The sequence below is a fragment of the Paenibacillus sp. NPDC058177 genome (genome assembly GCF_042883835.1).
GTDB lineage: Bacteria > Bacillota > Bacilli > Paenibacillales > Paenibacillaceae > Paenibacillus_AQ > Paenibacillus_AQ agri.
The window spans coordinates 57,672-115,342 of record NZ_JBHVVB010000009.1; the positions used below are offsets into that span (position 1 = coordinate 57,672).

Below are 57,671 nucleotides of genomic sequence, written 5' to 3' on the forward strand. Positions count from 1 at the left end.
CTCTACTGGGAGAGAAAGTCGCGAACTTTACGGATGCTATTCCTCAAGCATTAATTTTAACTGCGATTGTCATTAATTTTGCCGTGACAGCGTTAGTACTAGTTTTATGTTACCGGGCCTATCAAAGCTTCGGGACGGATGACATGGAGCAATTAAGGGGGAATGAGCTTGAATAATTTGTTGATCGCGCCGGTTATCATTCCTCTGTTGATGGGGATGGTCCTCATTATATTCCAGAAAAATATAAAGCTACAGCGGATTCTTAGTCTGGCTGCATTGTTAGCTACTAGTGTCATTGCCGTTCTATTGATGAATCAGATCAGAAATGGCGGAATTCAAACCTTACAATTGGGTGGTTGGAAAGCACCTTACGGCATTAGCTTCGTGGGGGACATGTTCAGTGCTTTGCTGCTTTTGGCTACTTCAATTGTCTCGGTGTGCTGCTTAATTTATGCTTTTTCATCGATTGGTCGAAAACAAGAAAAATTGTACTTTTATCCTCTATTTTTGTTTTTGATTACAGGTGTCAATGGTTCGTTCTTGACAGGGGATTTGTTCAATTTATATGTCTTCTTTGAATTGTTTCTGGTTGCTTCCTATGTACTAATCACATTGGGGGGAGGCCAGCGGCAGCTTGGCGAGTCACTCAAATATATTTTTACGAACATTATTGCATCGGCGTTCTTTTTGATCGGAGTAGCCTATTTATATTCTATGACCGGCACATTGAACCTCGCCCATTTATCGATGCGGATTGCAGAGGTTGGTCAGGATGGGTTAATTACTACCGTCGCATTATTATTCCTGATCGTCTTCGCTATGAAGGCGGGATTATTGCTCTTTTTCTGGCTGCCCGGATCCTATAGTGTACCGCCAACGGCAATCGCTGCTATTTTTGCAGCATTACTCACTAAAGTAGGGATATACGCCATTTTCAGAATGTTTACGCTCATCTTTTATCATGAACCGCAAATTACCCATATGTTTATTGGGATTTTAGCCGCTATTACAATGATACTAGGTGGACTCGGAGCGATCGGTTATTGGGATTTGAGAAAAATATTAACCTTCAATGTGGTTATCAGCGTTGGATTTATTATGGCTGGACTTGTCTCTTTAACATCCACCGGCATAGCGGGTTCTATTTATTATTTGATTCACGACATGCTGATTAAAGGGCTTGTATTTATGATTGGGGGAACCATAGTTCATCTCACGGGAACAAGTGACTTGAAGAAAATTAGCGGCTTGATTCGTCATCACCCCGGGTTAGGCTGGATGTTCTTCATCGCAGCTTTGTCTATGGTTGGAATTCCTCCGCTCAGCGGATTTCTTGGCAAAGTATTTACGACGCAAGGCGTCTTTGAAGCCGGCTATTATTGGCTTGGAGGAATCGGGCTGCTGGCCAGCTTGTTCATTCTGTTTTCCATGATCAAATTGTTTATGAACGCTTTTTGGGGTGAAACGATTCTGGGTGTTGAGGAGGAGAAAGGGACAACGAAAGGTTTGTTGCTTCCGATCGCTCTGTTGACGCTGGCTAGTGTTGCTATGGGAATCGGCGCTGAGGCGATTACGGGTTATGTTGCTCAAGCTGCCGAGGAATTGCTCAATCCAAATTTATATATTCAGGCCGTGTTTGATTAAAGGGGGGAAACAGTCATGCCCGTTCAGGTGCTACTCAACATATTCATTGCCTACTTGTGGATGTTTCTGCAAGAGGATATGAGTATATTAAACTTTATCAGCGGTTACTTTGTGGGTCTGTTTATTTTAATGTGCATTCGCCGTTTCTTTAAAAAACCGTTTTATCTATTCACGTTAGCCGCAATTGGGAAGCTGTTCATTCTCTTTATCCATGAGCTGAATACTTCTGCGATGATGGTCATGAAGCATGTGCTCCGTCCTAAAATCGATGTTAAACCGGGGATTTTCAAGGTGGAAACGGATTTGGAGGGGGATTTGGAAATTACGCTCCTATCCTTGTTGATTTGCTTAACACCGGGCTCAGTCATCATGGAGGTAACCCCTGATTCGAAGGTGCTATACATCCATGGTCTGAATATGCCTGAATCCAGGGATTCAGTATTAAAATCAAAATCTGTTTTTGAAAAAGCGATAAAGGATGTGACGAGAAAATGATATTTGAGACGGTGTTGATTACTGCATTATGTATATTAATGCTGGCCATACTAGCCAACTTATACCGGATTGTAAAAGGGCCTTCCAGTGCAGACCGTGTTCAAGCTTTGGATTCCATTGGTATTAATCTGATCGCCAGTACCGCCGTGTTCTCCGTGCTGCTGCACACACATGCCTTTTTTGATCTTATACTACTGATCGGGATCCTTTCGTTTATTGGAACAGTTGCCTTCGCCAGATTTATTGAAAGAGGTGTTGTCATTGAGCGTAAGCGGTGAAATAATCGGGGCCGTCCTCATTCTCATTGGAGCTATTTTCAGCTTGATCAGCGCGATTGGGAATGTGCGTCTGCCCGATGTGTACACAAGGTCTCATGCTGCATCTAAAAGTTCTACGCTTGGCGTGCTGTGTGCGCTCGTTGGAACATTACTGTATTTCTTAATTTCTGACGGTTTCTTCAGCATCCGCCTCATCTTGGGAATCTTCTTTGTATTTTTAACAGCTCCAGTCGCCGCTCATGTGATTTGCCGTGCTGCTTACCGCAGCCAGGTGCCGTTAGCCGAGCAGAGCGTTCAAGATGAATTGAAGGACTATTATATGGAGAATGAAATCGAAACCGCCCAGTTAGAGGATAAAGAAAAAATTGCTGTATATCAGGGAAAATGAAGAAGCGGTCCGTCCTCAGTTGAGGGTGGGCTGCTTTTTACAAGTAGGTGCAAATTGATGAGTGAGATTTCAAAGGTTCCGATACACAAGCAGGTTACCGATATTTTTCGGATACTTGCTTTTTCGTACAGGGAAATATTTATTTTCGAAATTCTGTATAAGCTGCTAACGTTGTTTGTCTTTATTCCAGCCATTTCATCCATATTTCGTGGATTTCTCCGCTTAAGTGGGTTTGCCGGAGCTACCAATTACGAACTGTTGCAATTTGCGATGAGTAAGTATGGATTGTTATGCATGCTGATTCTGCTTCCAATCGCCACACTGCTGATTTTTATAGAGCTATCGGTTCTGATTATTCTCTCGTATTATGGTCAGAAGAGACAGCGGATCGGACTAATTCCGGCGTTTTTGCAGTCGCTTTCCTATCTTCGGTCCCTGTTCAAAATAGGATTTCTAGGGTTGGTGGTCTATCTGCTGCTGTTTCTCCCGCTAGGTGCGGGGGTAGGCACTACGCTACTTCCTTCTTTGGAAATTCCGAACTTTATCACGGGCGAGTTAGTAAAAACAGGCGGAGGAACACTTCTGCTTATTGGCGTGCTGGGGGTCATGTTATTCTTCAATGTTCGCTGGACCTTTTTGCTTCATATTGTGGTGATCGAGGGGGCGGCAAGCTTTCGGAAGGCGGCGAAAAAGAGCGTTGCACTCCTTAAAAAAAGACATCTCCGCATATTAGTGGTTATGCTGTCGGTATTCTTCCTCTATCTGCTCGTTGTCATTCTGTTGATTGTAGCTTTTGTCGGAGCTGTGGGTTTTCTATACTTCCTGTGGGAGCAGCAGACGGTATTTGCTAGTGTTGTGCGGATAGTCGCTTTGAAGAGCGCAGTACTATCCCTCTATCTGGCAACATTATTTTTGCTGCCGCTTTATATTACCACAATTACCCGGTTGTACATGGTGAAGGCGAACCCGAATGATGTCGTGCTGCAGCTACCTGAGCCGAAGAGCTTGGAAGATCGGTCCATTCAGAATCAAGGATTGCTACACAAGCATAAAAGAAAGATCATCGCGCTTGGCTCAGTTACTACATTTGCAGCGGCAATTGCTCTTCTGCCAGCCATAGATGGAATGCAGATGGAGGATCAAAAAGCCGAGATTATGGCCCATAGAGGATATGTTTCGAAGGGGCCGGAAAATACGATTGAGTCCATACAGGGTGCTATTGAGGCGCAGGCAGATTATGCAGAAATCGACGTGTTGGAGACCAAGGACGGAGACCTTGCCGTCATACACGATACCAATTTGAAGCGTCTGACAGGTATCCATGCACAGGTGTATGATCTGACAATGGATGAATTACGACAGCTGCAAGTGAAGCAGGGGAATTTCACAGGACGAATTAGCAGTCTGGCAGAAGTGATGGATGTAGCCAGAGGTAAAATAAAACTAAACATTGAAATCAAAACACATGGAATGGAACAAAATCTGACCGATACATTCATCCGGATTGTGCGTGAAAATCATTTTGAAAATGATTGTGTTGTACAGTCGCTGGATTATGAAATCGTGCAGCAAGTCAAAGCCGCAGCGCCAGATCTTCAGGTGGGTTATATTTTGTTCGCCGGTGTCCCAGACATGGGGCAGATTCAAGCCGACTTTGTCGTTATGGAAGAGTATATGGTCAAAGAATCGGTTATCGCTTCGGCCAAGCGGCATCACAAGCCTATCTATGTCTGGACAGTAAATAACACCGAAAGCATGCGACGATTCTTCAGTATGGGTGTCGATGGGATCATAACAGATTACCCTGAAGATGCGATTTCCATTGAAGAAGAACTTAGAACGGGACCGTTGTCGGCGTTGACCCAGTGGCTTAATAATTTGAATTTTTGATGGATAATGAAAAGCCCCGCAAGCTCTGCATATGCAGTGGCTTGCGGGGCTTGGCTTTATTTAGACGTGGTTTTTGAATGAATGCTATTAATTAAGATGATTTAGAAAAAGGTGTTAGCCCACATCAAGCGGAATTATTCTTTGATGTGACTAACTAGATTGAAGATAGATGCTTTATTGAGGAGAGTGACTATGCTTATCTTAATGGAAGGATTGCCTGGGGTCGGGAAGTCAACGAACTCGGGCTTATTATTTCGTCAGTTTGAGAGACATGGCTTTAAAACAAGATGGGTGCATGAGCTTGATCGGCCGCATCCTGTGTTATTTTTTCAAGAATCTCACTTTAAGATGAATGAATATCACAATTGGAAGACCCGCCATAATCTTTCAACTTCACTCATAGAAAAGTTTGCGACAATCCGTGAGGAGTCTGTTGGTTTCGATTTGCTCGAATTGTCGTGGAATTATAAAGCAGCATTATCCGAAATGGCCTTCAATGAACTTCAAGAACGAGATGTGTGGAAATTCTCACTAGATGAATATATAAAGGCTGCGCTGGAAAAGTAGAGGTTCTTTGCGAAGGAAGTGGCAGCGGATCCGGAGCAGGTAGTCATTTTAGACAGTTGTATTTTCCAATACCAAATCTTTAGTTTTCAATTGGCAAACGCTTCGCAACAACAGTTAGATTATTTTATCGAAGCTTTATGGGAGTGTCTGACACCGCTCAGTCCCAAATTAGTCTATCTCTATCGCAATTCTATAACTGATACCATTAATCATCTTAAACAGGTACGGGGAGAGTCGTTTTTTCTAAACATCTGGGAAAGGGATCGCTTAAGGCCTTACTACAAAGCTCGTGCGGACAGGGTGGAAACGTATTTCGAGTTTTTAGCCGATTATCATGCAATTGCCCAAGAACTGTACAACAAGGCGAATTGCCCGAAACTTTCCATTGAGGTTACAAGTGGAGAATGGAATGAGTTCGAAGAGCGTATGCTTGCTTTTTTTGGACTAACACGGCTTCCAGATATAAATGCTGGCATATATGAAGGAGATTACCTGAACAACGATTTGGGATTATTACTTAAGATCAAGCAAGAGAACGAAGAATATTTCTTAATCGATCCTAATGGGAGTAAGCATAAATTGATTGCGCGCACTTCTACCGAGTTTTATATAAATGACCTACCTGTGATCTTAAATATCTCCAAACAAGGTGAGATTGTAATTGACGGTGCCAGCTTAATGAGCCGGTGGACGGAAAAAGGTTTGGTGTTTCATAGAGAATAAAATAGATAGCGGAATGATATAATAGTATCTATTAATACTATGGATTCAATTCGATTTATTCTATTTGTGGGAGGTTGAACATGAAGAATTTTAAAACATTTATTTCTCCTTCTCTCCAGTTTGAGGTGCTGGAGCATGACCGTGTAATTGCCAAAGTTAAACTGGACTACGTGAATCAGAATGTTGATGTTTGGCAAGATGACAAGGTGTCGCCCGTCTTTCTACCTTTTCCCGGTAAGCAAAAAGTGTTAGTTGGCGATGTACTAGACTATTTCGAGTCTCGGTGTCTACCGCGTACCCGGCATCATATTGAAAAAGTACTGCATGCTCTAGAGCTTCAAGATTATGTACCAACCGATATAGTAAAACAAACACATGGTGTACTATATGATGACTACGTGTGGATCCGATTCTCTGGTGAGGAGTTGACGTGCGCTGATGTCCATCCCCGTTTTGCAAGTGAGCAAGGACTTTCGGCAGACATTTGTAAGCAGCAGTAAGGGTGATCAGCTGAAATGGAAAATGGGAAACGTATGGGGGAAAGCTAACAAATTTGGCTACGAAGGTTTAGCAGAATGGGTAGCATACGAAATGATCAAACGTTCAAATATTCATCCCGAGTTAGTAGTTCTTTATAGTCAGTGTATATTGAGAGAAAACGACAGTATTGATTATCAGGGGTGTTATTCTGAAGATTTCCTCCTGCCAGGGGAGAGTCTTATTTCTTTGCATCGTATTTTGGAAAGTTACGGTATTAATTTTGATGATGTACTTCGCGATCAAAGCACACGTGATGCGGTACTTTTCATTGTTGAATTTCTTCGCAATAAGATAAATTTGGATACTTTAGAGTACTTCTCAATAATGTTGGGACTGGATGCTTTTTTATTGAATGAAGATCGCCACTTGAACAATATTGCTTTTATACATGGTCCAACGGGATATAGACTCTGCCCATATTTTGATCATGGCTTGAGTTTACTGTCAGATATAACGGATTATCCATTCAGTATGCCTACAGATGTAGCCTTACGAAATGTTAAAGCCAAACCCTTTAGTAAAGATTTCTCGAAACAAGCACGTGCTCTGGAGACAACCCTTCGATTTGATCATTCTTCAGTCTTACAATTTATTGAGCAGCATGATGAAGAACTTGGGAGAGTCTCGAAGATCCTGAGATTGCAAATACGCAAGTATGAGTATTTATTTGTTTGAAGCCAACCCTCAAAACCAGTGGAGCCATCTAGTAAAGTTCCAGCACCATATTAGAAAAAAGGAGCTTGGACAAAAGCTCCTTCTTAACCTTCTTATTAATTCTCCCTACCCTCCAATATTCTCTCAGCTAACTCATCTCCACAGTACTCCAGATCCATTATGGACTGAAATAAATCGGCTTGCAGCTGTCGTTGCTCCCTCGTCCAGGCTTGTTTGGGGGAGCTGAAAGCTGCCAGAGTTTTTGGATCGGTCAGACTGTTCTGGAAATTTTGCAACTGAGCATACATCTCATTGTAGACATTCGTCATTTGATCTAAATATTTGGTCAAAGGAGAATCTGTTCTCATAGTTAAAAGTGAATGATTCAAATATACTGCCGCACTTCTTCTCGCATCAGTCAGAGCCATCAGACAAAAGTGGTTGACGCTGAGCCTTCTGGCAAAATCCTGATCGTTCGCATGTTGATACCATTGTTCGTCCTGCAAGCCTGCCTGCCATTCCTGCAGGGCTTGGTATCCCAACTTATATCCTCTATTTTCCGGGGCCTTCATGGAGTCCAGTTTGGCCTGGAGAGAAGCGTACAGAGTATCCAGTGCGGATGGCTTAATTGACTGGCCGTTAAAACGAATGAGGATGAAGGGCCAGTGATCCACATTCAGGTAACCCTTGCTCATTTTCATGCGCATCTGGAATTCCGGGTCGTTTTTAAGCTCTTCAAAGGTCTCTTCGTCAAAATAGCTGCGGCATAGCAAAGTGTTCCCGCCATCCATATAGCCGGTGATGACCCCCCATTCGTGAGCTACACGGAGGTTGATGGCTATCGGCAACTCATGTTTTCTGATGCTGGTCATAATCATCTGCTTCTCCAGTTTACGTTCCTCGGGTGTGATGCGGTCTGCCCAGCTAACCTGAAGTCCGTAGGCTTTGAATGCCAGGCTGGCATAGTCGTAACCCACAAGTCCATCAGCAGAGCTATAGTCCCAAACGGGGTTAAAAGCGATCCTCCAGCATGCTCCTGAAGCACCCATCACCGTTTCATAGGTTGTTTCTTGTCCCATGGTCTTCAATGAAAGATAAAGAGCACCTGCCCAGGAACAATCCATTCCTTGACCAAAACCAAGACGTTCCACGTTCTCTACAATATAATAATCATTCCTGGCATCGCCTCTATATAGGCGAGAACGGTCCGGTGTATAATGAATTTTATCGCCTTCTCGGCAGCTGATTGCATGTATACCTGTGCCGTTTACATAAACAAGCAAAAGGTAATCGTCTCCGTTATTGTCGATCAGGCTAGGGAACAGTTCGTGATTTGCGGTAAAATGTTCCCATTTAAAGTATTCATAATGTTTCATCTTGCTTAAGACATTTTGATTTGTCTGTTCATTGCCATAGGCAGCAAACACAATCTCCAGTTCCTTTGGCTGCAATGGATAACCCTCAGTTTTGAGATCAAGTACTAATTGGTTATTTTGCTGAACATAAGTAGCAAAAGTCCCGGAAGGGGTCTGATATTTGATCAGCAGCAGTTTGGTCCGGTTACTATTAATACGATTGGGAAAAGTCTGCTCATTTACGGCCAATGTCAAACGATTGCCGACAACGAACTGGTTAATGAAATGAGTAACATCGTGACTTTCATGACCATCTGTGTATGCTGCGTAGAGAACAACCAGTTGCTGTGGCATCAAAATACTGTCAATCGAGTGACCGAGTGCAGTAGATAGCAGAGGTAGGTTGGCTGTTTCAGGCATAGATTTTCCCGTCTCCCATTTGGAGACCGCTTGGGCACTGACATTTAATTGCTCGGCCAATTGTTCTTGTGATAATTTTTTTTCTTTACGGAGCATTGCGATTCTGTTGCCGACTTTTTCGTTACTCAACATAGTTACATCTCCCGAAAAGTGAATTACGACGTCGTTATCTTTTATTATAATAGCTTGCAATGGAAATTCCATTTATTCCAAGATGAGTGAATATAGTTTTGTTCAACCGTGGGTTGAATTTGAAAGGACCGTTGGGGTTAGGAGACGCTAATGTTATGCCTATTTATTGAACACAACAGTATTTTAGGCTAGTATAAACATGAAGTTCTTGCAGACAATATGTCTATATATTGTAAATTGCTGAATAATCAGCTTTTATATAACTTGGAGGCATCATATGAGTACATTCGATGTAATTACAACAGACCGATTATTAATCAGAACGCTGGAAATAAAAGATAGAGAGGCTTTTTTTAGATATCGTGCGATGCCTGAGGTGTATAAATATCAATCATGGAAACCACAGAATATAAATGAGGTTGAGAAGTTTATCTCGGACAATTTGACTGTCGTACCGAATACCAGCGATTCATGGCTTCAAGTTGCTATTTCTCTGAAGGATGGGCAGCTTGTCGGTGATATCGGCATTCATTTTTTGTATGATGGTTTTCAGGCTGAACTAGGATATACGCTTTCTCCTGAATTCCAAGGCAAAGGCTATGCCTCCGAGGCGGTCCGGGCCGTAATCGATTATTTGTTCACCGGGCTGGGTAAGCATAGAATTACAGGGTCAGTGGATCCTGACAATCTGAAGTCGGTCAAGCTGCTGGAGAATTTGGGGTTTAGAAAAGAAGCGCACTTTATCAAAAGCTACCGGATGAATGATGCTTGGTATGATGATTGTGTTTATGCTATTTTGGCAGACGAGTGGAAGTGAATTATATAGCTTATACCAGTGAGACCACCTTTGAAGGTGGTTTTTCTGCATGCTGTCAGTTTTTTGGAGGGTAAGTCCTCTCAAGCGCTAAAAGTTTGAGATTTTTCAGGGATTATACTATGATAAAATAAATTCCAATATTTGTTATATTGATGATATGGATTATGCCCCGTACTCTTACACAATTTAGAGAACAGTAAACCTAAGGAGTGGTAGAAATGGCGCGCGTTTTATTTATTAACAGTGGATCTGAGGGACATATCAATCCAACACTTGGAGTAGTGCAAGAGCTCATTGCGCGTGGAGAAGAGGTAGTTTACTTTTCTATAGAAGCTTATAGGGAACGGATTGAGCAGACGGGTGCTTCCGTACGAACCTTTGACGATCAAAAATTCATTAGAGCCTTTATCTCAGGTGGAAAAGATTATGTCCTCGAAAGAATCAACGGTCTTTTACTTACGGCCGATGTAGTGATTCCAACCGTTATTGAACAAACCGCAGGAGAGCATTTTGATTACATCATCCATGACTCCATGTTTGGTTGTGGACGTTTGCTTGCGCAAATTCTTAAGCTTCCTGCCATCAGCTCTTGTACTACCTTTGCGCAGACAAAAGAGGTATTCGATAGAACGTTGGAGCAGTCTTTTACAGGGGTACCTGCAGAAATAGTTCAACCTATATACGATAAATTTAATGAGCTGACGGATATATTGAAGGAAAAATATAATGTGGAGATCACTTCTCCTTACGAAGTATTTTGCAATCCAGCACCGCTTACTATCGTGTACACAACGAGGGAGTTCCAACCTTATGAAGAAGCAATCGACCAAACTTATAAGTTTGTAGGCCCATCGATCTCTTCACGATCAACGCAAGAAAACTTCGACCTTATGGCAATCATGGAGAAAAGTCCAATTTACATTTCCCTGGGTACTGTCTTCAACCAAGCCATTGATTTCTATAAGCTTTGTTTTGAGGCATTGGGGGGCACGGAGCATACGATAGTCATGTCTATTGGGAGTAGGGTTCAAATTTCTGATTTAGGGCAGATACCTAGCAACTTTATCGTGAAAAATTATGTTCCACAAACGGACGTACTGAAATACACCAAATTATTTATCACACATGGTGGAATGAACAGTACCAATGAAGGTCTCTACTACGGAGTGCCGCTAATTGTAATCCCACAGAGTGCCGATCAGCCAATCATTGCCGGGCGAGTGGCCAACATCGGGGCAGGAGTTAAATTGCAAATGGAAAGCTTATCTGCCAAACAACTACGTGAAGCGGTAGATCATGTGTTAAGCGGCCCAACCTTCAAGGAAGCTGTTGCTGCTATTAGAGAACCCTTTCTAAAAGCAGGTGGATCTCGCCAAGCTGTTGACGAGATTTTCAAATTTAAAAGTCAACATCGCATCTAAGAAAGGAAGGTTATCGGATCTGAGAAAGATTGATAGTCTGTTACACGTCAGTATTGCAGGAGTCGTATTATTTGGAGGCCTATTTCTGGCTAGATACACAATAAAGAAAGAGTTTGGCGTAATAGAATTGTTGGCAGTATGCTTTTCCTCGTTGGAATTATATTTTTAATCTTTTGGAAAAGAAAAAATAATGAATCGAACTAAAGGTTAATGGTGATATCTAAAACCGGCAGGAGTGACAGTCTAGGACAGCAGACGCTTTTCTACCGTTACCTTTAGACAGAGGTTCGACTTCACGGTTTCATAAGAGTTTTCAGTGAAGACACCCTTAAATGGTGTCTTTTTTCATGTTTGGTAGGTTCGGACTATATCAGCTGGCCAAAAGGTTTAGATCGACGTGATTTCTTACGATTCGCTCTTATCAAAAAACAATATATTGACATTAATGAGAATTATATTTAATCTAAGTAAAGAATTTCTTTTAATTAAATTAATTAGGATTAAATTTAAAATTTTGGGTTAAAAATTTGTCTTTGCTTTTATAAAACTTTCTCAGGAGATTGATTATGTCAGATATTCTGGTGATATGTAGAAGTTATACACATCATGTAAAAGCTCTTGAAAAAAGCCTCTCCAGAAATAATATGCAAGTAACAATTGCAACTCCTAAAGAGATAAATGTTGAGATCAATACAGAGGGCGTTTCCTATTACATAAATGGAATAATTTTTTTTCCATCAATCGTAATTGGGTGGTTGTCTCTAGAAAAAACTCGAGAAGCTAAATCGATAAGAGAATGGGGACTCTGGCTACTTAAAACTATGGAATTAGAAGGTATTAAAGTTATTAATACATTTGAAACCTTCAATGTAGGGCAAAATAAGTTGTTAAATTCGATAATGCTTACTAAGCATTGTATCCCTCATATTCCTACTGAACTTGTTAGTGACATGCAATTTCTACAAAAAACAATTGAGGTTCTGAATTTACCGGTTGTTGTTAAGCCGGTTATTGGGTCTAAAAGTCATGATGTCCAAAGAGTAGATGATTTAAAAGAGCTTGAACAAATTTGTAATAGTTATTTTTCAAAAAACTTACCAGTTTATATACAGAAATATATTGAGAAACCTGGGCGTGATATAAGAGTTACAGTAATTAATCACAAGGCAATTTCAGCTCAATATCGTTCTGTTGATCATTCTGGTTTTTTGACCAAGAAAAACAATGGGGCATTGATTACAAAATGTCATATCAATGAAGAACTAGGCAAGCTTTCTGAAAAGTGCAGCAAAGTTTTTAATGCACCATTCGCTGGAATAGATTTACTAGAAGATGAAGAAGGGACTTACCGGGTAATTGAGGTCAATATAGCTCCTGCACTTCTTGATCCGGATGAGGATATTCTTAATGCTATAGTTGTGTATTTAAAAGAAGAGTTGATATCTCTAAGAAAAGAGTAAATAAAGTAGTAAGGAGTGAGAATGTAATGCATAAAATTCTTGAAAGTTTATCGTTACGAGGCGTTAATTTATGTAACCGGATGGGTCTTGCGCCTATGACAATGTATTGCTCGGAAGACGGTACATTGACTGATTGGCATTATGTTCACTATGCTTCTAGATCACAGGGGACAGGATTAGTATTGGTAGAAGCAACTGCAGTTTCTGAAAGTGGGAAAGTAACACCCCATGATTTAGGATTATGGGATGACAAATTTATTCTTCCACTCAAAAGATTAACCGATTTTATACATAATCAGAACGCAGTAGCAGGAATTCAGTTAAGCCATGGTGGAAGAAAAGCGAGTAGAACCAGACCTTGGGATGGAGATATATGGATAAAGCCTGAGGATAATGGGTGGGAAACATTTGCACCAACTGCTTTAGCCTTCTCAGCAGGTTACCCTATCCCTAAAGAGCTTAATGTAGACGAAATACAAGAGATAAAAGCAGACTTTAAAATGGCTGCTAGACGTGCTCTAGAAGCAGGGTTTAAGTTGATTGAGATTCATGCTGGACATGGTAGACTGTTTCATAGTTTTTATTCCAATTTATCAAATAGAAGATCGGATATGTATGGAGGATCTTTCGAAAATAGAATTCGTTTATTAGTTGAAGTCGTGGAAACAATAAGGAACGAATGGCCAGAAGAAATGCCATTGATGGTTCGATTATCCTGTGTAGATTGGATAGATGGTGGATGGAGTATTAATGACACCATTAAATTATCTACTGTATTAAAATCAAAAGGTGTTGATATAATAGACTGTTCTTCAGGGGGAATCGAGAGACCTATTACTAAAACTGTTTATCCTGGCTATCAAGTTCCTTTTGCAGCACAAATTAAGAAAGAAACAGGCATACTAACTGCAGCTGTTGGGTTAATATCGGACGCGCATCAAGCTGCAGATATTATTGAAAGCAATAGTGCAGATCTGATTTTGTTTGGGCGAAAAATGCTTGTCAATCCGCAATTTCCTCTTTATATTGCGAATAAATTGAAACCTCATTCTATTTTTAATCCACTACAATATCAAAGAGCCTTTAGATCAGTTGAGCAACAGCAAAGGGAATTTATACCAGAACTTTAAACTCGGAGGTAAGATAATGAATCGTGTTATAGACCAGCTAGTTTATCCTATTACCAATAAATTTGAAGTTGAGATGAATCTTCCTGGAAGCAAATCTATTACCCTTCGAAATCTTATATTAGCCTCGCTCGCAGACGGGAGAAGTGAAATTAAGATGCCGGGTATTTGCGATGATACCTATCGAATGAAAGATTCTCTTCAAAGATTAGGAATCAGAATTGAAGAAGTTGATACTCAAATTTGGAATGTTTATGGTAATAATGGAGAATTTATTGATGATGATGTAGAGTTGGACATTGGTATGAGTGGAACTTCTACTAGATTCCTCATTGCTTATTCCATACTTCGACAAGCTACTACGACATTAGATGGACATGAATCGCTTAGAGCAAGGCCTAATAAATATCTAACTGATGCACTTCAAAGCATTGGAGTCTCCATTTCGGCATCTCGAGATGGTTATCTTCCAGTAAGTATTAAAGGTTCATCTGTTTATCCTAAAAACATAACACTCCGAGGAGATAAATCCAGCCAGTATTTCTCTGCAATGATGCAAATTGCTTCAGCATTGCCTCAAGGTTTGATTATAGAAGTTGAAGGAGAGTTAGTTAGTAAGCCTTATATAGATATTACTATTAATGAAATGAATAAATTTGGTTTGGTTGTTGAGAATAATAATTATGAAAAGTTTTCTGTGAGTAACCAAACCTACCAAGGAATTCAGCTAACAGTGGAAGGAGATGCTTCTGCTGCTTCATATTTTAGCTCGTTAGCTACATTGCACGGTGGGAAAGTAATAATTAAAAACCTTGGGACATCAACTAAACAAGGTGATTTCAATTTTTTTAAGGTCTGTGAATTATTGGGCGCTAGAGTAACATATGCGGAGAATGAAACAATTATTCAAGGTTCAATTGACGGCAGATTAAATCCATTGAATGAGATTGATATGGAAATGATGCCAGATGTAGCTCTCACACTCATTGTTATAGCTCCTCTTATTCCAGGCCGCACGAGAATAACAGGATTGTCAACATTAAGAATAAAAGAATGCGATAGGATCTCTTGCCCAGTTCGAGAATTAAGGAAAATTGGAGTATCGATAGAAGAAGGAGATGATTATGTAGTTGTAGATGAATACCCCCTTCCAGTAACAACAAAAGTAACAGACATAGAGACTTATGATGACCACCGAATGGCAATGAGCTTCGCAATATTAGCAACCAAACTAGGGAATCTGAATATCCTAGATGCAGAATGTGTTAATAAAACATACCCTTACTTTTGGGAGGACTTAAAAAGATTCTATTACAAAGAGGTATGATGCATGCTGATATCACATAAGTACAAATTCATTTACATTCGATGTCGGAAAGTAGGCAGCACGAGTTCTGAAATTGCGCTATCAGAATTTTTGGAGGCTAATGATGTAATTACCCCCATTAGTGCGCGAGATGAGTTGATTCGAGCCAACAAAGGGTTTAGGGGTCCGCAAAACTATCAAGATTTGTATTATAACCATATGTCATCTCAAGAAATTAAAGAAGTTGCTGATCCGAGGATATGGGATAACTATTATAAGTTTTGTTTTGAACGAAATCCTTGGGATAAAGTTATTTCATTATACTTTCATAGGAATAAAACAAAACATAGACCTCCTATAATTGATTTTATTACCTCGGGTGAAGCGGCTGATGCGATTAATTGTAAGCTTTATACCATTGAGGGGAGAATAGTTGTTGATCATATCGGGAAATACGAAAACTTCTTTGAAGAATGGCTTGAAATTGTTAAAATCTTGGGACTACCTAAATCATTGGATTTGCCACAGGCTAAATCTCAATTCCGAAAAAATAAGATACATTATTCTCAATACTTATCTTCTTATGAAGCTTCATTGATAACCAGTATGTATGAAGAAGAACTTAAATATTCTCAATATACATTTTAAAGGGGGTACTATGTCAAAACTGGCTCTTTTCGGAGGAACACCAGCAGTTCAAAAAGAACCTAGTAAAGTTTGGCCTTTTTATTCAAGTAGTGTTGAAAAGATTATCCTACAAAAAATTCGTACTGGTGATGTTGAAACCACTAAGATAGATAATTTGGTTGATGAATTCGAAACCTCTTTTACGAGACAATATTGTGAGGGAGCTTTCGGAGTCTTTTGCAATAGTGGGACGTCAGCTCTTTTAACTGCATATTTTTCCTTGGGGTTAGACTATGGTGCAGAAGTATTAGTACCTTCTAATACATTTAGGGCAACCGTAACTCCGTTATTGCTTCTAAACCTACGACCCATTTTATGTGACTCTGACCGTGTAGTTGGATCAATTTGTTTAAAAGATGCAGAATCTAAGATTACTTCCAAGACGCAAGCTATAGTAGTTACACATTTATGGGGACATCCAGTAGATATGGATAAAGTGAGGAGCTTAGCGCATAAATATAGTCTCGCCATAATTGAGGACTGTTCTCATGCACACGGAGCGGAGTGGCGAAATAGACCGGTAGGTACATTTGGAGACGCTGCAGTTTTTAGTATGGGAACAAAGAAGATGATATCTGGCGGATCAGGCGGGATGGTAATAACTAGAAATAGAGATCTTTATGAAAAAGCTTTATTGTTCAGTCAACCCAAACATAGAGCTTTTAAGCAGATGAAAAATGATATCTTAAAAAGTTATCTTGATTCTGGCTTAGGCGCAAATTTTCGAGGCACTCCTTTTGCTGCTGCTTTAGCATTAGACCATCTAAAACGATTACCTAATACAGTTAAAATAAAAAATATCAATATTGCTCTTTTAGAGAATGGTCTGAAAGATTGCTTTCCTTATTTCAAACCGTTAAAAAGAAGTGAACATTTTACTGCTGGAACTTGGTATAACTTTTATTGTTTCTTTGAGCAGAAAGATATTAACATTAAAAGGCTTCTTTCTGCATTAGTGGCAGAAGGTATCCCGCTAAAACAACCTAATGATTTTTTACACAAATCAAAAATTTTTCATGATCAAAGTTTACTTACTTCTTATCAATTTGATGATTATAAATCTCCTGTGATAAAAGACTTTAAAAACAACGAATATTTAGCTGCAAACCTGATTGGTTGGGAAACACGAGAGTTTTTTGAACCGGCTGAAGAAATAATTTCTGCGTATCTACGCGCATTTGAAAAAGTGAACTATTATTCAAATGAATTAGTATAGGGGTGAGGAATTGTTAATTGAGCTCTCAGGAATAGATGGATCAGGTAAGTCTACACAAATGGATAAGTTGTTTAGATTTTTTAATGAAAGTGGTATTCCATCTTATCAAAGAACACTAAGAAGTACATACAAAAGAATTCTTGCAACAATATCTCAAGAAAACGGACATAAACATTGGTCTACTTATTATACGCCAGATGAAGTTGAGGTAGCGCATGCATTAGAAATGATTAACTTAGTCTTTACTTCGATTAATCCGGTAAATCATAACAAGCAGATTATTATTACTGATACTTATACACTTCGCTGGATAGCTACAGCAATATTATGGGATTCGAAGGATATCTCTAAAATTTCCAAGATATTCAATAACATTCCCCAACCCTATCTTTCATTTCATCTAGAAACATCGATTTCCGAAGCAAATCAACGGATATTGAATAGAGAAAAAGGGGATCATATATTAAGTTTTGGAAACGTTAAAAAATTAGAAAAATATCAAGAAAGTTTTAATCAAGCTAAACAAGTCGTGGACTATAAATGCATATCAATTTCAACTGATCAATCTATTGAAGAAACTTTTAATGAGCTTAAGTCAAATCTTCTAACTCAAATAAAATTAGATTCTGAGTATAAGTGGATGCAAGAGAAGATAGGTATCCTCTAATGAAGAAATCAAACGAGCATACAGATAATATAACAAAAGATACATTATTCGAATCTTCGTTCAGTGGTAAGGTGTTTTGGTTTACAGGTTTATCAGGAGCTGGTAAAACAACGATTGCTTTAGGAATAAAAGAAAAACTTTTGAACAATAATTTCAGGACCGTTGTAATAGATGGAGATACGTTGCGTAGTGGGTTAAATAAAGATCTTGCTTTTACTATGAAAGATAGAAGTGAAAGCGTGAGAAGAGCAGCAGAGGTTGCTGAATTATTCAGACAAGAAGGGTTTATTGTACTTGTTACTTTGATATCACCACTTCAGAGAGATAGAGATCGGGCAAGGTATAGAATTGGAGGTGGATTTTTTGAGGTTTATGTTAAATGCCCGCTTCAAATATGTGAGCAACGAGATCCGAAGGGACTGTATAAAAGAGCTAGAGAAGGAGAAATAAAAGATTTCACAGGTATTGACTCGGTATACGAATATCCCATTTCCCCCGACTTGGAAATAGACACTAATGACTTGAGTGTTAGGCGAGCTATTTCAGAAGGTTATGAATTTGTCAAAAATGAACTATATCGACAATAAATCTAGAGGGAGGGACAAGATGAATAACGATAAAGTTAAAAGGTACTCTGAAAACTTATTGGATTACTTAAATTTTAATATCAATAGTCAATCAACTGTGATATACATGGCTGGTTCTCTATGTGAAGGATTTGGTAATGAGAAATCCGATATTGATGTCTATGTGTTAACAAATCGTCAATTTATAGATGATATTGAGGCAGGGCTTAATTCTAATGATGTTTTTTCAATTAATGATACCAATCTAGCCCATAATTTTATTATAGAGAATCAAAGATTCGATGTAGAGTTCTGGGAACTTGAAAAAGTAATGGAAGGAATTGGTCAATTTAATGCTATTGATTTTCATTCTGAAAGACACATGGGAAAAATAAATGATGGAATATTTGATATGTTGCATAGGATGAAGTACGCAATTCCTGTTTATAACAAAGAGGACTTTGAAAGTATTTTTCAAAAGTTAGACCAGCGTAAATTTAAGTATTATCAAGCAATTAAGAAGACAGAGCAATACGATAGTTGGTTAGAGGACCTAGAGGGCGCTTATAGAAGTTATGATTATGGTACTATGTTTTTTTTGTCCAGGCACTTAATTGATAATGCAGTGGTTGCCTTTTTAGCGATCAATGGAGAAACAAATCCTAATATTAAATGGTTATATAGAAAGTTGGCTAGATTTAGTGAGTCAACAAAAAATAATATTATTGAGCAAAGATATATCTACTTACAAAATAGAAATTACCAACCCGATCAAATAGATCAACAAATCCGAGAAACATTAGATTTTACACAAAAAATCAATATAAATACGCAACAATTGATATTAACCATGCAGAAGGAGGGCGTTCAATGAGTATTCCTAAGAAAAATATTTTTGTGAACTTTCGTGCAGTAAATAAAGTGGGTTATCTAGGCTATAAAAATGAAGCCTATCAATTGGATGAAGTAGGAATTCGTATTTGGGAAGCAATTGATGGGGCATCATCAATTGAGCAAATTGCGGAGCAAATTGCTGCTCATTATCAAGCAAATATTTCAGTAGTTCAAAGGGATATTGAAGATTTTATTTTTGATTTGAGGGAAAATCAGTTAGTTGAATGATGTTTGTGGGATAAGGGCATTGATGGAGGTGATAGTATGTACAAAAAGCCTAGGCTGAAAAAAGTAAGTGTGCCAGTTGCAACTCACGCGAAGTAATAAAACTCTAAATTTTCATCGGGGGCGGGGGGTGATAGTATGTACAAAAAGCCTAAGCTGAAAAAAGTAAGCGTACCAGTTGCAACCCACGCGAAGTAATTAGATATAATTACAATTTTATATATTGTAATGCCCTTATCCCAGAGATGTTACTTGGTGGTGTGATAAGTTCATGTTTGAAGTATTGATGTATTTGTGTTCGTTTATCTTAATTCCGCTTAATCGTAGAATACTTGGTAACTGTAGAGGCAGTGTCACACGTGATTTGATTAGGGTATTTGGGGCTGATTTACCATTTATCCTGCCTATTTTCTATTATGAAGTTACGAAGAAAACGTTTTCTTTTTCTGTGAGTCCTTTTTATTACCTGCTTTCAATAGGTGCAGCTATTATTTGTTTAACAATTCAGTTCGATAAATTCAAACCGTTTTTACAAAAAGATATTTACTATATATTGCCTCCAATGTCTTTGCGTTATTTTATAATTATGCAGTATACCTATTTTTCTAGTGCAATTTTGGAAGAATTCTTTTATCGAGCATTATTTCCCAATCTGGGGTCTTACTGGTTAGAAGCAACTCTTTCTGGTGTATTATTTTGTATTGCCCACTATATTCAACCAGAAACTAGAGCGCGCTATAATATTCGATCATACTTAATTATCTTTGGTTTAAGTCTAATTTGGTATGCTTCCTACTACTATAGCCACTCTATAATTCCGGTGATGTTAGGTCATCTAGTTTATAATAGTCTCGGTAGCTATTCAAGCTTAATACGTTATCGAGTTTCAAAAGAATTTGGTAACTAAAGCTAGTAAGAAGAAGGGGACATTATGTTTACAGTTATACATGCTAGCTTTAAAAGAAACTGGACGGTTAGTAGAAGAGTTTTTCCACTAACTTTTTTTGTTGCCAATATAGTTTCTGGTGTCTTTATTATTTTCAATGCTTATTTTTATAATGAATACTTTTTTCAGGGAGCCCTTGATCAAGAGTTTCAAGTCTATACAGGTACAAGTGACTATATCTCATATGTTATGAAAAATGGAATATTTTACACTCTATGTGTTTCTACGCTTCTTGGAGTTGGTCGTTCATTCATTAACGAATTGAGACAAGGAACATTGGAAACTTTCTTGTTAACTCCTTCTTCAAGAGTGGCATATTTAATAGGTATTTTCACAGAACAAGTTCTCAGATCTTCAATAGAGGTACTAATTATCCTAAGTTTAGGATATATGCTTGGGGGAGACTTATCACAAATCAAACTTGTAAACTGGATAGTGATTCTGTTTGCTTCTTTATGCTCCTTTTTTTGCATGGGAATCTGTTTATGTGCAATAATGCTTTACTTAAGAGAAACCTATCTGATTCAAAATACATTATTTATTATAATGTTTCTTTTGTGTGGGGTAATGAATCCAATTCAATATCTTCCTGATTTTTTGGAGTGTATAAGTTATATTTTTCCACTAACGCACGTTTTAAGATTATCAAACTTCGATTCGAATAATTTAACAAATGATCTTTTTAATTTAAGTTTATCTAGTATCATTTGGTTCGGGATAGGAATTATATCTCTAAAAAAAATAGAAAGAAAAATTTTTACACTACATAGTGGGTGAAACTAATGCTTGAAGCAAAGAACCTAAGTAAAACGTATAAAGTAAAAAGTAAATTTTTTTCGAAAGCAATAAAGGAAGTTAGAGCCGTTAAAGATGTTTCATTAACGCTTAAACCCGGCCAAATTGTCGGACTTATAGGTATAAATGGAGCTGGAAAGAGTACCACTATAAAAATGCTTTCCTCTCAAATCGAACCAACATCAGGCGAAATAACTATTGATGGATTGGATGGCATCAAGGAACACAAGAAAGTAAAGGGAATTATTAATGTAATTTCAGGTGGAGAAAGAAACATCTATTGGAGATTGACGGCCAGAGAAAACTTGGATTATTTTTCAAGTTTATATGGTATTAAAAAAAAAGAAAGAATAGAACTAGTGAAGGAACTATTAGAAATAGTAGATTTAAGTGAAAGTGCGGATGAGACAGTAGAAAAATTTTCGAAAGGAATGAAGCAACGTTTACAAATAGCTCGGGGGTTAATTAATAATCCACGTTATATTTTTTTAGATGAGCCTACCTTAGGATTAGATATTGAAATTGCAAGAGACATAAGGGTTTATTTGAAAAAACTTGCAAAAGAAAAAAATAAAGGATTATTGATTACAACGCATTATATTGCTGAAATTGAAGAGTTATGTGATTGGGTTTACATTATTGATAAAGGTAAATTGATCGCAGAGGGAACTCCTAAGGAAATAACAAAGTCAATTCAAGTAATGCATGAAATTGAAATTGTAGTAATAAATTTGTCTGATAATCAAAGGAATGCTCTTTCTCATGCAATTGAAGATGCCGGAGGTCAGTACACATCAAAAAAAAGTGGGATCGAAGAAACGCTCCTTATTCAGATTAAAGACGATATCACGTCTGAATTATTAAAAATTTTTGATTTTAAAAATTCACAAGTAATTAAGTTTTTAGTGAAAGAGCCTACTCTGGAAAAGGCTTTATTAAAAATGTCTGACAGCATTGGTGGGAAATTATGAAGTTTTTAATAATCTTCCTAAGTGAAATTAAGAAGCAGAATCAACAAAATCTACACTCAACTTCTGTATATATTTCGCTTTTATTGTGGCCGATTATTTCATTTGTTGGAGTATTATACAGCTTTAAGCCCTTTGATTTGAATGCTAATCAATTAAATTTTAATGCAAAAGAATTTATTGTTTTTCTACTTATTGGCCATCTCGGCTATCTTGTATTTAATTCCTTATCACAATCTGCGTGGCAGATGAGCATTGAAAGAGAATTTGGTACACTTGAACCCATATTCCTTAGCCCGGCCAACAGATTTGCAATTATGCTTGGTCGAGCAACCGGAGCTTTATATCAGAATATTTGGATCTTTGTTGTTTTTATAATATCTCTTTTTTTTGTAATGGATTCCATGAATTTTAAAACCCTTCTTTACTTAATTCCTTTTATTGTTATGACTTTTATTACGGCAGTAATTTGGGGTGGATTATTAAACTCCATATTCTTGTTTGCAAGAGATTCGTCAATCATATATCTCATTATTGAAGACCCTATGGAGTTATTTTCAGGAACTCGAGTTCCAACGGAAGTTTTTCCTAAATGGGGGTTGTTTATAACGAATCTATATCCTCTATCTTACGTTCTTGTTCTATTAAGAGGCTGGTTAATTGAGGGTTATACAAAAAATTTCTTTAGTACTTTCTTTACTATGTCTTTTGTTTTGATTATTATGATTTCTCTTACATTTCTCCTTCTTAAGCGTGCAGAGCGAAATTACAGAGAAAAGGGTAATCTGAGTTTTTTTTAAAGAAAAACATAGGCATTGTGGCCTTAGTCCCGTAAAGTAGACAGTGAAAAAGAAGCGCTTAAAGCGGCGATCTGTTGTCGGCGTTCTACTGATGAGAGGTCGGAAAACCGAGTTTCTTCAAGGACTAGTGAGTTTTGTGTATTTAGCGTGGGGGAATCCAGTATGTAGAATACGGCTTTTGATGATTTTGCGTAATCATACCAAGCACATTTAGATTCCACTGCACCAAAGGCTATGCTTTGGTTGCCCAGTCGCTGTAACGTGAATTGGTCAGGTAAGTCGTCGAAAGTTCTCGTAGCGATAAGTTGGTTATTATTCGTATCTTACAAGCTGAGCGTGTTCTTATCTTGAATCAGATAGTTACTTCCTACTGATATAAACAATCTGTTTGTTTCATTTAGCTCAGGTGTGGGTAAGGTGCGATTCCATTTTTGCTGCCAGGTAGTATCGTCCAAGGCGATCATCTTGTAGGGGATTTACTTTTTCCGCCAGGGTTATAGTACTGTAACGTATAAGCAGTATAGGAATTGTTATTTTTTCTTCAAGATAGGGATATATTTTTTCCTAGAGAGTAATAATTCTTGTAGAAATCTTCTGTTGTTGTGTTATCTGGAATCGTATAAGTCCATTGTGGTTCAGGGAGTTCTATACAGTCAGCAGCAGATAGAAGGTGTGGAACGAATGTTTTCAAAATTGCAATCAGGGATACCGATTTCACATGTAAAGCAAACTTTCTCATTAAAGTAGAGTTCTCCTAAGTTGTATGTAAATTATAAGTGGATATGGTGATTACACCATACGATACTGGGATAATATGTATTTACCTAAGGGCGAAGCCGGTTCATGGTGAACCGTACGACAAAACATAACAGCGTGCACCTTTGGCACACGCCGCTATGTTTTTTTGCTGCAAAGAGCTAAGAGCACGTTTAAGCGCTAATCGGATTGCGAACAATTTTAACCTCGTGGAAGGAAATGGCGTTGGACAAAATATATTCCGGCGTCTCGCGGTGGGAATGCGATTCACGGAAGGCGTCGCTGCGAGTCCAGCCCTGGAATGCTTCTTTGGATACCCAACGTGTGCTGATGGTTACTTCATCGTATTCCGCCGGTTTCTCATTCAGAAGTACCTCAAGGCCGAGAAAGCCTTCCATCTCTTCAACTTTGCCGACCTTATCGAACCGATTAATGAGCAGCGAAGCTTGGCCTTTCTTAATTTGCGATGTATTGTTCACGATAATCATGTTACGTTCCTCCAATTTATAATAGGATTTTGGAATAATTACAGGGTAATTCTCTACATAACTCACTGAAGCCTCAAGATCATATACTTTCTGTAAAAAGACATCGTCCAGTAATCCCCGCGGATTTCCCGTGGCCACAACAGATCCGCGCCTTAGCGCCACCATATGATGGCTGAAAGCAACGGCCTGCGGCAGATCATGCAGTACCATCACTATTGTGATTCCGGTCTCGCGGTTGATGGCTGCAAGCATGTTCATAACGTCGAACTGGTGGGTAATATCGAGAAAAGTAGTTGGTTCATCAAGAAGCAGAATATCCGTATTTTGGGCCAGGGTCATGGCGATTCTGGCTTTTTGCTGCTCACCCCCGGATAAAGTATGGAACATGCGGTCAGCATACCTGGCGGTTCCCGTTAGCTGCAACGCATGGTCGATCCATTGCTGGTCCTCGGCGTTTGCCAGGTAGTTCCAGGGGCTTTGGTAGGGAGAACGGCCGTAGGCTACCAGCTCGCGGACGGTTAAATTCTCTGGTACGTGCTTGGACTGCGGGAGCATTGCCAGGGTACGGGCTAATTTTCGGCGAGGGAACTTATGAAGCTCTTCACCAAGAATCCGCACTTCTCCTGACTCCGGGGCGGCAAGTCCGGCCAAGATGCGCAGCAGCGTGGATTTGCCGGAGCCATTGGGCCCGACAATTGCAGTGAGCTGTCCTGACGGTATGCTAAGCTTAACATCCTTCAGCCTGAAGCCGCCGTGCGTATAATTTAGCTGACGGCATTCAATGGCCGGAACACTTTTGATGGTGTCGCTGTTATCACTGCGGGTACTCATGAAGTCAACCTCCTTCTGCGTAGCAGGTAGAGAAAGAAGGGTGCACCCACTCCGGCTAATAAAATCCCAACCGGCAGCTCCACTGGATCGAACCAGGTACGGGCAGCCGTGTCTGTGAAGACGACAAGCGCGCCGCCGCCGAGCATGGAGACTGGCAACAGGAAGCGGTAATCACCGCCAATTAGCAAGCGAACTGCATGCGGTACGACCAGGCCAACAAAGCCGACCAGTCCAGCCACACTGACAGCAGTTCCGGCAAGTAGTGCAGCCAGCAGAATAATCAGGAAGCGGGACACCTCAGCTTTTAGCCCAAGCAGCCGGGCGGAATCATCGCCGAGCAGCAGAAGATTTGCCGGTTTAATGGCGAGGAGTGACAAGGCTAGGCCGATCAGGGCATACGGTGCGGCGAAGCCGAGATGATGCCAGCTGCGTCCGCTGAGTCCGCCGGACAACCAGGGGAGCACGGCCTGAACGCGGTCGCTGAACACGACCATGAAGCCGTTCATAGCAGCGCCGAGCAGCGCATTGATGGCTACGCCCGCGAGTACAATCTTCATGGGTGAAGCGCCGCTGTCCCAGGCCAGCAGATAGATCATGATTGCGGCGAGAAACGAGCCGAGAAAAGCTCCAGCAGGTAGCAGATAACTGTACTGCGGCAGAACCACCATCGCAATGACGGCGGCCAAGCCTCCGCCGGCAGAGACGCCGATAATGCCGGGATCGGCCAAGGGATTGGACATCACGCCTTGCAGCAGCGCGCCGGACACAGCTAGGCAAGCGCCAACCAAGAGGCCGATCAGCACCCGGGGCAGTCTCAGGTCCATAATAATCAGCCCGGATGTTTCCAGACGGTCGCCCAGCAGGATAGACCAGACTTCACCGGGAGAGATGGGGACGGATCCATAAGTCAGCCCATACAGGCAGGCCAGCAACAACAGGATAGGAGCAAGAATGCAAGCGAGAGTCCTACGGGTATTGCGTTGCTGTTTGTTCATTGCGCCTCCAATTCGGCGAATAACGATACTAGCAGCTGCAGGGCTTCAGTCACTCGTGTTCCGGGATTTGTGCCGAATAGATCGGCGGGAAGTACGCGTACCCGGTTATGTACAACCGCATCAATGGAACTCCAGGCCGCATTCTGCCGCATTTCCTGTTCGAAGCCTTTCTGCACTTCTTCGCCGTTGCCATGGGTCATGATAAGGATAATCTGTGGGTTGGCCTCCATGACCCGTTCTGTGTTCAGCGTGGCATATTGCGGATAGCTCTGTAGCGCGGGATAATCTGCAGCAATATTGGCTCCGCCCGCCAGCTCGAGTATATTTCCGCCCAGTGAATTCGGCAGTGCCGCCATATAGGTGCCGGGAGCGCCATATACCAGCAGTACCCGCGGCTTCTCACCAGTGCGGGAGGACGCTGCGGTCTTTATCCCGGCTTCAATATCCGCGCTTAATTGCTGCGCCTCCGGTACCTTGTTCAGCATTTGGCCGAAAAGGGTGATCTGCTTTGTAATATCCGCCACTGAATTGGCCTGGGTTAACACCATCTTGGCCCCGATGCTCTCGATAGCCGGTATATCCTTGGCATTCATCCCCGTATTGCCAAGCACCGCGTCACCCTTGAGATAGGCGATCTTCTCCAGATCTACTTCGTGCGCCGTACCGATCTGCATAATGCCCTCTGTTCCCTTAAGCATGGTGCCACCGCTTGAGGTTGGTTTGCCGACCAACGCTCCCCCGAGGGCGATAATAATATCTGCCTCTCCATTACCCAGCGCCACAATATGCTGTGGAACAGAGGGGAAGCTGACTTGCCTGCCTGCAAAATCAGTCAAGGTAAGCGCGGGTAAGGCTGCATCCGCACCAGTAACATCCGACCGTCCCGCCGAACCACAGGCGGTGAGCAGGAGGGCGCACAAGGTTAGAAGGAGGAGGGGGGCATGCCATCGTTTGACCATGGATAACCTCCTGTTTGGTTGTAGTTACCCTCATCATGAGCTTTCGGAAGAAGTACCGAATGAGGGATGAAAGAAAGGAAGATAATTGCTTTTCCCATCAAATGATAATGAATATCATTATCGTTGTCAAACAATATTCACATTTTCATGGCAGAATAGTGACATCCAGGGTTGGATTTCAGTAAAGAAACCTTATTGGGAAGCGTAGAATGCGGGGTTTCGCCACTGAAACTGTGCTCATTTTAATTTTGAGAACGGAGAATTTTAAAACAAAAGATCTTAGAAAAGGGTTGACAAAGGTTAAAAAATCACATTATTATCATGTCAGCGTCCAACTTCTACATGTTTTACTGGAACATTACAAGAAATATTGGCAAATACAAGAAAAAGGGGAGCAGGGGTTGCTTTTTTTTTGCTGATAAGTTGATAATGATTATCAATGATAAATGCATGAATTTGGAAGGGAGGCAGATCGATACCGTGTCGATTCGAAGAAAATTTGGACTGGTATTCATGCTTGTACTGATGTTTGCCTACACTGTGCAGCCGTTGCTTCAGGCGTCCGCCGCTCCGGCAGAGGGGACCTATAGCGTCGATTATGTCATCAAGAAGGCTGAAGATGAATCTGTTTCCATGGCTAATGACTATTTTGAGAAGCCGGCGCAGCTGACAGTTTCCGGTGGAACGGTTAAAGTCCGCTTGCAGCTGAATCATAGCGAGTGGATCACTGAGTTTCAGGTCCCGGGCGGCAACGCCAAAGTCGTGAGCAGCAATAAGACGGCAGATACTCGGGTTGTGGAATTTGAAATCAAAGACGTAGAAAAACCGGTGATTGCGAAGATTCATGTCACTGTGCCGTCTATTGATTACGATCATGACTACACAATCCGGTTTGTGTTTGAGGCTGGGAAATTAAAGGCGATATCACCAGTACCGGCGAAGAAACCGGCGGCAACGTCAGTGCCAACGAAGAAGCCCGCAGCAACGTCAGCGCCGGCGAAGAAGCCCGCAGCAACGCCAGTGCCGGCGAAGAAGCCGGCGGCAACGCCAGCGCCGACGAAGAAGCCTGCAGCAACGCCAGTGCCGACGAAGAAACCCGCAGCAACGCCAGTGCCGACGAAGAAACCCGCAGCAACGTCAGCGCCGACGAAGAAACCCGCAGCAACGTCAGCGCCAGCGAAGAAGCCCGCAGCAACGCCAGTGCCGGCGAAGAAGCCGACGGCAACGTCAGCGTCGGCGAAGAAACCAGCGGCCACGCCAGCGCCAACGAAGAAGCCGACGGCCGCAGTAGCTCCCACGACAGCACCCGTTGTGGGGGCAGAAGAGCAAGCGGGACCAAAGCTCATTCCAACATTGAGTAGCGGGGCGGCTGTGCTGGTTACGGCGGTAGGTTATGCGGTTTATAGAGCCAGAAAAAAATAAGTTCAAAGGGGAATGATCGTGTTGAATAAAGCAACATTTGGTTTTGTGCTACGAATTATGGCATTCATTTTACTTATAGGATCAGTGATTCAGCCGCTTGGCGGAGCTTACGCCGAAAGTGCGCGTTACAAGGACGGGCAGTATGTGCTTCCGTATTCTATTTTGAAGGATGGTACTACCAGCCCTTCTGTAATGGAGGGATTTGTCCTTAAGCCAGCTGCATTGGAAGTTAAAGACGGCAAGAACTATGTCTCTATTACAGTTACTCAGGACAAGGAAATTACCGGCCTGAAGCTGACAGCAGCAGATGGAACATTATCTGAAGGAACAGTAGCCAATCAAAATGCGTCTAACAACCAAAGAACAGTTAAATTCGAATTGGGTGATTTGAACTCCACGATTAAGGGATGGGTCAAGATCGAGTGGCCTGAAATCAACTATTTCAACGTGTACGACGTTGATTTCAAGTTTGATCCGAGCCAGATTCCAGCCGCTGAGCCTAAGCCGGAAACGCCTTCCGATCCGGTATTGAACGACGGACAATATACTATTGGCTATTCAGTGCTCCAGGCAACCGGGGACACCGAATCCTCGATGAATAAATATTTCAGCACTCCGGCAGTACTGACGGTGGACAAAGGACAGAAGAGCATCTCGTTTAGCGTAATTAAAGACAGCTCCACCATCCAGGAAATTCAAGTCGCCGGTGACGGAACAAATCTTGTGCCGGTAACGACAGTAAGTGAGGATAAGGCTGCTAATACACGTGTGATTTCTTTTCCAGTGGAGCGGTTATCCGCTATTCTTCCTGGAACAGTTCGTGTTGTCGTAGCCTCAGCAAATTATGACAAATCGCATGCGGTTCGTTATAAATTTAATCTGGACTCCATCACAGCTGTAAGTGTCGGTGGAGAAGAGACGCCAACATCTACACCAACCCCAACTCCAACTCCAACTCCAATATCTACACCAGCACCGGGTACGGAAGGTGGTGGAGACGGAGGAACAGCACCAGTCACCTCACCATCGCCAGTACCAACTGCAACACCGGGGTCTTCCATCGCGGATGGTTATTACAGCATCGACTACAGTATTCTCAAGGATGGCAGCAACGAGGTATCTATGATGGATACATACGTGCAGCATCCAGGTACGCTGATTGTATCCGGCGGGCAGAAATATCTGGCCATTACACTAACGCAGAGCAAGGAAATCACCGGATTCACCGTAGGTCAGCAATCGGTGTCCGTAATTGCTTCGGATAACGCAGCCAACACTCGTACTGTGCAGTTCCCTATTAGCAACACCGGGGTCAGAGTTAAAGCATGGGTCAAAATTGACTGGCCTGAGTTCAACTACTTCCACACCTATAATGTGGATATCAAAGTAGGCAATACGGTGGGAGGTCAGACAAGCAACCCTGCTGGCCAAGTTGATTCTGGTGCGTCTTCGCCAGCAGCTACACCAACACCATCGGCAACAGCAGTAGCATCTGCTGCACCGACTCCAAAGCCTACATCAACACCAGTGGCTAATGGTGGAACGACGGGGACAGAGCAAGCAGTGCCGGTTAGCCTGACTGATGTGAACGGTCACTGGGCACAAGCTGCTATTGAGCAAGCAATCAAGTCCGGACTTGTCAAAGGATATGATGATAACAGCTTCCGTCCGAACAACCCGATCAACCGGGCTGAGTTCGCTGTGTTGCTAAGCCGGGCGTTGAAGCTTGAAGGCGGAGCAACGGACAGCAGTGGCTTCAGCGATGCAAGCAGCATCCCTGCCTGGGCAGCCGACGGTGTGGGACAGGTAGCCGCCCGCAAAATCATCAGCGGCTATGAAGACGGCAGCTTCCGCGCGGACCGCAAAATCACCCGCGCCGAGCTTGCTGTGATCATCGTTCGTGCACAAGGGCTGAAGGTTGACCCAAATGCAGTGCCAACGTTCAGCGACATCGCCGATATTGCTGCTTGGGCACGCCCTTACATTGCAGCTGCAGAGCAAGCGGGCCTGATTAGCGGCAAGGGTGGTAATCGTTATGCGCCGGGTGAATATGCAACCCGTGCAGAGGCAGTAACGCTACTAGTGAAATTGCTGGAGCAATAAAATCCATTACACATAAGCACAGACTACCCGGAGGATGCCGAATTTACGGCGTCCTTCGCAGTTTTGCAGGAAGAAAGGAGCGGACGTTCCTGTTATGAAAAAAATGATAGGGCTGATGGCCGTTTTATGCTGGGTCATCTTGATCGTGGGTTGTGCTGCAAATACGGAGAGCGCAAAGGAAAAGAGTCCGGCGTCCACCCCGGCAGCCACGCAGCAACAACTAGCGGAAGTCACACCGGAGCCCACACCCAAGGAGGAGCCACGCATTATTGCAACTACTGTGTCGGCGACTGAGATTATGGATTTGCTCGATCTGAATCTGGTGGGTATACCGACCAGTGCGAAGAAGCTGCCGGAACGTTATGCGAATGTGGAGAAGGTCGGCAACCCCATGGGTCCAGATATGGAAAAAGTAAAGTCACTCAAGCCCACCGAGGTTCTGTCGGTGACCACACTGAAATATGATCTGGAGCCGTTGTTCCAGAGCGCCGGGATCGAAGCGAACTTCCTCAACCTGACCAGCCTTGCAAAGCTGGAGGAGTCGGTGGTCCAGCTTGGAGAGAAGTATGACCGTAAGGCGCAGGCTGAGAGTGTAATTACCCGTTATGAAGATAAAATCGCTGAAATCAAAGCGGCTATAGCGGGCAAGCCTTCGCCCAAGGTGCTTATTCTGCTTGGGGTACCAGGCAGCTATTTGGTAGCGACCGAACATTCTTACATCGGTGACCTTGTTCGTATTGCTGGGGGCGTCAATATCGTCCAAGGAGAGTCGGTCGAATATTTGGCCTCCAATACGGAATATTTGCAGCAGGGCAACCCTGATGTAATTCTGCGCGCGGCACACGGAATGCCGGAGGAAGTGATTAAGATGTTCAACGAGGATTTTATTAAAAATGATATCTGGAAGCACTTCAATGCAGTTAAGAACAAACGTGTTTACGATCTGCCTGAAGAGCTATTCGGAACCACGGCGAACCTTGCAGCCGATACGGCGCTAAGCGATTTGCTGCCGATGCTGTACCCGGAGCTTAAGCATTAGAGCGGGTTTGTATTTTAACAACAGACAGAGGATGAAGAGAACATGAAAAGATCACTGTGGAGCTTTGCTGCTGTCTTGGTCTTGCTGCTGGTAGCAGTGCTCTGGTCAGTACTCAGCGGCAGCCTGCAGGTCAGTTTGCTTGAACTGTTGAAGGGCTTGTTTACAGGCACCAATGAAAATGTAGCGATCATTCGCGATTTACGTTTGCCACGCGTCATCGTAGCGTTGTTCTGCGGAGCCGCGCTGGCTGTTTCCGGCGTGCTGCTTCAATCCGTGATGCGCAGTCCGCTTGCTGATGCCGGGGTAATCGGTATTTCCTCGGGTGCAGGCTTTGTTTCGCTGACGATGGTTACAATTTTTCCGGCGCTGTTCTTCTGGATGCCGCTATTTGCCTTTCTGGGGGGAGCTATCGCCTGCCTGCTCGTCTTCACCTTGTCCTGGAAATCAGGACTTCAGCCGCTGAGGCTGGTCTTGGTCGGGATTGCTGTGAACGCTACGTTCACTGGGCTGGGGCAGTCTTTTAACTACAGGGGCAGTTATGCAGTAACGATGGTGAATATGGCAACGACTTCGATTTTTAACCTGAAGACATGGGAAGATGTGCGGATCATCGTGCTATATGGCGCGCTTGGCCTGGTTCTGGCCTTACTGATTAGCCCTTGGTGCAATGTGCTGGTACTTCAGGATAAAACGGCCCGCAATCTCGGTATGCATGTAAGCCGTGTACGGATTGCTGTGTCGGCAGTGGCGGTCTTGCTGGCGGCAACGGCGACGGCGATTGGCGGATTGATCGCTTTTGTCGGCCTGCTGGTGCCGCATATTGCACGTCAACTCATCGGCTCTGACCATAAGGTGCTGATTCCCTTCTCGGCGCTGGCGGGTGCGCTGCTAATCCTGGTAGCTGATACGCTTGGCCGCACAGTGCTTGCACCTGTGGAGATCCCGGCTTCGATTATCATGACGGTGATCGGTGGTCCATTTCTAATCTTCCTGCTGCGTAAAGGAGAGGTGAACCATGGAGATTAAAGAACTGTCCTTCTCATATCACCGTAACAAAAAACTGCTGGAGCAGCTAAATCTTACGATTCCTATGGGCTGCACCACTGCAATCATTGGTCCTAATGGCAGCGGTAAGTCCACTTTACTCGGCGTGTTAGCTGCAAACTACACACCTTCTTCGGGTTCCATCATTCTGGACGGACGGGAGCTAGCTCGCCTTAAACCGCGAGAGATTGCCCGCAAGCTGGCGGTGGTGCATCAGCAGAATACTGCACCAGGTGATCTGACGGTGGAGAAGCTGGCTTCTTTTGGACGCCTTCCGCACCGTTCGCTACTGGTACCGGAGCGTGAAGAGGACCGTGAAGCAGTGGATTGGGCGCTAGCCTGTACAGACATGCAAGATAAGCGGCTGAAGCCGCTAGCCGAACTGTCGGGAGGCGAACGGCAACGGGTTTGGCTGGCGCTGGCTTTGGCTCAGCGGACACCGATTCTTTTTTTGGATGAGCCAACGACGTACCTGGATATTTTCTATCAGTATGAAATGCTTGATTTGATTCGGCGGCTGGGCAGAGAACACGGCCTGACCGTCGTGATGGTGCTGCATGATATGAACCAGGCGATTCATTACAGCGATCATTTGATTGCGATGAAGGCAGGCCAGGTTGTGCTGGAAGGCCCACCGGAGGAGGTTATCACTGCGGACTCGGTCAAAGCCGTGTATGGAGTGGATGTTGTGGTAAAAAGGGAGCCGGAGACTGGACTGTATATCGTTCCAAAAAGGAAGGACTTGAACTGATACATCTAATATTAATTATTCAAATTTTATATAAAAAAGGGTTGACAAGGACTGGGATAAACAGGTAAGATCAACTCAATTAATTGATATTGATAATCATTATCAATTAAGAAAGCGATGAATTTAAGGAAAGGCGGGATGATCTTAAGGGGTACAGGTTGAAGCTCAGCACATAATGAAGCGGCACCGCCGCTTTTGCCTAGGGAAGGTTGTTGTTCGTCGTAAAGTCCAGAGAACCAGGCAGTTAAAGCGTAAGCTCTAATATCAAATCATAGGGAGTGTGTTACTTAATGGTAAAAGCGAAGAAGACAGTATCCTTGCTGATGATGGTTGTACTTACACTGATGTTGGCCGTTCCGGCATTTGCAGCAAGCAAATCCTATCAATTCTACTACGGAGGATCCTACGATACCCACTCCAGCAGATTCATTAGTGGACCGGCTGAAGTGAACGGCAACGCAGTTACTATTAAGCTTAAAGGCGATTATTTCCCTTACCTGAATGCAGAGAGTTCTACTTATTACGGTTCTTACGACGCTAGTACCGACTTGACCACCTTTACTTTCACCGCTACCAATCCAAACTCGGATATTAGTATTCAATTATACGTTTCCACCGTGTTCCACAGTCAGCTGTATGATCTGGACATTCACTGGAATTAACAAACGGGAGGCCAAGGGGCTGAGTGCTTAAAGATTGCATAAGGAAGAGAAGCGGGGCTCCGTTTCTTCTTCCTTCTTTTATATCAGGCACAGGAAAGGCACACTGAGAAGAGGAGAATGGGACGAAATGATGAAGTTGAAAAAATACGCAGCGTTGCTGCTGGCAGTGCTGCTCCTGGCAGTGCTGCTCCTGGCAACACCGTTCGATTGGGGCGCAAAGACAGCCGCGGCAGCAGGGGGGCAGAACGGTACATACGGCAATATCTTTTACCGTTATCTGATGGATAACACTTCTTCTGACTCCGCAGCGAATGTATTCCTGTATGTGGAGAATTCGGGCAAATTGACCGTGCAGAATGGCCAGGCGGTCTTCGAGCATGAGATCAAAGCAGAGAATGCAGCGCTGATCCCTTATATCGCCTTCCGTAAGCCGGGCGCGGCTAAAGCTGTTATTACCGGCAGCCATGTGCAAGGGATGGAGGGCTATCAGGAATATCAAGTAACAAGCGGCAGCGGTTCAGGCGGCAAGACTGTCATGTCTGTGCCAATTGCAGACATTCAGAAGCCTACGGATGTCCTGATGCATGTCATCATCAAGAACAATCCGACCTACCCGGGACTGGAATATGATTATTGGTATAATGTACAGCTTTGGCTGGATCCTTCCGGATTACCTGTGAATCCTGGAGAGGGTGGGGAGGAGCCGGGGGGCGGTGAAGGACCATCTGCAATTACGCTTGTGCAACTGCAGGAACTCGTGACGGTATCCCGTTCAGTGTACGACACTACGGTGGAAGGCACGGAGTTTGGTCAATACCCGATTGGATCGCGGAGTGTGCTCTATACGCATATTATTCATGCGGAAGAAGTCGTAGCGCAGCCAGACCGGTCTCCAGATGCTATTAAGTCCGCTTATCATGCACTTAATGATGGGCTTGCAGTATATAAGGCTTCAGTATACGCGGCTAATAAAACAGCGTTGCGGTACATTGTCGCTAAGGTAGAAGGTCTGTTGGCTGATTTGAAGGAGTTGGGAACGGCTGAGGGCAAGCCAGGGTATAATTTTGCGCCAGCCTCGGCAGGAGAATATGCAAAAGGGGTCTCGACATCTCTAAACAGCGATATCTTGAGGACAGCTGTCTCGGTAATGGGGAATGATAGCGCCACGCAGAACGCGGTAGATGCTTCGGTCCAAGCGCTGACAACCCGGTATAACAATAATAAGGACAGATATTACATTGCCACTACACCTATCCCTGTTCATGTGATTGATACACTGGCGGAAACGGCGACGTTGTCCGTATATGAGGCCGATTTTGGCCGTACGGCGACTCTGCTTAAGCTCGCTTCAGGTGAATATGGTGATAAGGTGTATGCGAATCTTACGCTTGTGCCTCAGGCCAAAGAATTGGTGCAATCTATGCCGAATTTCAGAGGTGGATTCTCTATTGACGGACTGGATTATTCACAGGACGCCTATCGGGCAATCCAACTGAAGAATGGGGTGGCAGAGACGGAGCAAGCGGTTCAGGTTACCATCCGCAGTGCTATGGGGACGGAGACGGCTGGAGCGAATTGGTTGGGCCTCTCTTATGTCCGATATAAGGTAGGAGATGAAATCAGAGGCGTATATATCAGCTATAATGCACTGCTTCTGAAAGACTTGAATAACTCGATAGCTGCTGCCAAGCAATTATTAGATACTTCAACAGCGCCGTCCGGCGCGGAAGAAGTATTCACCGCTGCCAAACAACATGCCGAGCAAGCGGTTCAAGCCGCCGCTAAAACCGGGGCTAATCTGGCGGCTACGCAGCCGCAGATTAAGGCTGCCGCGCAAGCTCTGCAAGCGGCGCTGAATGAATTCAAGAAGAATGCGGTATATACCGTCAACGTTTCAGTCGCCGATGCTAACAAAGACGAGTTCTCCCCGGCAGGGGGCTACATTCATAGCCCTGCACGGATTGCGACGGTGGCGGGGGATACCTACGCCGTCTTGACGGTGGACTCGGCTGTCGATGAGCTTCAGGTGAGCGGTGGCACAGCCACAGCGGCACCTGGTGAAGAGACAGCACCGGGCACGCGCGTGGTGTACATCAAGCCGGTAGATCCGGCGATGTTGACTAACGCGCAGCTGCGGGTGGGCGGCACCGTGCATACGGTGCGGCTGAACTTTGGCGCAGCGGATAACAGCCGCCTGTCGGCGGCGATTACAGCTGCGCAGCAGGTCTACGACGCAGCCGAGATTGGCACGGCTGCGGGGCAGTACCCGGCAGCGGCTAAGGCAACGCTGGCCGCGGCGATAGCAGATGCACACCGCGCAGCGGTGCATCTGGGCGGCTCCCAGCAGCGATCGGATGAGCTGCTGCTTGGGCTGACGGAAGCCGTGGCGCAGCTGAAGGCTTCCGTTGTGAAGGACCCGGGTACCGGAACGGACCCGGGGACTGGCACGAACCCGGGTACCGGAACGGACCCGGGAACTGGCACGAACCCGGGCACCGGAACGGACCCGGGGACCGGAACGGACCCGGGAACTGGCACGAACCCGGGCACCGGAACGGACCCGGGGACTGGCACGAACCCGGGAACTGGCACGAACCCGGGCACCGGAACGGACCCGGGCACTGGTCCGGTAGCGACGCCAAGCCCCAGCCTGGGCGGCGCGGCTTCTGATGGTGCCGTAACAGGCACCATCGTAAGTGCAGCAGGCGGCGAGGTCAGCCCTGCTGGGGCATCGCCTGCCGCACCGACAGCGGAGCCGGCGAGCTTCCGCGATGTGCAGGGCCACTGGGCACAGGACGTAATCCGTCAGGCGACCGCGCTAAGAATTGCGCGCGGATTCGAGGACGGAAACTTCCGGCCGGATGGCATTGTGACACGAGCGGAGTTCGCCGTGTTCCTAAGCCGTGCTTTGGAGTTTAGCCCGGCAACAGCTCCATCGCCAGTCTTCAGGGATCAGGACAAGATACCGGCCTGGGCTGCTGAAGGGGTGGCGGCACTCAGTCATGTAGGCTTGCTGAACGGATATGCGGATGGCACGTTCAGAGCGAGTGGCAACATTACTCGTACAGAGATCGCGGTCATCGCCGCCCGCGCGGCGCAGCTTGCAGCGGAAGAACATCCGCAGTTGACCTTCGTAGATGCAGCCGGCATTCCGGCTTGGGCGAGGGGCGAACTGGCCGCTGCTGTTAAGGCAGGGCTGGTGCAGGGCAAGGACGGAAACCGCTACGATCCGCTAGCAAATGCCACGCGGGCCGAAGCGCTAACACTGATCCTGCGATTGCTGAATAATAAGTAGAGATCATAAGTTTGTTCAATCGATAGCTAACCAGTTTGTAAAGAGAAGAAGCGATCTTGAGGAGCGACCTTTCGGGGTCGCTTTTTCTCACTCTCTCTGCTCAATTCTCTGATCACTCTCTCTTTTCGTTCTCTCGTTTCTGTTTTGAATAGTTGCGGAGCTGGGGAAATACAGATACGTTTATGGCTCAACGTCATAATCAGTGCTGGACATAAGACGTTGGTCGAACCTGCTTGATGAGAACATTCCATTCTGCAGGTTAAAGCTCATTTATAGGAGCTAACGGACTCTATAGTCGTTATTTTCCAAATAAAGTTGTTCTGAACATGTAGCGGACTCAGATGACGTTATTTCCTGCTGAGCAGTGGAATATAGGCAGGATCTCTGTCGATAGGGTCTCTGGAGTCCGTTATCTTCCTGAATGGCCGAATTTAAAGGCAATAAGGCCTCTGGAGTCCGTCTCTTGATGAGCGAGTACTGATTTTGAGGTAGATCCGTTTCTATTCGTTTTTATTTTCCACGTGTGATAAATGTCATCGAAAAAATATATTTAAAATTTGAATAATAAAGGAGAGGGAAATATATTTAGAGGATCACTTTAAGAAGGGGTGTGGGATCGTTGGCAGCCAGCCGCGAATCTGTAGAACAGGATTTTATGATTGAACAATTGAAAGAGAAATTTCAAATCACGGTACTATGGTCCGAAGGACGTGCATGTCTGGAGTACGACACTGAGGAGCAACTAGAGAAAGTATCAGACTATGTCAGAGAACATTTTGATAGAGATCTTTTGGATGTGTTTTTTACAGCTGTAGAGAGCCTTCCAGAGGATGAGTAAACAAAGAGTAAAGGAACGTACCCATGTAAGTTTAATGTATCTAATGGCTTACAAGAGTAATTGTTTGAGGGTTTATTAAAAGGGAGCATACGTTGGACGTTCCTTGTTGATTCCTACTACATGACCTACTGGATACAACGGCTAGTAAGATGATGAATATCGAAAATATGTAATACAACGTAGCCAATCTTCACGGGGCTACGTTTTTTAATTAACAGGCAGTGAGATGAAGGCTTTGCATGCATTGACATAACTAATGATAAAATGTAAATTAGTAGCAGGTTCTATATTCTAGTCTTAAAATGAGGTGTGCTAGTAAAATGAACTATTTCATCATTACCGGAACTTCAAGAGGACTTGGCCAAGCTATTGCTGAACAGTTAATTTCACCAGAACATTATTTGTTTTGTATTTCGCGTGAGAAAAATAATGAACTACTAGGTAAAGGGAAGAACATTGAGTATTTCGAACTCGATCTTAACAATGTTGAACATATCGAAGAATTAATGACTACTATTATTAGCTCCATTGATACGTCTAGCGTCAAAGGGATATATCTTGTTAACAACGCCGCTGTCATAGCTCCTGTAGCTTTTGTTGATTCATGTGATGTTAAAGATATAACAACTAACATTACTGTGAATTTGTTGGCTCCGATAACTCTGACTTCCTGTTTTATTCGACTTACAAATGAAATTGATGTTAATAAGAGAATATTGAATATCTCTTCTTCATCAGCTAAGCATCTCCATCCCGGGATGAGTTTATATTCAGCAACTAAAGCTGGTTTAGATGTTTTTACTCAATGCGTGGGACTTGAACAAAACACGAGTGTTGCACCTGTGAAAATAGTTTCCATTTGGCCTGGAATGATCGACACTACTTTGCAGGAAGAGGCGAGAAGTCAAAGCAAGGCGTCCTTCCCGTTGGCTGAAATATTTTCTATGGTAAAAGAAAGAGGCATGCTCACGACCCCTGAGGAAACAGCTACACAAATCATTGACTATCTATTTAAAGAAGATATTGAAAATGGTGAGATCATCGATATTTACGATTACTCAAAAATTAATGGATTACAGCCATAATTTTGATCTGGCACGATCGCGATTTCAATCCCGGAAGGAATAAAAAAGACACCAGGCCCGGTGTCTTTTTTAATTCCGATTTTGGATATTTTACTGCTTTTGCCTGTCTAACGGCTCAATTGGACTACTTTGCATGCTCGTCCGGCTGATGAATACCAAAGGTGTTTCCTTCTGTGTCTATATAATACCCTTGCCACGCCATTCCAGGCAGTGCATACTTGGGCAACGCTAACTTGCCTCCAAGATTAAGAATTTTGGACTCAGTAGAATCGTAGTCTCCCACCCCAATAGTACAGGCATATCCATTTATAGCTTGGCCGGGTTCGGGTGAAGCCCCTTGACGTTGCATCAGAGCCCCATTAATGCCGAGGTCATTTGCATCGCCTGTCGTAGCTCCCCAATAAGGCATACCAGCATAATTACTCCAGTCTTCAAATACCCATCCAAATACCTCGCCATAAAACCTTTTAGCACGTTCCATGTCATCTACATGAATTTCGAAATGAACTAGTCGACCCATAAGCTCCTCCTATTGTTTGACTTCCTGCATTTCCCTCTTATTATACTTTCCTATTTCGCTAAAAATATAAAATTGAATAGAAAATCGAGGGCTAGTCCTTACGTGAGTGTCGTTATTCTCGTTAGGATAATGCTATATGCTTAACTCGGAGAGGAGATGAATGGATTGGAACTTAAGTCAATGAATATCGCTGTTGAATTGTCCAAGCTTAGCAAAGATGATCTGATAAACTTGCTTGTCAACTTTTCTGAAGAACCTTGATAAAGCGTTGCAACTAGCCAAACAAGGAGAAAAAAGGATAGAGCGAACAGATTTCCTGGTTTAGTGGACGAGTGGAAGGCTTATCAATATGATATCTATGGACTTACTAATCAGTTAGAGAAGCAAATCGAAATTGCCGTATCATCGAATCGGAAATAGAATCAAACAGTGTGTGGGATGATGCGTTATTTTATCAAGGCCGGTGGGAAACTTCAAGCACACTTGAGCGACCCGGCTTTTCCTGCCCCTGGTCTTCCTTGCTATCCATATTAACGACGTCCGGTGCTTCTGGGTGTTATTTTGCTGATAGAACTGCTTGGCTGCAATTCGCAATGTTCTTCTCAGCAATAATGCGGATGAACGAGTTCTCTTCGAACGGAATCCCCTGCGTAAGACTCGCAGCGTATCTTTGTAGACCTCAACATTTTCGGATGGAGGTACTAGGGCGAATAAATTTAACGAGGAGTCCTTGAATCCGTAGGTTTCAAACATCCAGGGGACGACATCTGTCTGATGAATAATATCTTCTGGTGTGATTAACGGAGTAATTTCAGTGGCGGTGTCAAAGTCAGGATTCCACAGAGCAACAGCTGCTGGATTCGATTATAGGTTGGAATGATAATACTGTACCGAATAGCCAGTGTGATCTCCCCCCACCGTGTAGTTAAACGCCCTTGAAGACATAAATAATAATAATATATTCAAGGACTTTAGCCTGGTCTGGACAAACGCCTTTGGGGAGGGAAATGGGCTTGAGGTGAATATAAGCACACAAATATCCGAGTCTATGGAGGCTAGGAAGAGGAAACTGTCTGAAGGTGTCTTATTTATTGCTTTTCCAATCCGCTGTGCTAAAATATGCAATTATGTTATAAAGTTATAAATGATGAGAAGATATGAAGCGCTTATACGCTATTGAGTTCATAGTAGACGTTGCAAAAGGCGAATGTTCCCTTGAACAGATAACGAGTATCCTTCGGGAGTATTCAGTACACAATAATTAGTAAAGACACCCTGATGGGTACCTGTTTTCATATAGCGGGCTGCGTAACTATAGGTGGTTAGATGCTAACCTAAAACGCTACAACGAGTAGGGTTTAGCACCTTTTTTTGGGATTTAATTTTGTTTGACAGAAGGGGTACATTCATACATAATCTATTCATACTAAGCGCATATGTTTTACTGCATAAGAGGGGGATTGACATGTCAAAGTTTAATGCATTTCAAAGAAAGACGTTCTGGGTTGGATCTTTAGTGGTTCTGTTAATGGTTGTTCTGGCAGGATGCTCCGGATCAAAGAATGATTCGGCTCAAAATACAGGTACTAATCAAAGCGCGAACCAAGGCACGGATACAAGTAAGAATACGGAACCGCCGGCAACAGGTGGAACGTTTACCTATGGACGTCCGGCTTCTGTTACCTCGTTTGACCTGCACAATCAGATTACTGCAAATAACGCTTTTGCGATAGATAAAGTTTTTGAGCCGCTGGTTGCGTTTGATAGTGAAGGAAAGATTGTGGATTGGCTGGCCAAGTCACATACAATTAGTACAGATGGTTTAACCTATACTTTTGTTTTGCGTGATGGGCTGAAATTCTCTAACGGAACTGAAGTGACTGCAGAGGATGCAGTGTTCTCCATTCAGCGTCATTTGACTGTGGGTGGACCTCTGGCTATCGCGGCACAGGTTGCTTCTCTTAAGGCCGAAGATGCCAAAACGTTAGTAATTACACTAAAAGAGCCTTACACGCCATTTATTTCGGAGCTGACGAATTTTTCCAACGGTATTCTGCCTAACAAATTTGGTGGTGTCACTGAGGAAGAATTCTTTAAGAAGCCTATAGGTACTGGTCCATTTGTTGTTGAAAAGTGGGACCCAGCGGGTGATCTGACGTTCAGCAAAAATCCAAACTACTGGCAGGAAGGCAAGCCATACATCGATAAGCTTGTTTACAAGCTGATTGAAGATGATAGCCAAGCAATCAACCAGCTTAAAGCTGGTGAGGTAGATGGTATTGAGACGCTTGCGCTTGGGAATGCCAATGAAGTGAAACAAGGCCCTGATACGACAGTAGCGACTAACGGCAGCTGGGTAACGGAGCAGTTGTTCTTCAATACACTCGATAAACATTTCTCTGATATCCATGTTCGTCGTGCCCTGGCGTTGGCCCTGGATCGTGACGGATTGACCAAGGCGCTTACCTTCGGTTATGCGCAAGTGGCGAATTCGCTATTGCCACCAGCCATCCCTTATAACACTAACGATACGATTAAAGCGCTCAACCATGATGAGGCTGCAGCTAAAGCAGAGCTTGCCAAGTCGAAGTTCCCTGATGGCTTCACTACGAAGCTGCTGGTTGCTTCCGGAAACAGTACAAGAGCGCAAGAGGCACAAATCATTCAGGCCGCTGCTAAAACCATCGGCATCAATATTGAGATTGAATCGGTTGAGCTAGCTTCATTCCGTGAGCGTTTCTTTGCTTATGATTTCTCGGCTATGCTTAACAGTGGTCAGGCAGATTCCCCTGAAGCCAATTCGATCCTTGCCTTCCAAACCGATCCGAACGGTTTCAGCAAGTCTTATTGGACGCATTACACGAATGATGAAGTGACCAAACTTCTGATCGAAGGCCAAAAAACACTCGATGGGGCAGAACGTGGAGATATTTACGCCAAGCTTCAACAGATTCTTGCTGATGAAGTGCCTTACATTCCACTGTACTATCCAGATATTATTACTGGTGTACGTTCTTCCGTAGAAGGTCTGGTTGTTCTTCCTAACGGCAGTCTTCGCTTTGAAGATGTTCGTATTAAAAAATGATTAAATCTAACAGTCTATTCAAAAAAATTGCCGACAACGATTCACCGCGCAGGTGGCTCGTGCTTGCTCTCATAAGAGCGGCAGCCGTTATCACCTGTGTGGTGGCGGCTGTCTTTTTCCTTATCCGGATTGTACCGGGAGATCCTGCTAAAATGATCCTGGGGGAACACAGCACGCCTGAAGCTATCCAAGCCTTGCACCATTCGCTTGGGCTGGATCTCCCGCTATGGGAGCAGTTCACCCGATTTGTACAAAATCTTTTCACACACGGCGATACCGGGGCTTCGATTGCTTGGGGAACGTCGACTAGAGAGCTGATTACGGAGCGCGCTCCGGTTACACTCTTGCTGATTGTAATGGCCAGTGTATTGGCGATACTAGTGGCGCTTGTGCTAGCTACGCTTGCAGCGACGAATAAAGACAGACTGCTGGATCATCTGATACGTATCTTTCCAACGATCACGCTCGGTATGCCGGTCTTTTGGGTAGGCTTATTGTTGATTTTGTTCCTGAGCGTTCGGCTGGGCTGGTTCCCGGTGGGGGGAGTTGGGGAAGGGCTTGCTGGAACCTTATACAGCCTCACACTTCCTGCGATTACCGTTGCCTTTTCACAAATTCCTACCCTTGTGCGTTCACTAAGAGCGCAGATGCTGGAAGTGCTGGAATCGGATTTTGTAGTCACCTTAAAAGCGGCGGGGATCCCTAACCGGGTGATCCTGACCAAGCATGTTCTGCGCAATTCTGCGCTGCCCACGCTGATGCTGCTTGGCGTAAACATTTCTTATCTGATCGGCGGCACCTTGGTCGTTGAACAGGTGTTTGGCATCAAGGGCATAGGCAGTCTGCTATTCTCAGCGATTTCCAAACGGGATTTTCCGGTCATCCAAGGAATAGCTCTGTACTGTGCGATATCTGTGGTCATCATCAGTCTCCTGATCGAGATATCCTCCTGGCTGCTTGATCCCAGGACGAAAGGAAAACAATGAATACTACACTACTGGACCTACAGCAAGAGAATCAAGGTGTCCTAAAAAGAATACTGAACACACCATCTCTGCTTGTGGGGAGCATTATGTTCTTACTCCTCATAGGCGTAGCTGTGTTTGCACCGTTCATTACTCCCTTTGACCCTTCCGAGCAGAATCTGTATGCCATTTTGCAGCCTCCTTCCTCGGAGCATTGGCTGGGAACAGACCAACTGGGGCGCGATTTGTTTACTAGGCTGATCTATGCCGCACGGACGGATTTAAAAATCATGGTGCTGGCGGAGATCATCCCTTTTTGCACAGGTATCTTTCTAGGGATGCTGGCAGGGTATTACGGCAAATGGGTAGACACTGTTATTTCATTAGTGACGGATACCTTTATTGCCTTTCCCTTCTATTTGATTGTTATTATCGTGGCCTTTGCCAGTGGCGCGGGTCAGAAGGGGATATACATCACCTTTATTTTGGTGGGCTGGATCGTCTTTGCCCGTGTAACAAGAGGTCTTAGCGCATCGTTCCGCAAGCAGGAATGGGTCGCTTCCGCGCAGACGATGGGGATTCCAGGGGTGAAAATCATTCTGCGGCATCTTTTGCCCAATGTGTTGCCTCAAGCCGTGGTTGTATTAATGACCGATATGGTTGGTTTGCTCGTGGCGATCGTTACATTAGGTTATCTGGGTATCGGCATTGCGCCGCCAACCCCGGATTGGGGAACGATGATATCGGATGGACAATCCTTCATAACTACAGCCTGGTGGCTGTCAGCCGTTCCAGGCATTGCGGTTGTATACACAGGGATCGCGTTATCCCTTGTGGGTGATGGCCTGGCAGACCTATGGAGGAGAAAATGATGGCTACGAATCCTATTTTGGAAATAGAAAATCTCTCGCTCGCTACGTCCGCAGGCAAATCATTGGTCACCAATGTGAATTTCTCTCTTGGAAAGGGCGAAAGCTTGGGACTGGTCGGTGAATCGGGCTCTGGCAAATCGCTCACCCTGCGCTCTATCTTAGGTTTACTTCCGCGCGGGGTGGAGCAAGTGGGTGGAGCCATCCGGAGTGATGTCAGAAGCGCCATGATCTTTCAAGATCCGAGAGGCGCTCTGGACCCGCTTTGTCCGGTGGTTAGGCAGCTTGCCGAGGTGGTGTACTACAGACAGAACGTAAGCCGGAAGGCTTCCCGCACCATTGCGCTGGAGTTACTGGAAATGCTCGGACTTCCGGATTCTCTGAAACAGAAGGATCGGTATCCGAGCCAACTGTCAGGGGGGCAATGCCAACGTATTGTCATCGCCATGGCTTTAGCTTGCAAGCCGGGTATCCTCCTATGCGATGAACCAACAACTGCGCTTGATGTAACTGTTCAGAAGCAAATCATTGACACGATTACGCGTCTGCAACAGGAACTGGGTTTTGCCATGGTTTTTGTTACGCATAATCTTGCGATTGCTTCTACGATGTGTTCTACGCTGTGTGTGATGAAAGAGGGGCAGATCGTCGAACGCGGCGAATCGTTGAGTCTTCTGCAAAACCCGCAACATTCCTATACGCAGATGCTGATCAATTCGGTGCTTCCTTTGCCGGAGCTTGAAAGGGGTGCGGGTGTATGAAGACGGCCTTGCAGATAGAAGATTTAACAGTGAAGTACGGTGAGTTCACCGCGCTGGATAAAGTAAGCTTAGAAATACAACCGCACACTACTCTCGGTCTCGTAGGAGAATCGGGTTCAGGCAAATCTACGCTCGCGCGAGTCATCGCGGGGCTGATTGCTCCAAGTGACGGGCAAGTTTTGCTGGGTTCGCAAGTTTTAGGTAAGAAACGTAGCCGGGAACAGCATAAGGATATTCAAATGATCTTTCAGAACCCGGATTCCTCGCTCAATCCTAAGCATACGATCCGACAGATCCTTTCCGAAGGGCTGTTATTTCACAAAATTGTAGATCGTGCGGGAGTGGAGCAACGCTGCAAGGAACTTCTGGCGCGTGTTCATCTTGACCAAAGAGCTCTTGGTCGATACCCGCATCAATTCTCTGGTGGTCAGCGTCAGCGGATTGCGATCGCCCGTGCCTTAAGCGTGGAGCCAAGTGTGATTATCGCGGATGAACCTACGAGCGCACTGGATGTTTCAGTACAACGGAGTATGCTTGAACTCTTTAGTACGCTCAAATCGGAGCTTAATCTTACGATGCTGTTCATCTCGCATGACCTGGGCGTAATCCATGCAATAAGCGATATTGTAGCTGTTATGAAGCAGGGGCAACTTGTGGAGGTTAATCCCAAGGATCAATTCTTTTCCCGTCCTGAAACGTCCTATAGCCGCGAACTATTGTCCGCTGTTCCCAAAATGCCAATATCCATTACAACAGGAGGTTTGTCATGAATCAAGTTCATAAAGGATATTCGCCACTTACGATTTCAGAGTTCGATACGCTCACGGGGTTGCTCTCCAGACTCCTATCCACACAACAATCCCCGGTTATCATTCCGGGCGAGGCCATCTTGGGCATCGAGGCCATCGCAGCAGGCATCTCTGCTCCTGGTCGTAAGATTCTGAACGTTGTGACCGGTCCGTATGGTGACATTTTCGGAAAATGGCTGGAGCGCGGCGGCGCAGAAGTTATTGAGGTTAAAGTACCTTTTGACGAAGTAGCCACTGTAGATGTAGTCGCTGCAGCGATTGAACGCCACAAACCGTGCGCTATTTCCTTTGTTCAGGGAGAAGCGGTCACAGGGGGTTCTAATCCGACCAAAGAAATACTGGAGATCGCGCGTCAATCTAACCTAATCACCGTGATCGATTCCGTGTCAGCCGTCGGGGCTGAACCGGTGCTTATGGACGAGTGGAGCATTGATTTTGTAGCGATTGGTGCGCAAAAAGGGCTGGCTGGACCTAACGGGGTCAGCGCTGTAGGTGTCTCCCAGCGTGGCTGGGCGTTCCTGGAGTCTAACGAACGAGCACCGCGCAATTCTATTCTATCGTTACTTGATCTTAAACGTCCTGATAACAGCACGACTCCCGTGCGTGTTCCGGCCAATATTCCTACGTTAGAAGCCAGGGATCTTATTGTATCTTTAGAGCTTATTGAACAAGAGGGCTTAGAGGCGGTCAACTACCGCCATCAGTTAGCGTCATCGGCTATGATTGCTGGCGTCCAGGCTTTGGGGCTAGAACCGTGGCAAAGAAATAGCAATGGATACTCCTCGTTGACTACAACGGTACGGGTTCCTGAAGGCTGTAATCTTCATATCGACAAGCCGATTGGAATTGTGGCTCCTGGAGATGGAGAATTGCATGATAAGCTTTGGCGCATTAATCATTTTGGAGCAAATGCCAGTCAGCAGGGTGTTGAACAAGCGCTTGTTACGCTGGCAGGATTTGTGCAAAAAGATCCTTCCAAGGCCATTGCCGCCCAAAAGGGCATTTGGGAGAATGCCAAATGACCAATGTAACCCAACAGGACCAGACCTTTAATAATATTTTCATTGCCGGGACCCCGGGCAAACGATTTGATATCACAGTACGTGGCGGTCGTTTCTCGTCCATTGTCGAATCTAATTCCCCTGTTGCTGGGGATGATAACTCAGGCAGCGATTTATGGATAAGTCCGGGTGTGATCGATCTCCATACGCACTTGGCGTGGACCGATTTCGATCATGATGACCAGTTGAAGCGTGATGCCTTGGAGGTAGAGGTGCTGCAAGCACAAGCTTTTGAGGCAACGCTCCGTACCGGTGTGACTACAGCGCGTGATGCAGGAGGGCTTCTGCCGAGTGTAGTGAAGCATATTGCGCAGCAATATAATCAGCCTTTAAGCGTACACACCTGTGGCGATATGCTGGGTGCCGGAGATGCACGGGGGATTAAGCATCTGGAGCAGCGGGTAAGTGATATTATCCGTTCCGGGGCAACCTGGATTAAGATCCTGGCCACGGGCGGACTGGGGGCATCGCCGGATACAGTGCTGAACCCAGCGTTCTCAGAGGAAGAGTTCGCTTATATTGTGCGTACTGCCCATGCGCAGGGCGCTAAAGTGTTGGTTCATACTTGGGGTGGTCCTACAGTGGACTGGTCTATTGATGCTGGCGTCGAATCTGTAGAACATGGAATGTATTTGACGGAGGCACAAGCATATCGGCTTGCTCAGTCTAAGACAGCGTTCGTACCTACGGCTTCGATCTATCGGATTGCCGCAGATCCTTCCGGTGTACTTGGCCTGCCTGAGGTCATTCGTGATCGGGCCGCACGTGCTGCCGCAGCTCATCCGCAAGCGATCAGCTATGCGAAAAGTGCAGGTGTACGCATTGGCTTCGGTACCGATTATGCAACACCTGCTCTCCATGGGCACAACCTCGACGAGTTGGATGTGTTAATTGACTGTGGTTTAACTCGCGAGGAAGCATGGCAAGCGGCCACATCGTCCGCCGCCGACATTCTAGGATATGGTGATAGCTTGGGACGTATCCAAGAAGGCTTCATTGCTGATGCCATTCTGTTTAATGCAGATCCGTATCAGTCGCCAAGCGCAAAAGACGTACAGAGAAGTATTGTGTCTGTTATTAAGGCGCCCGTGACTTAGGTTCATAAATAATTGATACAGAAAAAGCTCCTTGGAAATCTCCAAGGGGCTTTTTGGGCATCACGCATTCGTATCCAGCATGGCAGGTATATGAATCTCTTTCACACATGACGCTTTAGATAGCGTAATTACACATTTTACGAGCGAAACGATATCTTGGACTGGAATCCTGGCGCCATCATACAATGCAATCGCTTTGTCCGCACCTTCCTCGTAAGGAATTTCTGCGGCAATTTCTCCGGGATTGATACAGGTGACGGGGATACCGTATTTCCTGGTATGTTCACGTAAAGCACTGCCAATCCCCCGTAATCCGAATTTGGACGCCACAAAAGTCACTTGATCATTATTCGTGTGATCGAGTCCAGCGGTGGAACCGATGAGGATGATTTTGCTGTTATCTGATTGCTTCAGGTTGGGTAGCAGCTTCTGAATGCAGGTAATGGGTGAGGATAGATTGACCTGAATCATCTTAATGATCTCCGCAGGATCATCTTGCTCAAAATTGTACTGCTCTGTAAAGCCTTCCTTTTCCCAAAGTCCAACATTGTAGATCAATACATCAAGTGGCTCTCCTGCTATCTCAGAAGCGATCTTCTCAGCTGAAGAAGGTAAGGATAAATCAGCCTCAATCCAATAACGCGTAATACCGTCGTTCAGATCTACGCTTGGCGGGCGGGTTCTGGAGACGATCCAGACACGGTCACCGTTCTCTGGCAGGCCTTTTACGAAGGCGTCTTCCAAACCTTGGCTCGCTCCAAAAATTATAAAATTTTTCATATGCCCTCCTGAGTTGAAAAATAATCTAATACACTTATCCGCTTGGAAAGTTGTTTATAAAATACTTCATAGGAGGGACTTTGTAAACAAATATGTTTATAAAGTTATTGATTAACAAAAAAAGCGGCCCGAATGGGTCGCTTTACTATTTCTATAAACCGCCTATGACAGAGTCCACACCCTTGATTTATATCGTAGGCTGAGAAGGGTAGAGACGTTTTCTTTTACGCTGTTTCTCTAATAAAGTCTTCATGATTTTCTGAACCTCTTTAGTTTGTGGTGTGGCAAGTGTGGGATGGGCGAGGTTGTTTGCTTTCAATTCAGCCCCCTGGAAAAGGAGGCTTACAAGATCTTCTCCTGCGTCTACTTCAACGAAATTTCAAACTTTGCACCGGTGTCACCGGCGAATACAATGGTGCCGTTCTTCGGTAATACGACCTCGTTCTTGCCGCTGACGGCTGTATCGTTCACGCACATGCCTGCTTCATCATATACGATAACTGCGCTGTTTGTAGGCAGCTTGACGGATAGAATTTTCCCTTTGGCAGTAGCAGGTACGGTGAACCATCTCGCAAGGCCGTCTGCTTGGATGGTGGCTGTGGATTGTTTACCAGCATAGAGTGGTTTTAAGATCTCTGCGCCAGCATACAAGTAACCGCCTGTTGTTTTGACATACTCAATGCCATCCTTCGTAAAAAAGTTGAATTCCATGCTATCTCTACCTGCTATAGTGGGGATTTGCAGCTGGCTGACTGCTTTGTTAGCATCAACGATTTTATTATTAACGATATAGCCAGGAGCTTCTTTGCTTGTCACAATTGGAAAAGCAGGCAAACCCGAGAAGTAGGATATCGATGAGTATTTCTCGTTCATCATGTAATACATCTTGCCCTCGCGTTTGTTCCAGGCAGCAGCTACATCTTTGGATAATGGATTGGCTTCGAGCTTTTCAGCGGTGTATTCAGAGAATACAGTCTGCCCAAGCCCAGGTACGGATACATATGCGCTGGACCACAAGTAAGTGCGCTCATTCTTCTCGACAACAAATTTGAACTTTTCCGTACCATCTTCACTTTTAAAAGAACCATCCGCAGTATACACATACTTTTGGCCAGGATCGCCCGAGTATAGAAGCGAGGTCAGTACCATCTCACCAGATGGATTGATCGCTATCTTCATCAAGGAATTAGAAGCGCCATAAATGCCTGCATAACGGGACATGTCTTGTGGCATTTTTGCCTTCACAGGGATGCCGTGCGATTTCTCTGCCATCTGCTCTTTAATTACACCCTTCGCTTGCAGTGCGCTAAGCAGTATTTCATTCGCGAGCAATTGATCAGTTGTGCTGGAGCCGCCGGATGAGGTTACAGCCGCAGCTAGATTATACTCTGGGAGAACGACCAACGATGAATGGAACAGTGTCGTGTCTCCTCCTTTGGTGAGTGCCTGAATACCATAATTATTGAATGGGAAGAGGTCTACGCTATCCCAGCCTAGTCCGTAGGCGAAGGTCGCATCGGTATTTTTCGGCCACATCCCTTTTTTATATTCTGCTTCGGCCATAGCTTTGACGGATTGGACAGAAAGGATGCCTTCCACTTGACCCGTGAAAATCTGCGAGAATTTCACCAAATCCTCAGCCGTGGAGCGAATCCCTCCAGTTCCGATGACATTGTAATTCTCTACAGGGAGTGGGGTCTGTGAAGAGTCAATGAAGGTCCCGGCCATTTTGGTTTTGTCTATTGGATCTATAGGCGTTTTCGTGTTCTTCATCCCTAAAGGCTCCGTGAAATTCTTGTGTATAAATGTCGTAAAGTCCAACCCACTAACTCTCTCCACGAGGATTTCAGCTAGTGTGAAGCCGTCGTTGGAATAGACCGAGAATGCTCCCGGGTCCGCTTTTAAGCTTTGGGTAGCCAATTGCTCTAATAGATTATCGTGGGCATAGGTATCGTTATCATTGAACAATAGCGCCCGGTTAAAGGAGGAACCTTCAATACCGGCAGAATGATTCAGCAGCATACGCGGCGTAATCTGCCCGTAACGGGCATCTTTCATTGTAAAGTCAGGAATATATCCCGTAAGCGGTTGGTCCAGATCTAGCTTGCCCTCATCCACCAGCTTCATCACAGCGGCGGCTACAAACATTTTGCTGGTTGATCCTATGCCGTAGATCGTTTCGGAGGTTAGCGGTACATTCTTTGCTAGTTGATTTTTGCCAGAATGTCCGGAGATAACAATGTTCCCTTGGTCAATCAGCGCATATTGCAGGCTTGTGGTACCGTAGGTATCAGTTAGTAGTGCCGCCTTCTCTACAGCTAATTTCTGAGTAGATGCATAGTTAGGTTTATTACTGCTGCTATCGGCCATTACACTCAGCGGAGTTAGCAGTGATAGCGCTAGTGTCGTGCTTAAGATCACAAATTGTTTTCCTCTCATGCTCATTACCCTCTCTCTGTTCATTTCTATATGTTTGTTCTGTGGTGTTGTGTCAGCATAATAGCGTGAGATGAATTCCACATAAACGTAACTTGAACAGAATCTTAACTGGAACTGGAAGCACGAATTTCTTTGTGATGGAGCGGTTCAATTTACAATTTGTGGTTGGTAAGGCATGTAGAGTTTCATTTATAGTTCACAAACAGTAGGATTTGCTTGAATATTGATTTTGTTTTTTGCCAGCGGGACTTGTATATTAGTAGCATAGCCTCTATTCTTGAAAGAGCTTCATATTAGAGATATAGAGAATAGGAAATGACATTCAGGAGGAAAGAATTTGAGTACACAAAACGTGGGAATTCCATTGGAAGGTTTTGCTGAATTTAGCCGGACGGTAGCTGCAGAAGGCGCTGTTCTATTGAAAAATGATCATCAGGTGCTTCCGCTTCGCAGCGGCGACAATGTTGCTGTATTTGGCAGAACCCAAGTAAATTACTATCGCAGCGGTACTGGTTCGGGCGGAAGTGTTCATGTAGCTTATACGACTAATTTATTGGCAGGCTTGCGCAGTAAAAACGATTTTATTGTCAACGAAGAGCTAGCTGGTGTCTATGAGCGGTGGATTGAGCAGAATCCATTCGATAACGGCGGCGGGGGCTGGGCGGCTGAGCCTTGGCACCAGAAAGAAATGCCTTTGACGGATGCGCTAGTATCCTCGGCCAGAAGCCAATCGAACAAAGCCATCGTGGTTATCGGACGTACCGCAGGTGAAGATCAGGACAATGCTGATGCTCCAGGTAGTTACCAACTAACGGCTGACGAAAAAGAAATGCTGAAGCAGGTCACTGCTCATTTTGAACAAACCGTGGTTGTACTGAACGTATCGAACATCATTGATATGAGCTGGATGAACGATGAAAGCTATGTCCATCCGATTGCAGGCGCAATCTACTCTTGGCAGGGCGGGATGGAAGGCGGTAACGCCATCGCTGACGTACTGAGCGGAGAGGTAACACCGAGCGGTAAATTAACCGATACCATCGCTCATTCGATTAACGACTATCCGTCAACTAGCAACTATGGCAATGAGTTCAAGAACTTTTATCAAGAAGATATCTATGTGGGCTATCGTTATTTCGAGACATTTTGTCCGGAAAAGGTTCACTATGAATTTGGATACGGGATTTCTTATACTACGTTTAATGTTGAGCCGGCGGCAGCTACGCTGACCAGCAAAAACGGTCAAGAGCATATCGAGATCAACGTAAATGTAACGAATACAGGAGACACTTTTGCCGGAAAAGAAGTCGTGCAGGTCTATTACGAAGCGCCGCAAGGTAAGCTGGGCCAACCGGCCAGAGTATTGTCTGCATTCGGAAAGACTAAAGTTCTTCAACCAGGAGAATCTCAGACTCTATCCATTAGCTTCCCTGTTCACACTATGGCCTCCTACGATGATGCCGGAGTGACCGGACATGCTTCTGCTTATGTACTGGAAGCCGGAACGTACCACATTTATGTGGGAACCAGTGTTAAGAAGCTGGCGAAAGTAAGCGTGCAAGGACAAGATGGCTACGTAGTGGAAGAGCTTCAAGTTGTGGAACAGCTGCAAGAGGCGATGGCTCCTACTGAAAGCTTCACCAGAATGCAACCGGGTACACGTAAGGAAGACGGCTCGTATGATATACTCTATGTAGAGGTGCCTACGCGTAAGATTTCCATGGCGGAACGGATCGAGAAGAATCTTCCGGAGACCTTGGCGCAAACGGGGAATCAAGGCTACAAGCTAAGAGACGTGCTGGACAAGAAAGTCAGCATGGAGACCTTCATTGCCCAGCTCAGCGACGAGGATTTGGCTACCATCGTTAGAGGCGAAGGTATGAGCAGCCCACTGGTTACTCCGGGTACGGCTTCGGCATTCGGGGGAGTTAGTGATCAGTTGTTCAATTACGGAATTCCTGTGGCTTGTACAGCTGACGGACCTTCCGGTATTCGGATGGATAGCGGTCAAAAGGCGACTCAGGTTGCTATCGGTACCTTGCTTGCCGCTACTTGGAATGCTGAACTGGTAGAAGAGCTTTATGTCATGGAAGGCCAGGAATTGTTGAGAAATAATGTAGATGCTTTGCTCGGACCTGGTCTGAATATTCGCCGCAGCCCGCTGAATGGCCGCAACTTCGAATATTTCTCAGAAGATCCGCTGATCTCCGGTGTTTTTGCTGCGGCATGCACTAGCGGAATTATGAAAGGCGGCTCTAACGCCACCCTGAAGCACTTTGCCTGCAACAATCAGGAGAAGCACCGCAGCAAGGTAGATGCGATCGTGTCCGAACGTGCCCTGCGTGAGATTTATCTGAAAGGCTTCGAAATCGCCGTGAAGCAAGCGGGTGCCAATTCCATTATGACTTCCTACAACCCGGTTAACGGGCATTGGGCAGCATCCAACTATGATCTGAACACTACAATTCTTCGCGGTGAATGGGGCTTCAAAGGCATCGTGATGACGGACTGGTGGGCGATTATGAACGATGTTGTCCATGGTGGACCTGCGGATCGGAAGAACACAAACTGGATGGTTCGTGCTCAAAACGATCTTTACAAGGTGATTCCTAACTATGGCGCCGAGATCAACGTCTGGGATGATAATACCATAGAATCTCTGGAAAATGGCTCGGTTACCCGGGGAGAGCTTCAACGCTCTGCCATGAATATCTGTGAGTTCATCATGCATGCGCCGGTCTTCTCCAGAAAACATGAGATTAACGAAACCGTGGAAGCCTTTAAGGCTAATCCAGCGCTTTCCCCGGAACAGGTACATGTTCTGTCGAACAATGCAGAGGTTAAACCTGCTGTATCCGGACCGACCTTTATCCAAGTGGATACGGCGGCGCAATATCGGATTATTGTTCACATTATGTCACCAGAGTCCGAGTTGGCACAAAGCGCTTGTAATGTAACACTGAACGGTCAGTCTATGACGACTATTCAAACAAATGGTACAGAAGGCAAATGGATCAAGCAAAAGCTTGTGAAGATTGAACTCGAATCCGGTCTGTATGAATTGAAATTGGACTTCGTGAAGCCAGGTCTGCAGATCGACTGGATCGAATTCAAGCAAGTATAGTTACAAAGCACAGAAGCAGTGGAAGTATTGGTTGGTCAAAAATAGGTCGGGAGTGTTGCAGGGATGAGAGGATATAACATCTGGCGTCCGATAATGCTGATCTTGGTCGCACTGGTTACGAGAAGTCTTGTCACTAACCTGGGCGTCATGTTTGGGATGTCGCAAAATTCTGCAAGTAGCGTCGCTGTCATTGTCATGTTGATTGTGGCGTTCACGATGTACAACCGAATGATGAAAAACCGTCGTAGATAAGAAAGCCAGCTCTTGGCTGTATGTGGAATGGTGGAGAGTGTCTAGCAGGGCACTTTCCGATTGAAGAGAAACCCAAGTGATATACTCTTGGGTTTCTCTTTATTTCAGTCAAGCGATTTTGAGGTTAGACATATACTCTTCGGAATCGACAAATTTTTTAGAAAAGAGGATTGTAATGAAAACGGTTTTATGTTAATTTATATTTATATTATAAAAACGTTTTTAGCGAGGGATGCCTTATGGGCAAGATAACCATTAAAGACGTAGCACGAGAAGCAGGCGTCTCTATATCAACAGTGTCTAACGCGCTTAATGATGTGGATGTTCTCAATCCTGAAACCAAGTTACATGTGCTGCAGGTCGCTCAGCGGTTGAATTATGTTCCGAATCTGAACGGCAAGCTGCTGAAGTCTGGAAAGACGCAAATGCTGGGTTTTTTCACCACAAGTGTATCGGGTCCTTATTTCTACAAGCTGGTGGAGTCCATGGCCAGAGAATGCGACCATATGGGGTACGGGCTGAACGTCTTTGTCACCAAGGACAAGCAGGTCATCATGAACAATATCATGGGTCGTCGTGTAGACGGTGTCATTATCTATGAAGAGTTTAAGATCGATGATAATGATATCGCTATTATGGAGAAGGATCGGATCAAGGCTGTGTTTCTGGATCGGGAGATTCAGAGGGAAACCATGGGCAGCGTTATCTTTGACTCGTTTGTGGCAGGGTACGAAACAACCAAATATTTGATCAGCCTGGGGCATAAGAAAATCGCCTACATCTCCGGTGTCGACACGATGTTTGACAGTGTACAGCGGAAGGAAGGCTACCTGGCTGCGCTTCGTGAGTATCAGCTTCCGGTGAAAGAAGAATATATTTTGCAAGGCTTTTTCGAAGAAGAAGCTACATATAACGTTGTGAAGTCGTTCATTCGCTCGAGTTCAGATATTTTGCCCGATGCGTTCCTTGCTGGTAATGATGTAAGCGCCATCGGTTGTATGCAGGCTTTGAAGGCACACGGATATGATGTCCCTAATGATATTAGTGTTGTAGGATTTGATGATATTGACATTGCACAATATTTCTCGCCGCCGCTCACTACCGTACGTAACCAGATTGCTAGGCAAGGCATTCTCGCCATTGACCATTTGGTTCGGTTAATTAAGAAGAAGGAGCAGGGCAGCATTCAGAAGCTTCATGGAGAACTGGTAGTAAGAGGTTCGAGTCAGGTAAAGCTCAATCGAAGAGAATAAAAGCAAGATAGCTGGAATGTTTTCTTCGTTTTTAAAAATGTTATAGATCAAGGGGGATTGTGTTCTCAAGAATAAAAACGTTTTTATAAAGAGATTAAGGTCAGAGGAGAGAAGGAACCATGGCTAAACCAATAGTAATGCCATCATCCGGAAAGAGACCTATGGGAGAGAGAGTAAAAGAATTCTTTGCAGACTTTTGGAGACAACGGGAACTGCAAACCATGGTCCTGCCGGGTATTATTTTCATGATTATCTTTTGTTATATTCCCATTTATGGACTGACCATTGCCTTCAAGAACTACACGGTCATTGATACGTTGAGTTCAGCGCCTTGGGTGGGTTTTGATAACTTTAAAATCATTTGGTCTGATAAATATTTCTGGGACGCGGTCGTAAATACACTGGGTATCAGCTTCCTGAAGCTGGGTATCGGATTTGTCATTCCGATTATACTGGCAATCATGATCTATGAAGTCAGCTTGACCCGATTCAAGAAATTCGTACAAACGATCTCGTACATGCCACACTTTCTGTCATGGATCGTGCTGGGCGGGATGTTGATTAACTGGTTCTCCACTACAGGGCTGTTTAATCAGATTCTACTGGATTTGGGTCTGATCTCGAAGCCATCGAACATTTTGCTGGACCCGAGTAAATACTGGTGGATCGCGACCCTCTCTGATATTTGGAAAGAGGCGGGCTGGGGAACGATTCTGTATCTGGCCATTATGTCTAAGATTGATCCGACGTTCTATGAAGCAGCCAAGATTGACGGGGCAGGTCGTCTTCGTCAAATTTGGAACATTACTCTACCCAACATGAAGCCTATCATCAGCTTGAATCTGATCCTTACTGTAAGCGGTTTGTTTGGCTCCAATCTGGACCAGACGCTGGTGCTGATGAACACGCAGAACCGTGAAAAGGCCGAGGTCATTAACTCCTACGTATATCGTATGGGTATGACACAAGGAGATTTCTCCTATGCAACGGCTGTAGGTCTCGGCGTATCCATCGTTTCTGTCATCCTGCTGGTGATCGCCAATAAAGTGACCACTAAGCTGAATGATAACCAATCCGTTTTATAAGAGGAGGCATTTTCCATGAATCGAAAGGCGATAAAGGGAGATCTGGACAGTCGGATCTTTAATGCCTTCAATATTGCAGTGCTTTTAATTGTTTCACTCGTCATCATGATCCCGTTATGGAATGTTATTATCTCCTCGCTCAGCTCCGGCAGAGCGCTGGCAGAGGGCGGGTTTATTTTCTGGAGTAAAGAGTTCTCACTGGAGAATTATCGTGCTGTGTTTCGGGACAGCAGCATTTGGCAGGCCTTCTTTATCTCTGTATCCAAAACAACTCTCGGTGTAATCACCCACGTCTTCTTTTGTGCCATGGTCGGTTACGCTC

At 44.4% G+C, this 57,671-nt stretch carries 54 protein-coding genes (2 of these 54 cut by a window edge); 46 read left to right on the top strand and 8 right to left on the bottom strand.

Annotated elements, in window-relative coordinates; translation table 11 throughout:
* From ACFVU8_RS26355 to ACFVU8_RS26400, 10 genes are all read left to right on the top strand, one after another.
* Window positions 1–176 carry the 3' portion of a Na(+)/H(+) antiporter subunit C gene (locus tag ACFVU8_RS26355; protein WP_066375559.1) on the top strand. 163 nt of this gene lie to the left of the window's left edge, so only the last 176 of its 339 coding nucleotides appear in the window; the start codon falls outside the window, past its left edge; the stop codon is at window positions 174–176.
* On the top strand, window positions 169–1,644 hold the full coding sequence (locus tag ACFVU8_RS26360) for a Na+/H+ antiporter subunit D (protein WP_379470373.1): 1,476 nt from the start codon (window positions 169–171) through the stop codon (window positions 1,642–1,644). The genes ACFVU8_RS26355 and ACFVU8_RS26360 overlap by 8 nt, the downstream gene beginning before the upstream one ends.
* A gap of 15 nt (window positions 1,645–1,659) precedes the next feature.
* Window positions 1,660–2,139, top strand: coding sequence for a Na+/H+ antiporter subunit E (locus tag ACFVU8_RS26365; RefSeq protein ID WP_066375557.1), 480 nt, complete (start codon window positions 1,660–1,662; stop codon window positions 2,137–2,139).
* Window positions 2,136–2,417, top strand: a complete 282-nt coding sequence (locus ACFVU8_RS26370) for a Na(+)/H(+) antiporter subunit F1 (RefSeq protein WP_078500563.1) — start codon at window positions 2,136–2,138, stop codon at window positions 2,415–2,417. The genes ACFVU8_RS26365 and ACFVU8_RS26370 overlap by 4 nt, the downstream gene beginning before the upstream one ends.
* The gene (locus tag ACFVU8_RS26375; RefSeq protein WP_387431481.1) at window positions 2,395–2,805 is read left to right on the top strand and encodes a Na+/H+ antiporter subunit G; all 411 of its coding nucleotides are present in this window, start codon (window positions 2,395–2,397) and stop codon (window positions 2,803–2,805) included. The genes ACFVU8_RS26370 and ACFVU8_RS26375 overlap by 23 nt, the downstream gene beginning before the upstream one ends.
* A gap of 57 nt (window positions 2,806–2,862) precedes the next feature.
* Window positions 2,863–4,695: a glycerophosphoryl diester phosphodiesterase membrane domain-containing protein gene (locus tag ACFVU8_RS26380; protein ID WP_379470371.1), complete on the top strand. Its 1,833-nt coding sequence runs from the start codon at window positions 2,863–2,865 to the stop codon at window positions 4,693–4,695.
* A 192-nt stretch (window positions 4,696–4,887) separates the two neighbouring features.
* Entirely contained in the window at window positions 4,888–5,262 is a 375-nt protein-coding gene (locus ACFVU8_RS26385) for a P-loop NTPase family protein (RefSeq protein WP_387431255.1), read from the top strand.
* Window positions 5,263–5,280: 18 nt separating this feature from the next.
* Window positions 5,281–5,985 carry a hypothetical protein gene (locus ACFVU8_RS26390; protein ID WP_387431257.1) on the top strand — a complete coding sequence of 235 codons (705 nt, stop codon included), beginning with the start codon at window positions 5,281–5,283 and terminating at the stop codon, window positions 5,983–5,985.
* Window positions 5,986–6,065: 80 nt separating this feature from the next.
* Window positions 6,066–6,485 carry a hypothetical protein gene (locus ACFVU8_RS26395; protein ID WP_387431258.1) on the top strand — a complete coding sequence of 140 codons (420 nt, stop codon included), beginning with the start codon at window positions 6,066–6,068 and terminating at the stop codon, window positions 6,483–6,485.
* The gene (locus ACFVU8_RS26400) at window positions 6,424–7,200 is read left to right on the top strand and encodes a HipA domain-containing protein (protein WP_387431259.1); all 777 of its coding nucleotides are present in this window, start codon (window positions 6,424–6,426) and stop codon (window positions 7,198–7,200) included. The genes ACFVU8_RS26395 and ACFVU8_RS26400 overlap by 62 nt, the downstream gene beginning before the upstream one ends.
* 95 nt (window positions 7,201–7,295) lie before the next feature.
* Here the strand turns inward: ACFVU8_RS26400 and ACFVU8_RS26405 are convergent, their stop codons facing one another.
* Complete coding sequence (locus ACFVU8_RS26405) at window positions 7,296–9,158, bottom strand: helix-turn-helix domain-containing protein (protein WP_387431261.1); 1,863 nt, start codon at window positions 9,156–9,158, stop codon at window positions 7,296–7,298.
* A gap of 205 nt (window positions 9,159–9,363) precedes the next feature.
* Between ACFVU8_RS26405 and ACFVU8_RS26410 the strand changes: the two genes are divergently transcribed.
* The 15 genes from ACFVU8_RS26410 (at window position 9,364) to ACFVU8_RS26480 (ending at window position 22,981) form a co-directional block, all read left to right on the top strand.
* Window positions 9,364–9,903 carry a GNAT family N-acetyltransferase gene (locus tag ACFVU8_RS26410; protein ID WP_387431263.1) on the top strand — a complete coding sequence of 180 codons (540 nt, stop codon included), beginning with the start codon at window positions 9,364–9,366 and terminating at the stop codon, window positions 9,901–9,903.
* Between the two features lie 218 nt (window positions 9,904–10,121).
* The gene (locus ACFVU8_RS26415) at window positions 10,122–11,324 is read left to right on the top strand and encodes a macrolide family glycosyltransferase (RefSeq protein WP_387431265.1); all 1,203 of its coding nucleotides are present in this window, start codon (window positions 10,122–10,124) and stop codon (window positions 11,322–11,324) included.
* Between the two features lie 566 nt (window positions 11,325–11,890).
* Entirely contained in the window at window positions 11,891–12,784 is an 894-nt protein-coding gene (locus ACFVU8_RS26420; RefSeq protein ID WP_387431267.1) for an ATP-grasp domain-containing protein, read from the top strand.
* A gap of 26 nt (window positions 12,785–12,810) precedes the next feature.
* A complete protein-coding gene (locus ACFVU8_RS26425) occupies window positions 12,811–13,914 on the top strand; it encodes an NADH:flavin oxidoreductase/NADH oxidase (protein ID WP_387431269.1) in 1,104 nt (367 codons plus the stop codon).
* A 16-nt stretch (window positions 13,915–13,930) separates the two neighbouring features.
* Entirely contained in the window at window positions 13,931–15,238 is a 1,308-nt protein-coding gene (gene aroA, locus ACFVU8_RS26430; RefSeq protein WP_387431270.1) for a 3-phosphoshikimate 1-carboxyvinyltransferase, read from the top strand.
* Window positions 15,239–15,241: 3 nt separating this feature from the next.
* Entirely contained in the window at window positions 15,242–15,865 is a 624-nt protein-coding gene (locus tag ACFVU8_RS26435; RefSeq protein ID WP_387431272.1) for a sulfotransferase family 2 domain-containing protein, read from the top strand.
* A gap of 10 nt (window positions 15,866–15,875) precedes the next feature.
* Entirely contained in the window at window positions 15,876–17,120 is a 1,245-nt protein-coding gene (locus ACFVU8_RS26440; protein ID WP_387431275.1) for a DegT/DnrJ/EryC1/StrS family aminotransferase, read from the top strand.
* A gap of 10 nt (window positions 17,121–17,130) precedes the next feature.
* Window positions 17,131–17,787: a nucleoside/nucleotide kinase family protein gene (locus tag ACFVU8_RS26445; protein WP_387431277.1), complete on the top strand. Its 657-nt coding sequence runs from the start codon at window positions 17,131–17,133 to the stop codon at window positions 17,785–17,787.
* Entirely contained in the window at window positions 17,787–18,374 is a 588-nt protein-coding gene (gene cysC, locus ACFVU8_RS26450; RefSeq protein WP_387431279.1) for an adenylyl-sulfate kinase, read from the top strand. The genes ACFVU8_RS26445 and cysC overlap by 1 nt, the downstream gene beginning before the upstream one ends.
* 19 nt (window positions 18,375–18,393) lie before the next feature.
* A complete protein-coding gene (locus tag ACFVU8_RS26455; protein WP_387431281.1) occupies window positions 18,394–19,227 on the top strand; it encodes a hypothetical protein in 834 nt (277 codons plus the stop codon).
* Window positions 19,224–19,475 carry a PqqD family protein gene (locus ACFVU8_RS26460; RefSeq protein ID WP_387431283.1) on the top strand — a complete coding sequence of 84 codons (252 nt, stop codon included), beginning with the start codon at window positions 19,224–19,226 and terminating at the stop codon, window positions 19,473–19,475. The genes ACFVU8_RS26455 and ACFVU8_RS26460 overlap by 4 nt, the downstream gene beginning before the upstream one ends.
* A 268-nt stretch (window positions 19,476–19,743) precedes the next feature.
* Window positions 19,744–20,379 carry a CPBP family intramembrane glutamic endopeptidase gene (locus ACFVU8_RS26465; RefSeq protein WP_387431285.1) on the top strand — a complete coding sequence of 212 codons (636 nt, stop codon included), beginning with the start codon at window positions 19,744–19,746 and terminating at the stop codon, window positions 20,377–20,379.
* A gap of 24 nt (window positions 20,380–20,403) precedes the next feature.
* Window positions 20,404–21,195 carry an ABC transporter permease gene (locus ACFVU8_RS26470; RefSeq protein ID WP_387431287.1) on the top strand — a complete coding sequence of 264 codons (792 nt, stop codon included), beginning with the start codon at window positions 20,404–20,406 and terminating at the stop codon, window positions 21,193–21,195.
* 5 nt (window positions 21,196–21,200) lie between these two features.
* Window positions 21,201–22,184, top strand: coding sequence for an ABC transporter ATP-binding protein (locus ACFVU8_RS26475; RefSeq protein ID WP_387431289.1), 984 nt, complete (start codon window positions 21,201–21,203; stop codon window positions 22,182–22,184).
* Window positions 22,181–22,981, top strand: a complete 801-nt coding sequence (locus ACFVU8_RS26480) for an ABC transporter permease (RefSeq protein WP_387431292.1) — start codon at window positions 22,181–22,183, stop codon at window positions 22,979–22,981. The genes ACFVU8_RS26475 and ACFVU8_RS26480 overlap by 4 nt, the downstream gene beginning before the upstream one ends.
* A 541-nt stretch (window positions 22,982–23,522) precedes the next feature.
* On the opposite strand, the gene ACFVU8_RS26485 is transcribed toward ACFVU8_RS26480, so the two are convergent.
* The 4 genes from ACFVU8_RS26485 to ACFVU8_RS26500 form a co-directional block, all read right to left on the bottom strand.
* On the bottom strand, window positions 23,523–23,720 hold the full coding sequence (locus ACFVU8_RS26485) for a hypothetical protein (RefSeq protein WP_387431294.1): 198 nt from the start codon (window positions 23,718–23,720) through the stop codon (window positions 23,523–23,525).
* 190 nt (window positions 23,721–23,910) lie between these two features.
* Window positions 23,911–25,056 carry a heme oxygenase gene (isdG, locus tag ACFVU8_RS26490; RefSeq protein WP_387431295.1) on the bottom strand — a complete coding sequence of 382 codons (1,146 nt, stop codon included), beginning with the start codon at window positions 25,054–25,056 and terminating at the stop codon, window positions 23,911–23,913.
* Entirely contained in the window at window positions 25,053–26,051 is a 999-nt protein-coding gene (locus ACFVU8_RS26495; RefSeq protein ID WP_387431297.1) for a FecCD family ABC transporter permease, read from the bottom strand. The genes isdG and ACFVU8_RS26495 overlap by 4 nt, the downstream gene beginning before the upstream one ends.
* Entirely contained in the window at window positions 26,048–27,010 is a 963-nt protein-coding gene (locus ACFVU8_RS26500; protein ID WP_387431298.1) for an ABC transporter substrate-binding protein, read from the bottom strand. Before ACFVU8_RS26500 ends, ACFVU8_RS26495 begins: the two co-directional genes overlap by 4 nt.
* A 480-nt stretch (window positions 27,011–27,490) precedes the next feature.
* On the opposite strand from ACFVU8_RS26500, the gene isdC reads away from it, so the two are divergent.
* The 9 genes from isdC (at window position 27,491) to ACFVU8_RS26545 (ending at window position 39,249) form a co-directional block, all read left to right on the top strand.
* Window positions 27,491–28,432: a heme uptake protein IsdC gene (gene isdC / locus ACFVU8_RS26505; RefSeq protein WP_387431300.1), complete on the top strand. Its 942-nt coding sequence runs from the start codon at window positions 27,491–27,493 to the stop codon at window positions 28,430–28,432.
* Between the two features lie 21 nt (window positions 28,433–28,453).
* Entirely contained in the window at window positions 28,454–30,535 is a 2,082-nt protein-coding gene (locus tag ACFVU8_RS26510; protein WP_387431302.1) for an NEAT domain-containing protein, read from the top strand.
* A 94-nt stretch (window positions 30,536–30,629) separates the two neighbouring features.
* Entirely contained in the window at window positions 30,630–31,574 is a 945-nt protein-coding gene (gene isdE / locus ACFVU8_RS26515) for a heme ABC transporter substrate-binding protein IsdE (RefSeq protein ID WP_387431305.1), read from the top strand.
* Window positions 31,575–31,616: 42 nt separating this feature from the next.
* Entirely contained in the window at window positions 31,617–32,600 is a 984-nt protein-coding gene (locus ACFVU8_RS26520) for a FecCD family ABC transporter permease (RefSeq protein ID WP_387431307.1), read from the top strand.
* Window positions 32,590–33,369, top strand: a complete 780-nt coding sequence (locus ACFVU8_RS26525) for an ABC transporter ATP-binding protein (protein WP_387431310.1) — start codon at window positions 32,590–32,592, stop codon at window positions 33,367–33,369. The genes ACFVU8_RS26520 and ACFVU8_RS26525 overlap by 11 nt, the downstream gene beginning before the upstream one ends.
* Before the next feature lie 290 nt (window positions 33,370–33,659).
* A complete protein-coding gene (locus ACFVU8_RS26530) occupies window positions 33,660–34,031 on the top strand; it encodes a hypothetical protein (protein ID WP_175372086.1) in 372 nt (123 codons plus the stop codon).
* 127 nt (window positions 34,032–34,158) lie between these two features.
* Window positions 34,159–37,326, top strand: coding sequence for an S-layer homology domain-containing protein (locus ACFVU8_RS26535; protein ID WP_387431312.1), 3,168 nt, complete (start codon window positions 34,159–34,161; stop codon window positions 37,324–37,326).
* A 610-nt stretch (window positions 37,327–37,936) separates the two neighbouring features.
* Entirely contained in the window at window positions 37,937–38,164 is a 228-nt protein-coding gene (locus ACFVU8_RS26540; RefSeq protein ID WP_379467005.1) for a hypothetical protein, read from the top strand.
* A 320-nt stretch (window positions 38,165–38,484) separates the two neighbouring features.
* A complete protein-coding gene (locus ACFVU8_RS26545; RefSeq protein ID WP_387431314.1) occupies window positions 38,485–39,249 on the top strand; it encodes a (S)-benzoin forming benzil reductase in 765 nt (254 codons plus the stop codon).
* A gap of 124 nt (window positions 39,250–39,373) precedes the next feature.
* Here ACFVU8_RS26545 and ACFVU8_RS26550 read toward each other — a convergent pair whose 3' ends face one another.
* Window positions 39,374–39,769 (bottom strand): VOC family protein, encoded by a 396-nt coding sequence (locus tag ACFVU8_RS26550; protein WP_387431317.1) that lies wholly within the window; start codon window positions 39,767–39,769, stop codon window positions 39,374–39,376.
* Window positions 39,770–41,234: 1,465 nt separating this feature from the next.
* On the opposite strand from ACFVU8_RS26550, the gene ACFVU8_RS26555 reads away from it, so the two are divergent.
* Genes ACFVU8_RS26555 through ACFVU8_RS26585 form a run of 7 tightly spaced genes read left to right on the top strand, consistent with a single transcriptional unit; the run spans window position 41,235 to window position 48,416 of the window.
* On the top strand, window positions 41,235–42,854 hold the full coding sequence (locus ACFVU8_RS26555; protein WP_387431320.1) for an ABC transporter substrate-binding protein: 1,620 nt from the start codon (window positions 41,235–41,237) through the stop codon (window positions 42,852–42,854).
* Entirely contained in the window at window positions 42,851–43,840 is a 990-nt protein-coding gene (locus ACFVU8_RS26560) for an ABC transporter permease (protein WP_387431322.1), read from the top strand. Before ACFVU8_RS26555 ends, ACFVU8_RS26560 begins: the two co-directional genes overlap by 4 nt.
* Window positions 43,837–44,691: an ABC transporter permease gene (locus ACFVU8_RS26565; protein WP_379467010.1), complete on the top strand. Its 855-nt coding sequence runs from the start codon at window positions 43,837–43,839 to the stop codon at window positions 44,689–44,691. Before ACFVU8_RS26560 ends, ACFVU8_RS26565 begins: the two co-directional genes overlap by 4 nt.
* Complete coding sequence (locus ACFVU8_RS26570) at window positions 44,688–45,449, top strand: ABC transporter ATP-binding protein (RefSeq protein ID WP_379467011.1); 762 nt, start codon at window positions 44,688–44,690, stop codon at window positions 45,447–45,449. The genes ACFVU8_RS26565 and ACFVU8_RS26570 overlap by 4 nt, the downstream gene beginning before the upstream one ends.
* Window positions 45,446–46,219 carry an ABC transporter ATP-binding protein gene (locus ACFVU8_RS26575; RefSeq protein WP_387431325.1) on the top strand — a complete coding sequence of 258 codons (774 nt, stop codon included), beginning with the start codon at window positions 45,446–45,448 and terminating at the stop codon, window positions 46,217–46,219. The genes ACFVU8_RS26570 and ACFVU8_RS26575 overlap by 4 nt, the downstream gene beginning before the upstream one ends.
* A complete protein-coding gene (locus ACFVU8_RS26580; protein WP_387431327.1) occupies window positions 46,216–47,280 on the top strand; it encodes an aminotransferase class V-fold PLP-dependent enzyme in 1,065 nt (354 codons plus the stop codon). The genes ACFVU8_RS26575 and ACFVU8_RS26580 overlap by 4 nt, the downstream gene beginning before the upstream one ends.
* Entirely contained in the window at window positions 47,277–48,416 is a 1,140-nt protein-coding gene (locus ACFVU8_RS26585; protein WP_387431330.1) for an amidohydrolase family protein, read from the top strand. Before ACFVU8_RS26580 ends, ACFVU8_RS26585 begins: the two co-directional genes overlap by 4 nt.
* A 60-nt stretch (window positions 48,417–48,476) precedes the next feature.
* Here ACFVU8_RS26585 and ACFVU8_RS26590 read toward each other — a convergent pair whose 3' ends face one another.
* A complete protein-coding gene (locus tag ACFVU8_RS26590; RefSeq protein ID WP_387431333.1) occupies window positions 48,477–49,196 on the bottom strand; it encodes an SDR family NAD(P)-dependent oxidoreductase in 720 nt (239 codons plus the stop codon).
* Between the two features lie 363 nt (window positions 49,197–49,559).
* The gene (locus tag ACFVU8_RS26595; RefSeq protein WP_387431335.1) at window positions 49,560–51,635 is read right to left on the bottom strand and encodes a serine hydrolase domain-containing protein; all 2,076 of its coding nucleotides are present in this window, start codon (window positions 51,633–51,635) and stop codon (window positions 49,560–49,562) included.
* Between the two features lie 337 nt (window positions 51,636–51,972).
* Here ACFVU8_RS26595 and ACFVU8_RS26600 point away from each other — a divergent pair, with 337 nt between their 5' ends.
* From ACFVU8_RS26600 to ACFVU8_RS26620, 5 genes are all read left to right on the top strand, one after another.
* Window positions 51,973–54,759 carry a glycoside hydrolase family 3 C-terminal domain-containing protein gene (locus ACFVU8_RS26600; protein WP_387431338.1) on the top strand — a complete coding sequence of 929 codons (2,787 nt, stop codon included), beginning with the start codon at window positions 51,973–51,975 and terminating at the stop codon, window positions 54,757–54,759.
* A 63-nt stretch (window positions 54,760–54,822) separates the two neighbouring features.
* Window positions 54,823–55,011, top strand: a complete 189-nt coding sequence (locus ACFVU8_RS26605) for a hypothetical protein (protein ID WP_175372072.1) — start codon at window positions 54,823–54,825, stop codon at window positions 55,009–55,011.
* A 239-nt stretch (window positions 55,012–55,250) separates the two neighbouring features.
* Window positions 55,251–56,264, top strand: coding sequence for a LacI family DNA-binding transcriptional regulator (locus ACFVU8_RS26610; protein ID WP_175372071.1), 1,014 nt, complete (start codon window positions 55,251–55,253; stop codon window positions 56,262–56,264).
* 119 nt (window positions 56,265–56,383) lie between these two features.
* A complete protein-coding gene (locus tag ACFVU8_RS26615; protein WP_379467018.1) occupies window positions 56,384–57,349 on the top strand; it encodes an ABC transporter permease in 966 nt (321 codons plus the stop codon).
* Window positions 57,350–57,364: 15 nt separating this feature from the next.
* A protein-coding gene (locus ACFVU8_RS26620) for a carbohydrate ABC transporter permease (RefSeq protein ID WP_175372069.1) crosses the window boundary here: on the top strand, window positions 57,365–57,671 show its beginning. The gene runs 578 nt beyond the window's last position; the window shows 307 of its 885 coding nt (coding positions 1–307); it begins with the start codon at window positions 57,365–57,367; the stop codon falls past the right edge of the window.

Coding starts and splice junctions, on each gene's coding strand:
- ACFVU8_RS26550 (WP_387431317.1), bottom strand. CDS start 39,769: ATGGGTCGACTAGTTCATTTCGAAATTCATGTAGATGACATGGAACGT.
- ACFVU8_RS26395 (WP_387431258.1), top strand. CDS start 6,066: ATGAAGAATTTTAAAACATTTATTTCTCCTTCTCTCCAGTTTGAGGTG.
- ACFVU8_RS26460 (WP_387431283.1), top strand. CDS start 19,224: ATGAGTATTCCTAAGAAAAATATTTTTGTGAACTTTCGTGCAGTAAAT.
- ACFVU8_RS26530 (WP_175372086.1), top strand. CDS start 33,660: ATGGTAAAAGCGAAGAAGACAGTATCCTTGCTGATGATGGTTGTACTT.
- ACFVU8_RS26605 (WP_175372072.1), top strand. CDS start 54,823: ATGAGAGGATATAACATCTGGCGTCCGATAATGCTGATCTTGGTCGCA.
- cysC (WP_387431279.1), top strand. CDS start 17,787: ATGAAGAAATCAAACGAGCATACAGATAATATAACAAAAGATACATTA.
- ACFVU8_RS26405 (WP_387431261.1), bottom strand. CDS start 9,158: ATGGAATTTCCATTGCAAGCTATTATAATAAAAGATAACGACGTCGTA.
- ACFVU8_RS26400 (WP_387431259.1), top strand. CDS start 6,424: ATGTCCATCCCCGTTTTGCAAGTGAGCAAGGACTTTCGGCAGACATTT.
- ACFVU8_RS26475 (WP_387431289.1), top strand. CDS start 21,201: ATGCTTGAAGCAAAGAACCTAAGTAAAACGTATAAAGTAAAAAGTAAA.
- ACFVU8_RS26595 (WP_387431335.1), bottom strand. CDS start 51,635: ATGAGAGGAAAACAATTTGTGATCTTAAGCACGACACTAGCGCTATCA.
- ACFVU8_RS26560 (WP_387431322.1), top strand. CDS start 42,851: ATGATTAAATCTAACAGTCTATTCAAAAAAATTGCCGACAACGATTCA.
- ACFVU8_RS26590 (WP_387431333.1), bottom strand. CDS start 49,196: ATGAAAAATTTTATAATTTTTGGAGCGAGCCAAGGTTTGGAAGACGCC.
- ACFVU8_RS26565 (WP_379467010.1), top strand. CDS start 43,837: ATGAATACTACACTACTGGACCTACAGCAAGAGAATCAAGGTGTCCTA.
- aroA (WP_387431270.1), top strand. CDS start 13,931: ATGAATCGTGTTATAGACCAGCTAGTTTATCCTATTACCAATAAATTT.
- ACFVU8_RS26380 (WP_379470371.1), top strand. CDS start 2,863: ATGAGTGAGATTTCAAAGGTTCCGATACACAAGCAGGTTACCGATATT.
- ACFVU8_RS26365 (WP_066375557.1), top strand. CDS start 1,660: ATGCCCGTTCAGGTGCTACTCAACATATTCATTGCCTACTTGTGGATG.
- ACFVU8_RS26555 (WP_387431320.1), top strand. CDS start 41,235: ATGTCAAAGTTTAATGCATTTCAAAGAAAGACGTTCTGGGTTGGATCT.
- ACFVU8_RS26570 (WP_379467011.1), top strand. CDS start 44,688: ATGATGGCTACGAATCCTATTTTGGAAATAGAAAATCTCTCGCTCGCT.
- ACFVU8_RS26370 (WP_078500563.1), top strand. CDS start 2,136: ATGATATTTGAGACGGTGTTGATTACTGCATTATGTATATTAATGCTG.
- ACFVU8_RS26575 (WP_387431325.1), top strand. CDS start 45,446: ATGAAGACGGCCTTGCAGATAGAAGATTTAACAGTGAAGTACGGTGAG.
- ACFVU8_RS26470 (WP_387431287.1), top strand. CDS start 20,404: ATGTTTACAGTTATACATGCTAGCTTTAAAAGAAACTGGACGGTTAGT.
- ACFVU8_RS26415 (WP_387431265.1), top strand. CDS start 10,122: ATGGCGCGCGTTTTATTTATTAACAGTGGATCTGAGGGACATATCAAT.
- ACFVU8_RS26500 (WP_387431298.1), bottom strand. CDS start 27,010: ATGGTCAAACGATGGCATGCCCCCCTCCTCCTTCTAACCTTGTGCGCC.
- ACFVU8_RS26410 (WP_387431263.1), top strand. CDS start 9,364: ATGAGTACATTCGATGTAATTACAACAGACCGATTATTAATCAGAACG.
- ACFVU8_RS26440 (WP_387431275.1), top strand. CDS start 15,876: ATGTCAAAACTGGCTCTTTTCGGAGGAACACCAGCAGTTCAAAAAGAA.
- ACFVU8_RS26435 (WP_387431272.1), top strand. CDS start 15,242: ATGCTGATATCACATAAGTACAAATTCATTTACATTCGATGTCGGAAA.
- ACFVU8_RS26610 (WP_175372071.1), top strand. CDS start 55,251: ATGGGCAAGATAACCATTAAAGACGTAGCACGAGAAGCAGGCGTCTCT.
- ACFVU8_RS26455 (WP_387431281.1), top strand. CDS start 18,394: ATGAATAACGATAAAGTTAAAAGGTACTCTGAAAACTTATTGGATTAC.
- ACFVU8_RS26420 (WP_387431267.1), top strand. CDS start 11,891: ATGTCAGATATTCTGGTGATATGTAGAAGTTATACACATCATGTAAAA.
- ACFVU8_RS26535 (WP_387431312.1), top strand. CDS start 34,159: ATGATGAAGTTGAAAAAATACGCAGCGTTGCTGCTGGCAGTGCTGCTC.
- ACFVU8_RS26615 (WP_379467018.1), top strand. CDS start 56,384: ATGGCTAAACCAATAGTAATGCCATCATCCGGAAAGAGACCTATGGGA.
- ACFVU8_RS26545 (WP_387431314.1), top strand. CDS start 38,485: ATGAACTATTTCATCATTACCGGAACTTCAAGAGGACTTGGCCAAGCT.
- ACFVU8_RS26495 (WP_387431297.1), bottom strand. CDS start 26,051: ATGAACAAACAGCAACGCAATACCCGTAGGACTCTCGCTTGCATTCTT.
- ACFVU8_RS26480 (WP_387431292.1), top strand. CDS start 22,181: ATGAAGTTTTTAATAATCTTCCTAAGTGAAATTAAGAAGCAGAATCAA.
- ACFVU8_RS26485 (WP_387431294.1), bottom strand. CDS start 23,720: ATGAGAAAGTTTGCTTTACATGTGAAATCGGTATCCCTGATTGCAATT.
- isdG (WP_387431295.1), bottom strand. CDS start 25,056: ATGAGTACCCGCAGTGATAACAGCGACACCATCAAAAGTGTTCCGGCC.
- isdE (WP_387431305.1), top strand. CDS start 30,630: ATGAAAAAAATGATAGGGCTGATGGCCGTTTTATGCTGGGTCATCTTG.
- ACFVU8_RS26580 (WP_387431327.1), top strand. CDS start 46,216: ATGAATCAAGTTCATAAAGGATATTCGCCACTTACGATTTCAGAGTTC.
- ACFVU8_RS26465 (WP_387431285.1), top strand. CDS start 19,744: ATGTTTGAAGTATTGATGTATTTGTGTTCGTTTATCTTAATTCCGCTT.
- ACFVU8_RS26385 (WP_387431255.1), top strand. CDS start 4,888: ATGCTTATCTTAATGGAAGGATTGCCTGGGGTCGGGAAGTCAACGAAC.
- ACFVU8_RS26425 (WP_387431269.1), top strand. CDS start 12,811: ATGCATAAAATTCTTGAAAGTTTATCGTTACGAGGCGTTAATTTATGT.
- ACFVU8_RS26585 (WP_387431330.1), top strand. CDS start 47,277: ATGACCAATGTAACCCAACAGGACCAGACCTTTAATAATATTTTCATT.
- ACFVU8_RS26520 (WP_387431307.1), top strand. CDS start 31,617: ATGAAAAGATCACTGTGGAGCTTTGCTGCTGTCTTGGTCTTGCTGCTG.
- ACFVU8_RS26525 (WP_387431310.1), top strand. CDS start 32,590: ATGGAGATTAAAGAACTGTCCTTCTCATATCACCGTAACAAAAAACTG.